At 41.4% G+C, this 51,865-nt stretch carries 44 protein-coding genes and 1 pseudogene; 23 read left to right on the top strand and 22 right to left on the bottom strand.

Going from position 1 to position 51,865, the window contains the following annotated elements:
* Window positions 1–80 precede the first annotated feature (80 nt).
* The 14 genes from CXF65_RS01645 to CXF65_RS01710 all read left to right on the top strand — a co-directional run bounded on the left by CXF65_RS01645 (window position 81) and on the right by CXF65_RS01710 (window position 16,798).
* Window positions 81–1,037, top strand: coding sequence for a glycosyltransferase family 2 protein (locus CXF65_RS01645; protein WP_101210803.1), 957 nt, complete (start codon window positions 81–83; stop codon window positions 1,035–1,037).
* A 105-nt stretch (window positions 1,038–1,142) separates the two neighbouring features.
* Entirely contained in the window at window positions 1,143–2,330 is a 1,188-nt protein-coding gene (locus tag CXF65_RS01650) for a hypothetical protein (RefSeq protein ID WP_101210804.1), read from the top strand.
* Between the two features lie 16 nt (window positions 2,331–2,346).
* Window positions 2,347–3,429, top strand: coding sequence for a polysaccharide pyruvyl transferase family protein (locus CXF65_RS01655; RefSeq protein WP_101210805.1), 1,083 nt, complete (start codon window positions 2,347–2,349; stop codon window positions 3,427–3,429).
* On the top strand, window positions 3,426–4,427 hold the full coding sequence (locus CXF65_RS01660) for a glycosyltransferase family 2 protein (protein ID WP_101210806.1): 1,002 nt from the start codon (window positions 3,426–3,428) through the stop codon (window positions 4,425–4,427). Before CXF65_RS01655 ends, CXF65_RS01660 begins: the two co-directional genes overlap by 4 nt.
* A gap of 51 nt (window positions 4,428–4,478) precedes the next feature.
* Window positions 4,479–6,242 carry a hypothetical protein gene (locus tag CXF65_RS01665; RefSeq protein ID WP_101210807.1) on the top strand — a complete coding sequence of 588 codons (1,764 nt, stop codon included), beginning with the start codon at window positions 4,479–4,481 and terminating at the stop codon, window positions 6,240–6,242.
* A complete protein-coding gene (locus CXF65_RS01670) occupies window positions 6,242–7,345 on the top strand; it encodes a glycosyltransferase (RefSeq protein WP_227523178.1) in 1,104 nt (367 codons plus the stop codon). The genes CXF65_RS01665 and CXF65_RS01670 overlap by 1 nt, the downstream gene beginning before the upstream one ends.
* A gap of 29 nt (window positions 7,346–7,374) precedes the next feature.
* Window positions 7,375–8,415: an EpsG family protein gene (locus CXF65_RS01675; RefSeq protein WP_101210808.1), complete on the top strand. Its 1,041-nt coding sequence runs from the start codon at window positions 7,375–7,377 to the stop codon at window positions 8,413–8,415.
* Entirely contained in the window at window positions 8,412–9,308 is an 897-nt protein-coding gene (locus tag CXF65_RS01680) for a glycosyltransferase family 2 protein (RefSeq protein WP_101210809.1), read from the top strand. Before CXF65_RS01675 ends, CXF65_RS01680 begins: the two co-directional genes overlap by 4 nt.
* Window positions 9,301–10,422, top strand: a complete 1,122-nt coding sequence (locus CXF65_RS01685; protein WP_101210810.1) for a glycosyltransferase family 4 protein — start codon at window positions 9,301–9,303, stop codon at window positions 10,420–10,422. The genes CXF65_RS01680 and CXF65_RS01685 overlap by 8 nt, the downstream gene beginning before the upstream one ends.
* Window positions 10,423–10,516: 94 nt before the next feature.
* Window positions 10,517–11,134 (top strand): sugar transferase, encoded by a 618-nt coding sequence (locus CXF65_RS01690; RefSeq protein WP_101210811.1) that lies wholly within the window; start codon window positions 10,517–10,519, stop codon window positions 11,132–11,134.
* Window positions 11,131–11,790 (top strand): NeuD/PglB/VioB family sugar acetyltransferase, encoded by a 660-nt coding sequence (locus CXF65_RS01695; protein ID WP_101210812.1) that lies wholly within the window; start codon window positions 11,131–11,133, stop codon window positions 11,788–11,790. The genes CXF65_RS01690 and CXF65_RS01695 overlap by 4 nt, the downstream gene beginning before the upstream one ends.
* Before the next feature lie 55 nt (window positions 11,791–11,845).
* On the top strand, window positions 11,846–13,042 hold the full coding sequence (locus CXF65_RS01700) for a DegT/DnrJ/EryC1/StrS family aminotransferase (protein WP_101210813.1): 1,197 nt from the start codon (window positions 11,846–11,848) through the stop codon (window positions 13,040–13,042).
* Window positions 13,043–13,181: 139 nt separating this feature from the next.
* On the top strand, window positions 13,182–14,624 hold the full coding sequence (locus tag CXF65_RS01705; RefSeq protein ID WP_101210814.1) for a capsule assembly Wzi family protein: 1,443 nt from the start codon (window positions 13,182–13,184) through the stop codon (window positions 14,622–14,624).
* 548 nt (window positions 14,625–15,172) lie between these two features.
* Window positions 15,173–16,798 (top strand): long-chain-fatty-acid--CoA ligase, encoded by a 1,626-nt coding sequence (locus CXF65_RS01710; protein WP_101210815.1) that lies wholly within the window; start codon window positions 15,173–15,175, stop codon window positions 16,796–16,798.
* 56 nt (window positions 16,799–16,854) lie between these two features.
* On the opposite strand, the gene CXF65_RS01715 is transcribed toward CXF65_RS01710, so the two are convergent.
* Both CXF65_RS01715 and CXF65_RS01720 read right to left on the bottom strand, forming a co-directional pair.
* The gene (locus CXF65_RS01715; RefSeq protein WP_025653139.1) at window positions 16,855–17,598 is read right to left on the bottom strand and encodes a siderophore-interacting protein; all 744 of its coding nucleotides are present in this window, start codon (window positions 17,596–17,598) and stop codon (window positions 16,855–16,857) included.
* Between the two features lie 105 nt (window positions 17,599–17,703).
* Window positions 17,704–19,911: a TonB-dependent siderophore receptor gene (locus CXF65_RS01720; RefSeq protein ID WP_101210816.1), complete on the bottom strand. Its 2,208-nt coding sequence runs from the start codon at window positions 19,909–19,911 to the stop codon at window positions 17,704–17,706.
* 379 nt (window positions 19,912–20,290) lie between these two features.
* On the opposite strand from CXF65_RS01720, the gene CXF65_RS01725 reads away from it, so the two are divergent.
* Window positions 20,291–21,808 carry a PepSY-associated TM helix domain-containing protein gene (locus tag CXF65_RS01725; protein WP_101210817.1) on the top strand — a complete coding sequence of 506 codons (1,518 nt, stop codon included), beginning with the start codon at window positions 20,291–20,293 and terminating at the stop codon, window positions 21,806–21,808.
* A gap of 209 nt (window positions 21,809–22,017) precedes the next feature.
* Here CXF65_RS01725 and CXF65_RS01730 read toward each other — a convergent pair whose 3' ends face one another.
* The 4 genes from CXF65_RS01730 to CXF65_RS01745 all read right to left on the bottom strand — a co-directional run bounded on the left by CXF65_RS01730 (window position 22,018) and on the right by CXF65_RS01745 (window position 27,578).
* Window positions 22,018–23,730, bottom strand: coding sequence for a multidrug ABC transporter permease/ATP-binding protein (locus CXF65_RS01730; protein WP_101210818.1), 1,713 nt, complete (start codon window positions 23,728–23,730; stop codon window positions 22,018–22,020).
* 112 nt (window positions 23,731–23,842) lie between these two features.
* A complete protein-coding gene (locus CXF65_RS01735; protein WP_101210819.1) occupies window positions 23,843–26,131 on the bottom strand; it encodes a TonB-dependent receptor in 2,289 nt (762 codons plus the stop codon).
* A 305-nt stretch (window positions 26,132–26,436) separates the two neighbouring features.
* Complete coding sequence (locus tag CXF65_RS01740; protein ID WP_101210820.1) at window positions 26,437–27,384, bottom strand: siderophore-interacting protein; 948 nt, start codon at window positions 27,382–27,384, stop codon at window positions 26,437–26,439.
* Entirely contained in the window at window positions 27,384–27,578 is a 195-nt protein-coding gene (locus tag CXF65_RS01745) for a hypothetical protein (RefSeq protein ID WP_101210821.1), read from the bottom strand. Before CXF65_RS01745 ends, CXF65_RS01740 begins: the two co-directional genes overlap by 1 nt.
* A gap of 252 nt (window positions 27,579–27,830) precedes the next feature.
* Between CXF65_RS01745 and CXF65_RS01750 the strand changes: the two genes are divergently transcribed.
* A complete protein-coding gene (locus CXF65_RS01750) occupies window positions 27,831–28,244 on the top strand; it encodes a PaaI family thioesterase (protein ID WP_101210822.1) in 414 nt (137 codons plus the stop codon).
* Window positions 28,245–28,371: 127 nt separating this feature from the next.
* On the opposite strand, the gene CXF65_RS01755 is transcribed toward CXF65_RS01750, so the two are convergent.
* The 10 genes from CXF65_RS01755 to CXF65_RS01795 form a co-directional block, all read right to left on the bottom strand.
* Window positions 28,372–31,023 carry a copper-transporting P-type ATPase gene (locus CXF65_RS01755; protein ID WP_227523179.1) on the bottom strand — a complete coding sequence of 884 codons (2,652 nt, stop codon included), beginning with the start codon at window positions 31,021–31,023 and terminating at the stop codon, window positions 28,372–28,374.
* Window positions 31,010–31,183: a hypothetical protein gene (locus CXF65_RS14905; protein ID WP_157824004.1), complete on the bottom strand. Its 174-nt coding sequence runs from the start codon at window positions 31,181–31,183 to the stop codon at window positions 31,010–31,012. Before CXF65_RS14905 ends, CXF65_RS01755 begins: the two co-directional genes overlap by 14 nt.
* Window positions 31,184–31,311: 128 nt before the next feature.
* Window positions 31,312–31,818 carry a DUF305 domain-containing protein gene (locus tag CXF65_RS01760; RefSeq protein WP_101210823.1) on the bottom strand — a complete coding sequence of 169 codons (507 nt, stop codon included), beginning with the start codon at window positions 31,816–31,818 and terminating at the stop codon, window positions 31,312–31,314.
* A gap of 51 nt (window positions 31,819–31,869) precedes the next feature.
* Window positions 31,870–32,958: a copper resistance protein B gene (locus CXF65_RS01765; protein WP_101210824.1), complete on the bottom strand. Its 1,089-nt coding sequence runs from the start codon at window positions 32,956–32,958 to the stop codon at window positions 31,870–31,872.
* A 25-nt stretch (window positions 32,959–32,983) separates the two neighbouring features.
* Window positions 32,984–34,687 carry a copper resistance system multicopper oxidase gene (locus CXF65_RS01770; RefSeq protein ID WP_101210825.1) on the bottom strand — a complete coding sequence of 568 codons (1,704 nt, stop codon included), beginning with the start codon at window positions 34,685–34,687 and terminating at the stop codon, window positions 32,984–32,986.
* Between the two features lie 108 nt (window positions 34,688–34,795).
* Window positions 34,796–35,464, bottom strand: a complete 669-nt coding sequence (locus CXF65_RS01775) for a DUF411 domain-containing protein (RefSeq protein ID WP_025653161.1) — start codon at window positions 35,462–35,464, stop codon at window positions 34,796–34,798.
* Window positions 35,465–35,594: 130 nt separating this feature from the next.
* Window positions 35,595–36,215, bottom strand: coding sequence for a c-type cytochrome (locus CXF65_RS01780; RefSeq protein WP_025653162.1), 621 nt, complete (start codon window positions 36,213–36,215; stop codon window positions 35,595–35,597).
* A 108-nt stretch (window positions 36,216–36,323) separates the two neighbouring features.
* The gene (locus CXF65_RS01785) at window positions 36,324–36,599 is read right to left on the bottom strand and encodes a hypothetical protein (RefSeq protein WP_025653163.1); all 276 of its coding nucleotides are present in this window, start codon (window positions 36,597–36,599) and stop codon (window positions 36,324–36,326) included.
* Window positions 36,600–36,775: 176 nt separating this feature from the next.
* Complete coding sequence (locus CXF65_RS01790; protein ID WP_025653164.1) at window positions 36,776–37,042, bottom strand: hypothetical protein; 267 nt, start codon at window positions 37,040–37,042, stop codon at window positions 36,776–36,778.
* Between the two features lie 139 nt (window positions 37,043–37,181).
* Complete coding sequence (locus CXF65_RS01795) at window positions 37,182–37,508, bottom strand: hypothetical protein (protein ID WP_025653165.1); 327 nt, start codon at window positions 37,506–37,508, stop codon at window positions 37,182–37,184.
* 300 nt (window positions 37,509–37,808) lie between these two features.
* Here CXF65_RS01795 and CXF65_RS01800 point away from each other — a divergent pair, with 300 nt between their 5' ends.
* From CXF65_RS01800 to CXF65_RS01810, 3 genes are all read left to right on the top strand, one after another.
* Window positions 37,809–38,540, top strand: a complete 732-nt coding sequence (locus tag CXF65_RS01800) for a heavy metal response regulator transcription factor (protein ID WP_101210826.1) — start codon at window positions 37,809–37,811, stop codon at window positions 38,538–38,540.
* A 13-nt stretch (window positions 38,541–38,553) separates the two neighbouring features.
* Window positions 38,554–40,116, top strand: a complete 1,563-nt coding sequence (locus tag CXF65_RS01805; protein ID WP_101210827.1) for an ATP-binding protein — start codon at window positions 38,554–38,556, stop codon at window positions 40,114–40,116.
* A gap of 482 nt (window positions 40,117–40,598) precedes the next feature.
* Window positions 40,599–41,477: a sterol desaturase family protein gene (locus tag CXF65_RS01810; protein WP_101210828.1), complete on the top strand. Its 879-nt coding sequence runs from the start codon at window positions 40,599–40,601 to the stop codon at window positions 41,475–41,477.
* Between the two features lie 202 nt (window positions 41,478–41,679).
* Here the strand turns inward: CXF65_RS01810 and CXF65_RS01815 are convergent, their stop codons facing one another.
* From CXF65_RS01815 to CXF65_RS01840, 6 genes are all read right to left on the bottom strand, one after another.
* Window positions 41,680–42,480: a hypothetical protein gene (locus CXF65_RS01815; protein ID WP_101210829.1), complete on the bottom strand. Its 801-nt coding sequence runs from the start codon at window positions 42,478–42,480 to the stop codon at window positions 41,680–41,682.
* A gap of 281 nt (window positions 42,481–42,761) precedes the next feature.
* Window positions 42,762–43,529 (bottom strand): PAP2 family lipid A phosphatase, encoded by a 768-nt coding sequence (locus tag CXF65_RS01820; protein WP_101210830.1) that lies wholly within the window; start codon window positions 43,527–43,529, stop codon window positions 42,762–42,764.
* A gap of 76 nt (window positions 43,530–43,605) precedes the next feature.
* Window positions 43,606–44,079 (bottom strand): diacylglycerol kinase, encoded by a 474-nt coding sequence (locus tag CXF65_RS01825; protein ID WP_025653170.1) that lies wholly within the window; start codon window positions 44,077–44,079, stop codon window positions 43,606–43,608.
* Between the two features lie 767 nt (window positions 44,080–44,846).
* The gene (locus tag CXF65_RS01830) at window positions 44,847–46,103 is read right to left on the bottom strand and encodes a HAMP domain-containing sensor histidine kinase (RefSeq protein ID WP_319823081.1); all 1,257 of its coding nucleotides are present in this window, start codon (window positions 46,101–46,103) and stop codon (window positions 44,847–44,849) included.
* Between the two features lie 136 nt (window positions 46,104–46,239).
* Entirely contained in the window at window positions 46,240–46,926 is a 687-nt protein-coding gene (locus CXF65_RS01835; protein WP_101210832.1) for a response regulator transcription factor, read from the bottom strand.
* 44 nt (window positions 46,927–46,970) lie between these two features.
* Window positions 46,971–48,671 carry a phosphoethanolamine transferase gene (locus CXF65_RS01840; RefSeq protein ID WP_101210833.1) on the bottom strand — a complete coding sequence of 567 codons (1,701 nt, stop codon included), beginning with the start codon at window positions 48,669–48,671 and terminating at the stop codon, window positions 46,971–46,973.
* A gap of 360 nt (window positions 48,672–49,031) precedes the next feature.
* Here CXF65_RS01840 and CXF65_RS01845 point away from each other — a divergent pair, with 360 nt between their 5' ends.
* The 4 genes and pseudogenes from CXF65_RS01845 to CXF65_RS01860 all read left to right on the top strand — a co-directional run bounded on the left by CXF65_RS01845 (window position 49,032) and on the right by CXF65_RS01860 (window position 51,835).
* Entirely contained in the window at window positions 49,032–49,406 is a 375-nt protein-coding gene (locus CXF65_RS01845) for a transposase (RefSeq protein ID WP_025650489.1), read from the top strand.
* Window positions 49,354–50,127, top strand: coding sequence for an IS3 family transposase (locus tag CXF65_RS01850; protein WP_101210834.1), 774 nt, complete (start codon window positions 49,354–49,356; stop codon window positions 50,125–50,127). The genes CXF65_RS01845 and CXF65_RS01850 overlap by 53 nt, the downstream gene beginning before the upstream one ends.
* Before the next feature lie 22 nt (window positions 50,128–50,149).
* Window positions 50,150–50,341, top strand: a pseudogene (locus CXF65_RS01855) (IS3 family transposase); the annotation flags it as partial.
* A gap of 330 nt (window positions 50,342–50,671) precedes the next feature.
* Window positions 50,672–51,835: a zinc-dependent alcohol dehydrogenase gene (locus tag CXF65_RS01860; RefSeq protein ID WP_025645663.1), complete on the top strand. Its 1,164-nt coding sequence runs from the start codon at window positions 50,672–50,674 to the stop codon at window positions 51,833–51,835.
* Window positions 51,836–51,865 lie beyond the last annotated feature (30 nt).

Below are 51,865 nucleotides of genomic sequence, written 5' to 3' on the forward strand. Positions count from 1 at the left end.
TTGGTATGGATATATAGTTAACTGGGTTGTATTAAATAAATTTAATTAATACACAAAGTTAGAATTTAGGAAATAGAGTAATGGTTAATATTATGGTTAGTATTATTGTTCCAGTTTATAATAAGCAGAATTATTTAGAAAAATGCCTAGATTCTATTATTAATCAAACTTATGATAATATTGAAGTAGTTCTAATTGATGATGGAAGTACTGATGATTCTGCTATTATTTGTTCTAGATATGCTAAGCGAGATAAAAGATTTATTTTTATTAGACAAGGTAATAAAGGTGTTAGTGTAACTAGAAACTTGGGTATTGAAAGAGCAAGAGGTAAATGGATATGCTTTTTAGATAGTGATGATTTTTTAGATTTAGATGCTATTGAAATTTTAGTCAATACTGCTGAGTCCAGTAAATCTGATATTGTTTATTTTGGATGTCGAGAATATGATTCTAGTGGTTTGCTAGGTGTGAGAGAGTTAACTGTTTATAAAGAGTATTCTAATCTAAGGTGTTTTCTAAATGGTACGCATTTGCAACCTTTATCTGCATGTGTAAACTTTATACGAAAAGATGTTATTGATAGTCATCAAGTTTTTTTCAATGAAAATTTGGAACACAATGAAGATGGATTATTTATGTATAGTTTGTACTGCCATGCAAAAAGAATAACTACTTTAAATAAAGCTTTATATAATATCTACTTAAGCTCGGACTCGATAAGTAGAAAAGCCATAAGTATGAAGGTACTTAGAGATAATCTTTTTTTTGTAACTGAGCTGTCAAAATATGTTCGTCAAAGAGATCTAGTTTTAGAATATCAGGATGAAATTAATAACCTCTCAAAAAGTTTCTTTGTACTGGCTTTGAATTTTGATAGTTTTGAAGATCATAAAGTTGAGTTGCAAGAATATTATAGGATTTTCTATAAAGAAAATAATGATATTTTAAATACTTGGTTTACAAAGATAGGGAGTTTAGATATTAGTATAATAGTTCGTCTGCTTAAATTTGTACATTATTTAAAAAATATATAACTTCTAGAGCAAGCTGTTCGTACGATGACTATGTAATTCTAATATAATTGGTATACGATGAAGTTAATCCATCATCATTTAATATGGTCGAAAAAAGGTAAAAAAATGCGCATAATTGAATTATTACCTCTAGCATTAGAGACTAATGTAGTTGGACAACGTCGTTCTTGCATAATTAAAGAAGTTATGAATAGTAGAAAAAATACTAATAAAAAACTATGGTTTTTATATCCAAACGAATTACCAATGCCAGCAGATAGCGATTGTGACTCATACTTATTGGCCACATTGCTGCCAGCAATGCAGATGAAAGCTGACATTATCGTACATGGTAGCGTATCTCAGGAGTTATTAGCTAATCTGACAGAGTTGCAATATGTCTGGCACAAATGGCTACCAGAAGAGTTTTTTTTAGTGGATATTAAAGTTGACAGTGTCCGAGAAAATGAAACGCGCGCAGAAGGTACAATTGCAGCATTTTCTGGAGGTGCTGATGCTCAGTTTACTGCTTATCGCCATGCCAAAGGCATCGCTGGATATTCTACTCAAGATATCAGAGCAGGAGTGTTTGTCCATGGTTTCGATATACCTTTAGCTGATACACAAGGGTTTTTAGGAGCGGCTAAAATGGCTGCCGAAGTACTTGAAAGTATCGACTTGACTTTATTTACAGTTAAAACGAATATTCGAGAAGTTTGGAATGTGAATTGGGAACTCTACTGTGGTACAGCATTAGCTTCTACTTTATGTGGTTTTAATAAATATGTAGGTGTTGGTTTACTAGGTAGTGGCGAGTCGTATGATGAATTAGTTACGCCTTGGGGCTCACACCCAATAACTGATCCATTATTAAGTTCTAGCACTTTTAAAGTTATACATGATGGTGCTGGTTTTAATCGATCAGAAAAAATTAAAGCCATTTCAGAATGGCCATTAGGGATAAAGAATTTACGTGTTTGTTGGGCGGGTGGCAACCATGAACGCAATTGTGGCTATTGCGAGAAATGCGTTAGAACGCGTTTGAACTTTCTACTTTCAGGTGTGACTGACCCAGCCTGTTTCACTTCCTCTTTAAAGCCATCAATCTTTGACTCTGTGGTATTGCGCAGCGAGGCTGCTCGTAGCGAGTGGAAACTAATTCGTAGTGAAATGATAGAAACGGGGCGGGGGCTTGAATGGTTGCCTCAGGTAGATCAAGTGCTCAAACGCAAATCATCTCCTAGGTTTGGAAGACTATTACCTCCGAGCTCTAAACGTCGTGAGCTAGTTAAAAAAATATTAGCGAAGAAATAGCTAAGGAAGATCATAAATGAATATTGCCACTATAAAAAGGCTGACTCCCCTAAAGATAAAACAATCAGTGTCTGCCTATATCAGTGCAAAAAATTTGACATTACCAAGTTGTAAGCGCTGTCTGGTTTTCTTAGCAGCAGACTATGGGAACATTGGCGATATTGGTATTTCTGCTGCCCAGAAGTTGTATCTGGAGGATCTATTGACTGACTATGAAGTGATTAGTATACCTATAAGCCAGACACGGTTAGTACTTAGCTCAATTAAGAAGCAAATAAAAGCTGGCGATATCGTCACTATCATTGGTGGTGGTAACATGGGTGGTACTTATCCCGATATCGAAGAACTACGGCAGCTAGTCATCAAATCTTTTCCTTCCAATCGTATTGTCTGCTTTCCACAGACGCTTGATTGGGATGATTCTGCTAAGTCTAAACGTGCTTTAAAAGCTATTGTGAAAAATTATGCCAAGCACCCAGATATACATGTTTTTGCAAGAGAGTCGATTACAGAGAAAAAGCTAGTTGAGCTTTTTAAACGATACAACAACGTCAATATTGGTTTAGTGCCAGATATTGTAATGAGTGCTACAGCAGAATCGCTTAAAACGAGAGATTGTTCAGAGCCTTTAGGTATTTTACGATGCTTACGAGATGATAAGGAAGTTGCGCTGTCGTCTGCACAATATACTATCGTGGATAAAGCTTTAAATGATACAGGCTACAAAATTGAGAAAACGGATACTCATGCTGGTGGCTCGCAACTAGATGAAAAGTACTGTGCAAAATTACTGGCTGATAAACTTAGTCAGTTTCGTGCAGCGAAGCTCGTAGTTACTGACCGACTTCACGGCATGATCTTATGCTTACTCTCAGGCACACCATGTTTGGTACTGCCGAACTCCAATCATAAGATAAGGCAAACTCATTTGGATTGGTTGCATAATCATCCAAGGCTTATTTTTTTAGAGCTAGATCAAATTGATAGTATTGATGAGTCTATTAATAAGCTGCTATCAGTGCCTCAAGGTGCTTTAAATGAATCACCCGTCGACATAAACGCTTACAATGATCTGAAAAAAGTGCTAACTCATATATGACTACTATAAAACAACCGTTAGTGAGCATCATCGTACCAGTATATAACGTAGAAACCTATATTAACGATTGCCTTAATTCCATTAAGCAGCAGACTTATAAAAATCTTGAAATTATCATAGTTGAAGACTGCTCCACTGATAATTCTAGACAAGTACTTGATTCTCATTTGATAGATGAGCGTATAAAGCTCATTCAGCATAGCGAAAATGGCGGACTTTCTGCTGCTCGCAATACGGGTATTGAATCTGCGACAGGTGAATATATGATGTTCGTTGATTCTGATGATATAGTAAGTGAGAACTTAGTTCAGACATGTATAAGTAGTGCTATGGAGCTGGGTGCAGATGTTGTCTTGTATCAGGTAAAGCCATTTCAAGATGGTGAGTTAATAGAGTCTTTGCCAAAACCAGCATCTGAAGCTAGGGTATCTAAAATAATCAAACAATTAGATTACTTTAAATACCCGCATTTTGCTTGGTTGAAATTTATGCGTACTGATTTGGTTCGTGATAAAAACTTACAGTTTCATATTGGACAATACTATGAAGACTGGCCATTCCATTGGGAAGTAGGTTTTATAGCATCAAAGATAATTGAGATTAGCGACGGTTACTACTACTATCGGCAACGTAGAGACTCAATTACAGGGTCTGGTGATCAAAAGCTATTACATATATTCTCATCTCATCGCTTAGTTGCCAATATTATTGATAAGTACGATGCTTCAGAACATATAAGAGCTGTATTAGCAAATAAGATATGTCGAGGCACTTGGTTTGTACTAACTACAATTGATGATAGATATCTTAAAGAAGCTGTAGTCAAAGCAAAGCAACATCTCAAGAAAATGAGTAAGCATAGAGTTTATAGCTCTCCTGCATTAAAGATACGTGTTCTAATTTTAGCTCTCAAGCTGCCTACTAGTTCTGCACTGATTTCTATACGAAGTCTGCGTTTAGCACTCAATAAATTATCTTCAGCCCGTAGGCATAAATGATTTTCCAAGCATATTTTCTGACAATTAATCTAAAGATCTCTAGGATACAATATGGCCCAATATATCTTTGTTAAGACTCGCCATAAGGCTAATGCCCAGCGGATGCTTACGAAGCTTAATAGTGTAGTATCCTTACTAACGCCGGAATCTATCAAAAATAATAGTCGAAACAATGTTAAAGAATGGTCTAAAGAGTTTAATTCATATTACGCTATTCAAAATAGTGATGGTATATCTGAACCTACGAACGAGGCATTAGTCATAGGTTGGATAAAAGATCAAAAAGACAGTATTTCAGAATCGATTAGTATTAAAGCTGATGGCTCATATGCTGTAATAAATAAGTCGGGAAACGATGTTTCTTTTTTTTCAGACCAGTTTGGTTCCCGAACGTTATGGTACTACCATGACGAAAATAGCCTGATAGTTTCTACATCACAACGTGCCATCGTGGCATTAAAGGGATCTTTTATATTGAATGAAGAAGCAGTTTCATGGTATCTATCTTCAGGCTGTCAAGGACCATTTATATCTTGGGATCAAGAAATCAAGCAAGTACTACCTAAATTAGAGTATAGGCTAAATGCTAAGTGGGGCTTGGAGTTAATAGAGAAGCCTAATATGCAGCTACCAGTGTCAGGAAACACAAAACTTAGCGACTACCTTAGCTTGTATCAAAAACAAGTTACTCAATCACTTAAGCAAGTAGTTAACGATTATCGTGAAGGCCAAGTTTTACTGCCAATATCTGGTGGATTAGACAGTCGTCTATTGCTTGCCCTTAGCAAAGAAGCGAATATCGATGATAGTTTAAAACTTATAAACTGGGGTGTGCTGAAACCAAAAGATATTTTTGATGATAAAAAAGCTGCACACAGTGTGGCTGAGTTTTATAATAAAAGCTTATTAGATATCTCTTTGCCTACTGAAATCAATGATTATGATCAAATACTTGGAAGTTTTGTAGCGTTAAGCGAAGGACGTATAGATCACTTCAATGCATTTACTGATAGTTTTAAGATGTGGAATAGTATTTTTCAGCAAGGCTATCGAATGATTATCAGAGGTGATATTCCATACACGGAAGGTTTAGATCTTGATGAAAATCAAGCTAGGTCACACATAGGTTTAAATTCATTTAAAGATTATATAAATATAAAAGATTTTGATTTAGAGAGATTTATACGCTTGCAGAGAAATTTTGAGATTAGTCGATTAGATGATGAGTCGCTTCTAAGATGGCGAGATCGACTTTATGTCAATTGGCGTGTGCCCATGGTGATATCGGCTTTCTCAAACCAGATAAGCGCGTTTACAGAAAATCAAGCTCCTATGTTTAATTGGTCTTTATATAAGCTATATGTTGGTTTACCCGACAAAAGTAAAGGGGATAAATATCATATTTATAGGCTTTGGAAAAAGTATGATAAAAGCAAGATATCTACGAAAGCTACTAGCTCATTAGCTTCTTTAAACTCGTACTTTGAGAGTGATAAAGGGATAAAATATCTATTAGATAGTTTGTACGATATTAAAAAAAGTGAGAAATCCTATTCGAGTTTAGCCAGTTCAGTCTTAAATAGATTATCAATGCATTCCCGAGAGAGTCGATTCTTAATGAGAAAACGAATCGCAGTGATTGAAAAATCTAAAAATTTATTATCCAGCTACTTGCCAGCTTTACCAAAGGCTTATTTAAAATCTAAACGTCCCAAGAATCTCTCAGTGACAACACTTGCATATCGTATTGTTCTGATAGATAAAATTATTTCAATGTATGAGTACGACGCAGAATTTATTAAGGTGAACGATTAATGGCTATGGCTCCGAAGCGTATTTTACATATAGTTAGTAAGATGGATCGTGCTGGAGCAGAGACCATGATTATGAATCTGTATCGGCATATAGATCATAACAAAATCCAATTTGACTTTATAACCTTCACTAATGAAGCTGGAGATTATGATACCGAGATTATAGAGCTAGGCGGTAGAATTATTACCGTTATAGCTAATAACCCTATTGAGCGCATGTTAAAGCTTCAAAAATTCCTAAAAAAAAATCCTGAGTATAAAATTGTTCATGCGCATATGCTGCTAAGTAACGCCTTTCATTTATTAGCTGCAAAGGGTGCTGGCATCAAGCATCGTATATCTCATTCTCACAGTACCAGTAATGGTCAGTCTAGACTAATTAAAAAAATATATGAAAAATGGGCTTTGATAACCAATAGAAAATTAGCTACTCGAAAAATTGCATGCGGTAGGTTAGCGGCAGAATATTTGTTCGGCAGCAAAAAAGATGTATGGCTATTGCCAAACGCTGTTGATGTACGAAAAATGATAGAGGTCGCTGATAAGTCACGAAACTATATTAGTCAAAATTTTAATGATAAGGGCTTAAAACTCATTCAAGTAGGTCGCTTAAACGATGTCAAAAATCATAAATACTCTCTTAAAATAGCTGAACTATTAAAAAAGAGAAATGTAGATTTCACGTTGTATATCGTTGGACAAGGTGAGTTAGAGGATGAGCTTAAAAGTCAAGTTCAGCAGAAAGAGTTGATTGGACAAGTGAATTTTTTAGGTGTACGTACTGATATTACAGAATTGATGGCTAGCGCAGACTATATGATAATGCCGTCCTTGCATGAAGGCTTCCCTGTCGTATTAGTGGAGAGTCAAACTGTTGGTTTAGCTACATTGGTCTCAGACCAAGTATCAACTGAGGTGGATTTAGGTTTGGGTTTGGTTAAGTTCTTACCTATTGATAATCCAAATAAATGGGTAGATGCATTGATAAGAAATAAGAAACCAGTTTGTTCTGATAAAGAAAAAATTGAATCCCTTATATTAGATGGCTTCGATGCATCTGAAAATGCAAAAAAACTCACAAAACTTTATATCAATTTTGATTAACGTGCTGAGCCTATCAGAGAGAGGTATAGATGCTTCCATACTTATTGGTTCTTAGCTTTGTTACATTTTGGATACTGTTAGAGCAAAAAGCGCTAAACCGTAAATCTTTTTGGATTCCTTGGGTAGCTTTATCTTTATTTGCAGGTATACGTAGCTATCTTGTAGGAACGGACTCAGGAAATTATACCCAAGATTTTAGGAATCAACTAAATGTAGATTACTTTAAATTCAACGAAACTGTTGAGTTTGGTTATCAACTGTTTGAATACGCTTTATTAAATATTACACACAACTATTTTTGGTTTTTTTTCATAACATCCTCGATAGTTGTTTATTGTTATCTTAGTGTTATAAAAAAGCATAGTGTAAATTATACGTTATCTGTTTTTTTATTTATAACTTTAGGTGTATATACTTTTTTCTTTAACGGATTGCGCCAAGGCCTAGCCATGGCGATATTTGCTTTTTCATTATCATATTTGTTAGAAAGAAGGTTTTTTCTATATTTTTTAATATGTTTGGGAGCTTCCTTATTTCATATTACAGCCCTATTTATGATTCCTTTTTATTTTCTTGTAAATCTAAGGATTAAGCTATTAAATAAAATTTTATTGGTGTTTATTGGATCATTATTTACTAGTAAGTTTTTAATTTCCTACCTCGCAGATACTAATGAAAGGTATGAAGGATATGCAACTGCAGCTGAGAAAGCCGGAGGCCTTTTAACATTGGGTTTTTATACAGTCCTGTTATTTCTTATCTATTTCGTTATTCGTCTTTATAAGATTAGAGATGATTATTTGATAAAGCTATTTACGTTTTATGCTACTGGTATAGTCTTTCTTATCCCTGTAGCCATGCTAGGTGCAAATCCATCAGGTCCACAGCGCTTACTGACCTATTTTACATGGACGTTAGTTTTAATATTGCCGTTCATATTTAAAAGAATAAATAACCTCTATGTGACAAGTACAGCTATAATTTTATTTGTTATTTATTTTATTCTAACAACTACAAGGTTTAGTAACTTAACTCCTTACATGCTTAATCCAATTTTCGAGATTTTATGATGAATCAGTCTGAATATGTAACTATCTGTATCCCTTTTTATAATGCAGAATCTACGTTGTTAGATGCAGTGCGTTCTGTGTTTGCACAAACTCATCAGAACTGGGAGCTGATATTACTTGATGATGGGTCTACTGACAAATCATTAACATTAGCACGTTTAATAGATGATCCTAGAGTAACTGTCCATTCTGATGGTGAGAATCGAAAGTTAGCAGCGCGTCTCAATCAAGTAATGAGTCTTGCAAAGTATGATTTTATAGCACGTATGGATGCTGATGATATGATGTCTCCTGATAGAATAGAGAAACTACTAGATATTTTAGATGCTAATAAAGAATATGACCTTGCCTCATGCGGTACATACTCAATAAAAAATGATGGCTCTTTTAATGGTTATAGAGGTGCTGATGAGAAAAACTACACTTTTGAAGGGCTGTTAGATAAATCTCAAGGATTTTTACATGCAGGTCTTATAGCTCGTAAAAGTTGGTACAAACGTAACACTTATAATGAATCACTGCCTTTAGGGCAAGATAGTGATCTATGGTTAAGAGCTGCAAAATTAGGAGACTTTCGTGCTATTTCTATTAAAGAACCTTTATATATGTATAGAGAAGAGGGTAACGTTACTCCTCAAAAACTTTTACGAGCCTATAAGCTAGAGAGAAATAATCATGCTCGTATGATTGATAAAAAACGTGATAAGTTGAAATATGTTACTAAGTCATTTGTGAAGTCTGGTGTGGTTAAAGCTATGAATTTTACAGGTACTCTCGACTATCTACTTCATCGAAGAAATAAAAAAGATGTTAGTTCTGAAAGCATAGCGCAGTTTAACAAGTTGATGACTAAAATCAGTGCAACGATAATTCCAGGTGTTGATAATGGTTAGTAAGAAAGTTCTTTTTGTAGCATCAGTTGCTGTTCACCTTCATGCTTTTCATAGACCCTATTTAAAATGGTTTCACGATCAAGGTTACGAAGTCCACGTAGCTTGTAGAGGAGCCTTCTCTGATCATAACGTTTTTAAGGTATGGAATATAGAGTTTGAAAGGTCTCCATTATCTTTAACTCATCTCAGTAGTCTATTTGAGCTTCGTAAGATAATAAACGAGAATAACTATTCTTTGATTACTTGTCATACGCCTATGGCTAGTGTGCTATCTAGATTAGCTTCGGTTGAAGCAAGAAAGAAGGGAACACGATTAATATACACAGCTCATGGTTTTCATTTTTTCAAGGGCGGTAGTAAGTGGTCATGGCTAACCTATTACCCTGTTGAAGTGACGATGTCGTATCTCACGGATGCGATTGTTTGCATCAATCAAGAAGACTTAGATATTATAAGTAAAAATGGTTCGTCCTCTACTGACTATTATCTGATACCAGGTATTGGAGTAGATCCTAGTAGGTTTGAACCACCATCAAGAGAGAAAAAATCGTTATTAAAAAACAGTCTTGAGATAAGCGAAGATGCATTTGTGATGATATATGTGGCTGAATTTATTGAGAGAAAAAACCATCGGTTGCTAATTGATGCTATCAAGTCGCTATCAGAAAAAATAGATAACTTCATTTTATTACTTGCTGGAAAAGGTATTTTGTTAGATGAGATCAAACAGTATGTGGCAGATAATGGTATTGGTGAACAAGTACGCTTCTTAGGTTTTGTGACTGATATAGAAAAACATTATCAAGTCTCAGATGTAGCCATATCGTCGAGTCGCCAAGAAGGCCTAGGAATCAATTTAGTCGAGGCCATGATGTGCGGAGTACCTGTGATTGCCACTATTGACAGAGGCCATCGTACAGTCATTGATCACAATGTTAATGGGATTTTATGCCCTCAGAATGACCCAGCTTCTTTAGCTGATGCTGTATTTGAAATACACCAAAATGATCAACTTCGTTTCAATATGTCAATTGAAGCTATTGAAAAGGCAAAAAAATTCGAAATTAAGAATTCATTAGAAGCCATGTCAAAGATTTATGATAAGTTTTTATAGTATACACATACTACTTAAACTATATTTGATTCAAACGTCTAATAAAAAAAGCTTATAAACAAGATGAAATTGTCGCTAATATTGGAATAAATCTATGATAAAACGCCTTTTCGACATAACCGCCGCGACTAGCGCTTTAGTAGTCTTATCACCCGTATATGCGCTCACAGCTTATAAAGTCAAAAAGAACTTAGGCTCGCCAGTGCTATTTCGTCAAACGCGTCCCGGACTGAATGGCATACCATTTGAGATGATTAAGTTCCGCACGATGAGAGATGCTGTAGATACCGAAGGTAATCCACTAGAAGATAGTGAACGCTTGACCGATTTTGGTAAAGCACTCCGTAATAGCAGTCTCGATGAGCTGCCAGAGCTATGGAATGTGGTAAAAGGCGATATGAGCTTAGTCGGACCACGTCCGTTATTAATGGAGTACTTGCCACTATATAGTGACGAGCAGGCTCGACGTCATAATGTACGCCCAGGCGTAACAGGCTATGCGCAAGTTAATGGGCGCAATGCTATTGGTTGGGACGAGAGATTTAAGCTCGATACGTGGTACGTGGATAACCAGTCATTGTGGTTAGATATCAAGATATTGTTTAAAACAGTCAAAAAAGTGCTGATTAAAGACGGTATCAGTGCCGATGGTGAAGCGACGATGAGTAAATTTACAGGTTCTAAAGATAGTAAATTAGAAGGGCAGTTATGAGTGAAGTTTTTGCCGTCTACGGAGCAGCGGGTTGTGGTCGTAGTCTAATGCCAGTAGCTGCGACACAGCTAAAGCAACTGAATAGCGGTAGCGAAGCGATTTTTATTGATGACTCATTGGATGAAGAAGGTTTCATTAATAGTCGCCAAGCAATGAACTATAAGCAATTTAAACAATTAGCTTTTGATAATAAACATGTGTTAATTGCCATTGCAGACAGTGACATCCGTCAAAAAATTGCAGATAAATTATTAATTGATGGGATACATCTATGGTCAGTTCATGGCTGTACCACATTGATTATGGAAAAAGTAGTTATTGATGTAGGTGCAGCAATCAGTCCATTCGTTACGATAGCCTCCAATGTCACTATTGGTAAGTGTTTTCACGCCAATTTATATAGCTATGTAGAGCATGATTGTGTGATTGGTGATTATGTTACCTTTGCGCCTAGGGTTAGCTGTAATGGTAATGTCCATATTCATGACCATGCTTATATCGGTGCAGGAGCAATTCTTAAACAAGGTACACCTGATAAACCATTAATCATTGGTGAGGGCGCAATCATTGGGATGGGTGCTGTGGTTACTAGAGATGTGCCAGCCGGTGATATCGTAGTCGGCAATCCTGCACGCTCATTAAAAAATAAAAAGTAATCAAAATGTAGCAACGACTTATCAATTATAAGACATAAGCGTTATAGAGGAATATATGCTAAATACCCCATTTTCACCTTGGCCAAGTTTTACGCAACAAGAGGCCGATGCCGTTAGTCAAGTATTGTTATCCAACAAGGTCAACTACTGGACCGGGCAAGAGTGCCGCCAGTTTGAGCAAGAGTTTGCGGACTGGTCAGACAGTGAGTATGCGATAGCACTGGGTAATGGTACCTTAGCATTAGATGTTGCCTTGCAAGCGCTAGAGATTGGTGCAGGCGATGAAGTCATCGTCACCCCGCGTACCTTTATTGCCAGTATCTCATCGGTCATTAATGCTGGAGCGACGCCAGTATTTGCTGATGTCGATGAGGCAACGGGTAATATTACACCTGAGTCGATCGCGGCGGTATTGACTGACAAGACCAAAGGTATTGTGTGCGTACATCTGGCAGGTTGGCCATGTGATATGGATGGCATCATGGCGCTGGCAGATAAGCATAATCTATATGTGATAGAGGACTGCGCGCAGGCACATGGCGCGACCTACAAAGGTCGGAGTGTTGGCAGTATCGGGCATATTGGTGCATGGAGCTTTTGCCAAGACAAGATCATGACCACGGGCGGTGAGGGCGGCATGGTCACTACCAATGACGAGCAGCTATGGCGCAAGATGTGGGCATACAAAGACCATGGCAAGAGCTATGCGGCTGTCTATGAAACAGAGCATCCACCAGGCTATCGTTGGTTGCATGAGAGCTTCGGTACTAACTGGCGTATGACCGAGATGCAAGGCGTGATCGGGCGTATTCAGTTAGACAGAATGGGTGATTGGACCGCCAAGCGTACTGCCAATGCCCAAGCGATATTAGATGCATGCGCTGGTTGGGAAGCAAAAGGCTATCTGTCGGTACCAAGGTTAGAGGAGACGCCTGAGTTTTCAGGTTCTAAACACGCCTACTATAAACTCTACGTCTATGTACGGCCAGAGAATCTACCTGATGGTTGGTCACGCGACCGTATTATTCAGGAGATCAATGATCAAGGTGTGCCTTGCTTCTCTGGCTCAGCCTCAGAGGTCTATTTAGAAAAAGCCTTTGATCATACAGGGTTACGCCCAGCGTCTAGATTGCCAGTCGCAAAGCAATTGGGTGAGACTAGCTTGATGTTTTTGGTTCATCCAACATTGACGACAGCAGAGATAGAGAAAACCGTGCAGGCTATCGATAGTGTGTTTGGCGCAATAGCTTAGGGTGTGTCCTCGATCCAAGCGCTTGTATCTAAATGGGCCAAAAATAACTAAATTTTGCCAAACATCTTCTAATATCGTCAAATAGCATGGGTAATCTAATCTCCATAATCTAACCCCCATAATCCAAGAGTGATTAATTATGTATAAAAAGCTAAACGTTCTACTGGTTTTTGGGGTGTTATCAGCGGCATCAATGCTGGCATCAGCGCAGAATCTGTATGTCAATGATCTGAAACTAAAAGCGGATCTTGATTGGCTAAATACGCAAGGCGTTACCCAGATCAGTACCAGTACTTGGCCATTGACTGCCAATGAGATTAAACGTGGGTTAGCGTCCGCCAATGCGCAGACAGTAGCGCAGCAGCAAGTACTGCTATCGATACAAAATAGGCTTAAGCAAAACCGCGACTCGCTCGTCAAAGCTTCTGGTGGATTATACCTACAGACAGATCGTAAGCAGCTGCCGCAAACGTTTGCAGACGATCAGCTTGCTGGTCAACAAGCGACAGTAGGCGTATCGCTCAGCGAAGCGCAGTGGGAGTTTAACCTACAGGCCAATTTAAAGAACGATGAGCTGATCGATGATAGCTCCGATGTTAGCTTTGATGGAACCTATCTGGCGGGTAATGCCGCCAATCAGTGGCTGATAGCGGGCAAGATACCGACATGGTGGGGACCTGGACAAGACGGTAGTCTGATCCGAGGTGATGCCAGTTTGCCCGTCGCTGGTATTACCATGCAGCGTGATCAGCAAACAGCGCCTACATCGGACTATCTATCTTGGGTAGGCCCTTGGCAGTATCAGCTATTCGCAGGTCAGCTAGAGGATTATGACGCGGTACCAGACGCCAAGCTTTTTGGTGCGCGTCTGACTGCTAGCCCATGGCAGTGGCTGGAAGTGGGCGCTTCACGAACCTTTATGTGGGGCGGAGACGGCCGACCAGAGAGTTTTGGCTCCTTTACTGATGCGCTATTAGGCACCAAAGATAATGGTGGGAACGACGGCGGAGATCCTGCCAATCAGTTGGGTGGTTTTGATGCTCAAGTAAAACTGTCTTCATTGATAGGCATACCCGCCACTGTCTATGCACAGTATATTGGTGAAGATGAAGCAGGAGGGTTGCCAGCTAAGAACATGTATCTTGCTGGTGCTGATTACGCTGCTGATATGTATGGCAAGCCTTATCAGCTCTATGCTGAGTATGCCGATACCCGTACAAGTGGCGAATCAAGAGGCATATCTTACGATCATGTCAACTATACCGACGGCTATTATCAGCAAGGTTATCCGCTCGGGCATGCTTTGGGCGGTGATGCAGAAAGCATAGCGATAGGGGGTCGATTGTGGCTGGACAATCGCAATTTCGTTAATACAAAGCTACAGTATGCCAAGGTAAACCAAGCGGATGAAGCAATTAATCAGGCGTTTCCAACGTCTGATACGCTAAAGGTGATTGATGTGGCATGGGAGCATCAGCTACAGCCGCAAGCGCTGATAACCAGCAGACTGTGGGCAGTAGATTCTGATACCCAGTCAAGTGATATTGGTATGGCCGTGGGTATAGAGCTGACAACCTATTAGGCTGCGTCGTCATTTTTAGCCTATTTTGCCGCTTTCGTTCAGATTGAAAATACACCCTAATTATTAAAAACAATAAGATTCAGTAATAAAAAATCGGTCTGCTAGTAGACCGATTTTTTGGTTTAGATACAGCGCTATTACAATAATAGATATAGTCAAAATAACCTAAAAACGCGACGGTATTGCTGATATCAATTTTTTGTAGCCTCTGTCTGCGCTGGCACAGCAAGTAAGAAAAATTGATATCAGTCATGCATCATAATGTCATACACCCATTTTATTTATTATTGGCTATATAAGGCAGAAGGAAATAAAAAGTGTTTGTATTCGATCAGTGCTCACTTAGTAAGCACTATTAAGAAGGTCGATAACTGATTTATTAAGAACGTTTACAACGGCTACTTTAGTGAGAAAATAGCAAATATTTAATTATTGCTATTAAGTAAAATTAAAATCTTCTTAACCGTCTAGAGTCACGTATACTGAAAATGCTCCATATATAAAATATGCCCAAGGATGAGCACTAAAATCAATATAAGGATATTCAGATGCTAGGAAAAATGATGTATCAGCCGCTGCTCATTAGCAGCCTCATTGAGCACGCCGCCCAATATCATGGTGATACCGCTATCTTGTCAAAAGAAGTCAACGGCGAGATGACCAAGAGTGATTGGCTGACTGTCTCCAACAATTCAAAACGCTTGGCAAATGCACTACAAGCACTGGGGCTGAAGCTATCAGAGCGCATCGCAACCTTGGCATGGAACAATCGCCGTCACCTAGAAGCGTGGTACGCAATATCGGGTAGCGGTATGATTTGCCATACTATCAATCCCCGTCTATTCCCCGAACAGCTTGCCTATATCATTAACGATGCGGATGATCAGGCTTTGTTCTTCGACATTACTTTTTTGCCGCTGATTAGCGCCATTAAAGAGCATATCAAAGGCATTAAGCATTTTATTTACTTGGGCGATAGGGACGAAAAAGTCTTGGAGAAATTGCCGAATGCCTTGTTCTTTGATGAGTTGCTGGCAGATAATAGTCCTGATTTTGACTGGCCGCAGTTTGATGAAAAGCTGGCAAGCTCACTCTGTTATACCTCAGGAACGACAGGCAATCCCAAAGGCATCTTGTATTCTCATCGCTCATCAGTTCTGCATGCCATGGCTTTGTGTATGCCAGATGTGTCCTCGCTATCAGCTCAAGATGTCTTGTTACCAGTCGTGCCGATGTTCCATGTCAACGCGTGGGGCACACCTTATGCCGCTGCTCTGACGGGCTGCTCTTTGATACTGCCTGGCCCCAATCTTGATGGTGACAGCTTGGTGTCTGTGATTGACGACTATAAAGTGACGGTGGCTTTGGGCGTGCCGACTATTTGGCAAAGTTTGCTAACCGCTGCCAAAAACAGAGGCAGTAAGCTGGACAGTATGACGCGTACGATCGTCGGCGGTGCAGCATGTCCACCATCAGTCATCAAAACCTTTAGAGAGGACTTTAATTGTGATGCGATACATGGTTGGGGTATGACCGAGACCAGTCCACTTGGCACGATGAATCAGATAAAAGCCAAGCACAAATCGCTCAGTAAAGAAGAGATTAACGAGCTGCGTAAATCGCAAGGTCGCCCTCCTTATGGTGTCAAGATACGTCTGATGGATACGGAACAAAAAGACCAGCCAGTTGCTGAAGATGGCGAATCACAAGGGCGCTTACAGATTCGCGGGCATTGGGTCATTGATGATTATTTCACTGAAAATAAAGATGCCATTACTGCCGATGGCTGGTTTGATACCGGTGATATCGCTACGATTGATGGCGATGGTTATATGAATATCCGTGACCGCTCAAAAGATTTGATCAAATCAGGAGGCGAGTGGATATCTTCTGTGGAACTAGAAAACATCGCTGTGGAGCACCCAGAGGTTAAGATGGCCGCAGCGATTGCAGCGACCCATAAGCAATGGGGCGAGCGTCCAGTGTTGATTGTCGTCAAAGAAGCGGGTTCGGCAGTCGATGAAGCGCAAATTCTTGAGTTCTACCAAGGTAAAGTGGCCAGTTGGCAAATACCTGACAAAGTCGTCTTTGTCGATAATATCGTGCTCAACGGCGCAGGGAAAATGATGAAAAATAACTTACGTGATGAGCATGGTGATGTCTTGCTTGCTTAATCATATTTTTTATGAAAAAGTCCGCAAATAAGCGGACTTTTTTTATTTAACGTGCTTTATTCTAGACTTTCGGCATCATTGCGTTTCACAATTTTATGCTGATCTTCTGTGCTATCGACTTTCCAGTAGCTGGATATGTATAAATGCGTTTTTGGTATTGGACGCTCTACTTTAAAGTATTGACGTAGGGCGCGCATACTATGGAATTCACATGCCGCCCAGACCGCAGGTTGCCCTGCTAGCCAAGTAAGCGTTTTAGTATGTTCAAGTAATGGGCTGCTTTCTGCATTTGGATGTGCGTTTATTACCCAATGAATGTCAACGTTGTCTGGTTTTTTAAGTAGTTGCTTATCTGCTTCAGTGCTCACCTCAAGGACTGCATAGCCGCGTGCGTCCGCAGGTAGTTGGGCAAGATTGACGGTAATCGCCGGCAGCGCTGTCATGTCACCGATCAATAAAAACCACTCTGCCTCATTATTAATCAGCTTCTTTGGTCCAGGGCCGCCTACCCATATTTGCTCACCCACTTGGGCGTTACGTGCCCATGTTGAAGCAGGGCCTTCTGTCTCATGCAGCGCAAAATCGACATCTATCTCATTATCACGCTGGGCGCTGACAGTATAGGTGCGCATCAATGGTCGAGTGTCATCGCCTTGAGAAAACATCAGCTTGATATAAGCACTTTCTTGATCTGCTGGAAAATCAGTCAGTTCAGCACCGCCAAATGTGACGCGGCACATATGTGGCGTGATGTATTTGGTCTGAATGACTTCAAGCAATCTTGGATTGGGTTTTGCCATTTTAATACTTCCTTTCATTCCATTGTTTAATACCATAATGCATCATTCGAGAGAAAGCCAATCTATAAGACTGACATTCTCTGGTAATTGTAAGTCCTACATTGCCTAAAAATGGGCTTTTAGGCTGACGGACATTTGGCGTTCAGACCCCATCCAGCAGTTATTAATATCATAACAAGCGCCGACGTAGGTCTTATCAAACAGATTGTTGATACTCGCGCCGACAGTGAGCATCGGATTGATTTGATAATTGCCGCCGATATCTACCAAAGTCACGCTTGGCAGCGCATCTGAATTTTGTTTGTCAAGTTGCATACCGCCTTCATAGCGCACGCCAGCATTGAGTGTCAGTTTGTCTGTGGCGTAATAGTCTGTCCAAAGTGTGGCTTTATGCTTTGCCGTTTGTGCTGGGGTGTTGCCGATCACATCAGGGTTGAATTCATCCTCTGTAATCTCAGCATCGGTATAGCTGTAGCTTGCATTGATATCTACCCAGTCATTGAGCATGTGGCTGCCTGAAACTTCAAACCCTTTGGACGTAATTTCACCCGTTTGTGTTTGACTTCTATAGTTGATTTCGTCAGCCACCACTACATTTTTTTGGGTGATATCAAATACTGCTAATGTCCCTTGTGTGGCGCGATCGGCGGAGAGATATTTGACACCAGCTTCTAGTTGATCGGCGGTGGTGGGTCTGAAGGCTTCATTGGTAATGAAATTACTGCCAACGACTGGCTGAAAAGACTGAGAATAGCTGGCATAAGGCGATAGTCCATTATCAAAGTCATAGATAGCTGCGAGACGACCACTGGTTTTCGAGGCATCATTGTCAATAGTTTGATCACTATAGATGGCACCTTCAGAAGCCTTTGTCTGCTTAGTGATACTATCAAAATTATCGTGACGTAAGCCGGCTACTATCGTCAAATCTTGCCATTTCATCTCATCCTGTACATAAAACCCAAGCTGGCTTTGTTCGATGTCTTCATCTTGACGATAAGCGTCTAAAGGCAACATATCGGCATTGATTTTCGAAAAATCTGGGTTAGACAAATCAAGGTTTGGCGTGCCGTCCGCGCCAGCATCATAATAGGTGGCGGTGCTGTCTGTTTCTTGATACTCAATACCAAATAACAGGTTATGGGAGGTATTGGTAGTATCCAGCTGATAAGCAAGCTGATTGTCAGTGGTCCAGTTGTTCATACTTTCATCAGTGGTGTAGGCCACACGGTTTAGTATTTTGTCACTGCCGCTTACAAACCCGCTGTTGTACATATTACGCTGCTGCGCGTCGGCATCGGTATAGCGCAGAATGTGCTTGAACGTCAACTTATCATTGATGTCCCAGTTCACTGTGACATTGGGCATGAATACTTCTTTGCTAAAGCGATTCCATTTGTCACCCGCATAAGCATCACTGCTCAGTTTTCCATAGCTGGCATTATAGACAGTGCCAACGGCAGGTAGCGGAGTGGAGGGCACCATCTCTGGATCATCTTGATAAAACAGATTGGCAAGGACGGACACATCCTCTGTAGGTTGCCAGTCCAATGACGGATTGATCAGCGTGCGTTCTTCTTCTGTGGTCTGCATCTGCCCATCTTTTTTGCGTTTTAATGCCACTAGACGATAATTTAGCGTGTCTGAGATAGGTCCTGTGGTATCGACAGCCACTTCTTTTAAGTCTTGATTGCCGAGTCGCAGCTGCACTTCAGACGCTTGGGTGCTTTTGGGGGTTTTAGCGACTTGATTGACCATGCCACCTGGGGATGCATAACCATAAAGCGAGGATGCTGGTCCTTTTACCATTTCGACTGCTTCTGTTGCGTAAATATCGACTTGTGGCATCAGGTTCCAAGCACCATCGTAGGGCAGTCTTAAGCCATCATAAAAATTGGAGTAAGTTTTAAAACCGCGAATGTTGTATTCGTCAAAGATCGATACGGTACCGCGACTTTCAGCACTCACCCCTGGCTCATAACGTAATGCAGCATTGACACTGTCTGCTTGGCGTTTTTGCAGTAATGCTTGATCGATTCTTGTATAGCTCATGGGCGCATCATTGGGATCTAATGCAGTTTTTGTACCTGTACTGCGATAGCTGTCGGCATAGACAGTAATGCTATCTAAGATGGCTGATGGTGTCGCAGTCTCATCAACATCATTATCAACGTCGTTCTCTACACTATTTTCGATGTTATTCGGTATCGTCTCAGCGTAAGCGGCGTGACTCAGACCCATTGCCAATCCCAGTTGCACGGCGAGTGTTAAACGTTTTTGACGAATGGATGTAGACGTTGAGATAAAACGCATCATAGCTCCCATAAATTATTATGAAATACTAAAAATTAAAAAAGGAATAATAACATTAATGATTATCATTATCATAAAAAATTTACAAATAAAGAGTTTTTGGAGATATTGTATGCAATAGAGCGATGCATACATCGTCAAAATGTATTGTATGTATGCTCTAAATTGGTGTGAGTCAAACAGATTTATATAGACTAAAAATATCTAATATGATGATAATTTCTTACTATAAACGATGGTGTTTAAATCGGTTTCCTCGTATGATACAGCCGTCTATTTGAAATCAACTTTGAGATCAATAAGTGGACAGGATTTATTAAAATTCTTGATAGATTTAGGTTATTCATTGAGCAACCAGAGATTGTTAAAGGTCATATTTATGAACAGAGGCACCCATCAACCAACTAACAATCAACGCTATTTTACGGTATGGCGCTGGCATTTTTATGCAGGCATGTTTGTCGCTCCTTTTTTAGTTATTTTGGCGTGTACAGGGCTTGGGATGATACTCATGTCTAACACCTCAGGGCGAGACAATGACCGTGTGACTGTGCCTACCCCAGAGTCGATGGTGCAAGCACCTGTCGCTACCCAAGCCCCTATCTCCACTCAAGCTAAGAACGCGCTCAACACGCTGCCCGATAGCACATTGGTAAAATACATTGCTCCTCGTGAGAACAATACGGTGGCCTTGTTTCAGGTGGTGTCAGAAGGGCATGACAATATGGTGTCGGTGAATCCTTACACGGCCGATATTGTTGACAGCATACCTACTAATAGTAGTTTGTATAACACTTTTGATGCTATTCATAGTGATTTGCTATTGGGTAAAGTCGGTGACTATATCCAAGAAACCACGGCCTCCTTGACTATTTTAATGATTTTAACGGGCTGGTATCTGTGGTGGAAAAAACGTAAATCTTTCAAAGCCATGTTGGTTCCTGATGACAATACCACGCTGAAGAAAAAACGCCCATTTTTTCGAACCATCCATGCGACGCTAGGCAGTTGGATATCTATTGTGTTGTTATTTTTCTGCATTTCAGGCATGGCGTGGGCTGGTATTTGGGGCGAGCGAGTCGTGCAGGCATGGAGCCAATTTCCCGCAGGTAAGTGGGGCGTTGCGCCCATACCGCTTTCAATTGACCCCAGCCATAAACACCATGCTGGTATGGATATGACTAACGCCGCGCCGCACGTTCATGGTGCATCACCAGCCGTGGCTCCCACACATGGTGATGTATTAAACACGGGCAGTACCAAAGATGTACCTTGGGTGCTTGAGTTGACACCGATGCCCGTATCAGGGACGACCATGGGTAAGAATGGTATCGCGCCAAATATACCTATTATGATTGATACGGTAGATCGCTTTGTCCGTGAAATTGGTTTTGAAGGACGTTATCAGATGAATCTACCTCAAGGCTCGACTGGGGTATGGACGATTAGCCAAGATTCCATGAGCTACGATATGAAGAGCCCAACCGCGGATCGTACCGTACATATCGATCGTTATTCGGGTAAGGTTTTAGCAGACATTCGCTTTAATGATTACAATCCCTTTGGCAAATTCATGGCAGCAGGTGCCGCTATTCATATGGGTACGCTGGGATTATGGAGCGTGCTTGCCAACGTTTTATTTTGCCTATCGGTCATTGCTATTTCTGTGAGCGGTTATGTTATGTGGTGGCAACGCCGTCCACGTCATTCCAGTGAAAAAGTGGGGCTAAACCCACCAGCACGCGGTCAAAGTTTTTCTATCTGGTGGCCGTTTGCAATTCCCTTACTGCTTGTGTCTATTATTTTTCCAACCGCAATTATTGCTATTATCGTCATCGGATTATTGGACTTTTTGGTGATATCGCGTGTTGGATTTCTACAGAAACTATTAAAATAAACAATCGACTCTTGCTTGTGATGAAAAAATGGGTGTCTTCTAGAAGACACCCATTTTTTAGCCTTATTGCTCTATTCTTAAATATTTATGCTTCAGACCATATGTATACCATTTCCAAAAATTTGGTTAGCAAGGAAGAGGAGTGCAAGTACTATTTTTTATAGAATAAGCGAGATTGACGTCGCTAATCATGCTTTTTGGGATTGGTATTACTTCAACATGGAGATGGCATCGGTACTGGCGCGTTGACGTTCTTCAGCATTCAGCTCGATCAATTTCCCCTCTTTCATCAGCAGCAATCGATCCGCATGCTCAAAGTAGCTGTCATCATGACTGATAATAAAAAGGGTTTTACCCAGCGCTTTTAGCTCAGGAATCAATGATTGATAGAATACGCGACGAAAAGCAGGGTCTTGGTCAGCAGCCCATTCGTCAAGTAACAGTATGTCCTTATGTTCAGCAACAGAGATTAACATAGCCAATCGTTTACGTTGTCCCTGCGATAATTTGTCCGTAGATAAGCGATGATCCGTCACACTGACTTTATCTTGCAAATTTAATTTATGCAGCCAAGTGGTTACTAGCGTCATATCAGGATCGCTGCCATGACTGCCAATCAATTGTTTAAAAAGATGCTGATCGCTAAAAATGGCAGAAAAAAGCTGTCGATAATCGGTATTATTTTTGGAGTCAATAAGCTGATTGTCTATATGTACAGAGCCAGTGGTAGGGGTAAAAATGCCTGTAATAATCTTTGCAAGGGTGGATTTACCGCTACCATTCGCACCAATCAAAAAGACCACATCGCCACGTTTTAAGGTGAGGTTAACCGATTTTAGGATATCGCTAGAATGCTCATTTTCTTTAACCACTACCTCGTTTGCATCGGTATAAATACTTGCATAACGATAGCCAATATCATTGAATGATATGGACTGCCAGTTGTTGACCACAATATCCGTGGTAAAGGTCGATTGGTACTCCGCTAGCTCCAATGATTGTATTTTGTCCAAGGCAACTTGCGCTGTTTGCATGGTTGGATAAGCACCAACCGCATGGAGCAGAGGTGACTGCATAAATAGAATGGTTAAAGAAAAAGTGGTCGCTACGCCCATGGGTATATCAAGATAGTTGGATACGGCAAACACCACACCAATCGCTGCGAACATCATAATATTCGACCAATTCACGGCGGATAAATGATAGGTATCCGATTTAATCACTCGATTTTGATAAGACTTGGCATGATTTAAGAAATCATTTTTATAGAGTTTTTCAGCGCGGTGTTGATTAAGCGCCAGCTCTTTTCGACCATCTATAATGGATTGATAGTCCTCATATAAAAGATCATTGATCTCTCTGAGCTCTCTTAAATGAGTATAGACATGCTTCACTAAAATGGTGCTTATCCAAATCGTCATCGCAATCCAAAACATGACAATCAATAATAATGGCAGCGACAGCCAGCCTAAATAAAGGGCGACACCAACCGATAAAATAACGCCTTGCACCAGCTCTGGCATACGCACAAAGGCGACGGTAATTGATTGGATGTCTGAGGACAGGCTGGCGAGTAATCGTGCGCTACCCAAATGATCTATTTGCGGAACTTTAGTGTCGATGATTTGTTTGACCAGCTTGGTTCTAAGCTCGTAGACGAACTGATGCCCCAAACGAGTCAGTGCATATTGTGATACGAAGGTCGTGACTAACAGCAGCAGCACCAAAGCTGAAAATTGACCCAAGCTCGCCCACGATAAGGTATTAAAAACAGGCTGACTGATAAAGGTGTGATTGATATAGGCAATGATGCCCACACTGACAGCCGCATTAACCAAATTAAGAAAAATAACTTTAAGAAAGGGCAGGCGATAGTGTGCCCAAATCATATGGTATAAAGAAACGGTGGCGCGAGAGGACATAATGGCTCAATAATAAAATGGTTTTTTGCGTATTTTTGATGGCATAAAAGGGAGTAGGTGGTGCCTAATCCCTTTTATCTAAGTCTTATAAACGTGGTTTAATCTGCATGTCTTAAAAGTCGAAAGTCGCTGATACTTTTAGGGCAGTAGGCTCACCAGCATTTAAATACCCAGCACCCGCATAACCACCCACTGATTGCCAATAGTCCTCTCCTGTCATGTTAGTAACCACGCCTTTTAGCGTCACGTCTTGTCCAGCGAACATGGTTTTGTAGCGAGCACCTAGATCTAATGTGGTATAACCGTCAACTTTTAAGCTGTTGGCGGCATCGGCATAACGTGCGCCTGTGTGAATGATATCACCGGTCACCGTCAATCCTTCAACTGCTGCTAAATCATATTCTAGGTTGACGTTGCTTTGTAGTGTGGGCAGTCCGATGACTCGGTTGCCGTCAATCGTCACATCGCCCGTGTCTTTTTGCTCAGCCTTTAAGTAAGTAACACCAGCATTGAAGCGCATGTTTTCGCTCGGGCTACCAAATACAGTCAATTCCACTCCTTGATGGCGATTTTCTCCAGCAGCGGTAAACGTATTTGAGTCATTGATATAAGCACGCGGCTCATTAGTGCGGAATATCGCCAAACTACTGCCAATCAAACCATTGTCATACTTAACGCCAACCTCAGTTTGCTCACTCACATAAGGGTCTAAATTTTGACCGCCATTGGTGACAGCACCGCCATTATTAGTCAGAGGTGCCCTTGCGCCTGACGCTAGGCTTTCGATATAGTTACCATAAACAGACCAGTCCATGCTCGGTTGATAGACAACACCAATACTTGGTGTCCACTCGCTTTTATCGTAATCAGCCGTTTTAGCCTGAGTGTTAGGATCATAGCTGGTGGTTTTTAAATTCTGATGACGCACGCCTAAAGTGGTTTTTAGTTTGTCATCGAACAATGATATGGTATCGGCTAGCGCAAAGCTTTGGAATTGCTTCTCGTTGGTTAGTTTTGGATCGTCTAAGTTACCACCGAAGATTGCTGTGCTTGTAAAAGGGACCTCAGCGTAGTCGGTAGGATGGTACAAATTGGTCACGGGTTGATTACCAAAATCATAGGCGAACGCCCCTTTTTCTTCTTGGTCATAGAGCTCCGCTGCTAGTACCCAATTATGAGCCACTTCACCTGTTTGCCATTTACCACGCAGACCGAGCTCGGCACTTTGTACCAAATCTTTTCTAGAATTATCAAAGCGATAAAACGTACCTGCACCATCAACATTGTTGACGGTTAGATTGGCCAGTGAGTTTTCTTCCTCACCACTTCGCACACCGTAAGCACCGTATGCTGTGACGTTATCATTAAAGTCGTACTCGCCTCTAATGGTACCGAATACATCTTCTTCATCTGAATACGTCCAAGGCTGCGCCCAATTCTTTGAGACGTCTGGTGCTTTTGGTACTCTAGAAACACCAGCAAGTGTGACACTAGGACGAGTTTCTTTAAGCTTATTGTCTTGCCAGCCCAAATCAGCTGATAGTCGATACTGATCGCCTCTATAATCTAATCCTAACGCTGCCAGACCCAGTGTTGAAGATTCATCATCAATCGCGCTGTCGCCATCTTGATAAGCGGCATTAAAGCGCACGCCAAACGCATCATCAGTACCAAAGCGATCACTGACGTCTACGGCAACTTTGCCTTGATCGCCCTGACCATAACCGAGTGTCACCTTACGTAGCGGGTCATTGCCAGCTCGTTTGGGCAGCAGGTTAATCGTACCACCGGCGTTACCACCACTGGGTGCTGCGCCATTGAGCATCGCGGATGCCCCGCGCTGAACCTCAACACGCTCAAACAATTCAGTAGCGATATACTGCCTTGGCAATATGCCGTATAGACCGTTATACATGGTGTCATCAGAGGTTGTGACAAAGCCGCGCATAAAGTACGCTTCTTGAAAGTTGCCAAAGCCTCTAGCGACACGAACAGTCGGGTCTTTTTTGAGCAGGTCGCCCACACTTTGGGCTTGTTGATTGCCGATATACTCATTGGTATATGAGGTAGTGGAGAACGGCGTGTCCATGATGTCTTGATTGCCCAAGATTCCGACACGGCTTCCTGTCGCTACTTGACCACCTGCATAGGCATCTGGCAAGCCATCGGCTGATGCATCAGCACTACTGGTCACGACAATCTCATCGAGTACCACGCTTGGGGTATCGGATTGAGCGTCAGCATTTAAATCTGTTTGTGCCCACGCGGCTTGGCTTGCACCCAGTAGTATTACCGATGTGGACAGACAAGATGAGCACAGTGATTTTAATGACAAGGGATGGCGAGACATATTCAATAGAGTAGGGCGAAATAAAGCAGAGTATAAGCGAGACAGTTGCATGAATATTTCCAGCACATAGATTAAATGCTTATTATAATGATAATCATTTTCATTACAATATATTACTGGGTTAAATCTCAATATATTTTTATCGTGTTAAGTGGAATTTTTGCCAAGCAGTATAGCTAGCTGGCAAAAGTTGATAAAAAATATTACTTTAGTTTCAATGATGATTGATTGCTAAATTTATGAGCCATCACAAATAGTTGACAAGTGGCTAGATGCCTTCTGTTCATAATTAAACATCTGCCATTCGTAAAAAGGCGCTTTTTATAGAAACATGCTACTTATAAAAAAGATAATGATTACTGCGCACGCCAATAGACTTTGATGACCATGTCTTGGCGTGATAGACCCAGTGTTGATTTTAATTGCTGTCGTAATGATTTGATATCCGCTGCTTCCAGAGCACCCCATACTTTGCCAATCTTGATAGGCAGTCGCGCAAATTGTGTATTTAATAATGCCACTATTTGCTCAGTAATATCAGTCGTTGGGGTATTAATGAGATGGCACAAATTATCTTGCAAAAAATGCGAATCATGGCGCAGTTGATGACTGAGCGTTAACGTGTGTAAATAACGGATATCGTCTGAATCCTTAGTGATGGCAATGACGAGGGGCGGCAATGGATTCTGCCAGTTTTCCAATAGATTGGCCACCGTCGGCAGAGAGGTTTCATCACAAATGAGTAAGCACTGACCTTCGCTGAGATGTTCTGTCTTCTCTGGATATTCACGCACTGTTTTGATTTGCACACCACAGTCAAGCGCGCGAGCCCAACTGCCTCCTGCTGTGTCGCCATGAATGTAGACGTCTATCCACGCTTGGACGGACGAGTTGCTCGAATCTTGCCATGATTTTCGCAAGGTATAATAGCGTTGCAAAGGTTTGTAGCTATCTTTTGAATGGTCTCTTGAATGATTTTTTTGGGCAGATGACCCGTCTGAATCTAGCTCAAATAAATAAGCGTAACCGGGATGAGAGAGTGGCGTATTATCAGGTGCGGTTACCACCAATCGATACATGTTGGGGCTGGCGTAGTAGCTGTTGAGGATAGTAAAGTGCTGCTCTTGAAGCTTGATCGTACGCTTACCAAGCTTATTGGCAGAGGTTTGCAATAGCGTTATATATTGCTCTTGTAGCGTCATCGACTCACTAATCGGCGCCGTAAAATTGATAAAATATTGACTGCTGAGAGTAGTGGTATTTGCTAAAGCACCGTTGTTATGATTGGTGGTTGTGACATCCATTAATATCCCACATCCGTATATAGCTCTTTTATCGAGGCGATATCATGCTCACTCACTACCCTGGTAGTAAAGGCATTGATAAACATAGCGAGTTCATCTTGATGCTCTTCATTGACATAATTTATAAACTGGTCTTTGTCAGCCATGTCTAACGGTGTTTTATCAATATCGTACTGAGCAAGTGGTTGAGCCATAACATGTCATCCAAGCCAAAAATTCAAATAATCGTTGAACGACATTATATATGTTAATGATAATCATTAACATATATATTACGCTAATAATCCTGTTTATCGATTGATTGTCAGTAAAAGTGGCTCATAAATGAAAGGAGTTGGCATAGATGCGGCTGATAATATCAGTTATGCTATCACTGTTTATGACGGCGCTTACTCAAGCAAAGGGCTGGTGTCGACAGTGAAGATAATCCAAACCGAGGGATAGGTATGTCTGCAAGCAAAGAAGAAATCATCGCCTTTATGACGGCAGAGTTTCCACAAACCAAATGCAGGGTTGAGGCAGTAGATGATAAGGGTTCGACCTTGTCGCATGAAATAGGTATCAATGAGCTGCGACCTGGTGGCACGGTCTCGGGGCCAGTGTTGATGAGTATCGCTGATGTAGCCATTTATGTGGCAATACTGGGAAAAATTGGCATTGTACCGTTGACAGTGACAACGAATCTGACCATCAACTTTTTGCGTAAACCTTCAGCAGAAGCACGCATCATCGCTGACTGCACGTTGATGAAAGTAGGGCGCACACTAATCGTGGGCGAGGTTTCTCTTTATTCAGAAGGCTCTAGCGACTTGGTGGCTCATGTGGTTGGCACTTATTCTGTACCACCAAAATCTAGATAGACGATTTTAAGGCAAGTTCATTTGCTTAAGATAAGAGATGTTTGGCTCAATACTATTGAGCCTGCTGACGGTAACTGAGTCTGCATCAGTCCCGCCTATTTGTGAATGTTAAACAGCCTCTAATATTCTATAGATCCAACCGACGCAATCTTAAGGCGTTACCAATGACAGATACTGAGGATAAGCTCATCGCGGCAGCCGCTATCATTGGACTGAGTAACAACCCAAAAGCTGGATACAGTACGCCTGCGGCAATCGGTATACCAATTACGTTATAGATAAAAGCAAAAAACAAGTTTTGTCTGATATTGCGCATGGTCGAGTGGCTGAGTTTATAAGCTTTGGCAATTCCCATCAGATTCCCTTTGACGAGAGTAATGCTCGCGCTTTCCATCGCCACATCAGTCCCTGTGCCCATAGCGATACCGACATTCGCTTGCGCCAAGGCAGGGGCGTCATTGATACCGTCTCCTGCCATCGCCACCATTTTACCGCTGTCTTGCATCTCTTTGACGATGCGATTTTTATCCTCTGGTGAGACATCGGCATGGACGTCATCAATGCCTAATTTATTAGCGACCGCTTGCGCCGTTTTTTCGTTGTCGCCCGTTAGCATCACGACTTTTAGTCCTGCGCTATGTAGCAGTTTTATCGCATCGGCAGTGCTTGGCTTGATTGGGTCAGCCACTGAAACTATACCAGCCGCTTTGCCATCTATAGCGACAAACATGACCGTTTCACCGTCCTTTCTGCGGACATCAGCTTTAGTAGACAAATCTTGATCGAAGCTGTTTAAACTCTCCATAAGCTTTGAGTTGCCGATTGCGACTTGCTTGCCATTGACTAGCGCTTGTACGCCTTCGCCCGTTGTGGAATTAAAATCGCTGGCTTTGGGAATAGTAAGCGACTTGTCCTTAGCCGCTCTGACGATAGCTTCTGCTAAAGGGTGCTCGCTCGCGCTTTCAACGGCGGCGACAAGCGCTAAAAACTCATCTTCGTCTTGACCTGATAACGCATCGATGGCTGTTAACTCCGGTTTACCAGCAGTCAGCGTGCCTGTTTTGTCAACGACAATGGTGTCAACTTTTTCCATACTCTCAAGCGCTTCAGCGTTTTTGATGAGTACGCCATTTTGTGCGCCTTTCCCCGTGCCAACCATAATGGACATTGGGGTCGCCAATCCTAGCGCGCAGGGACAAGCAATAATCAATACGGCAATCGCGTTAACAATAGCAAACGCCATCGCGGGAGTAGGTCCAAAAATCGCCCAAACGATAAAGGTGATGACTGAGCAGATAAGTACAATCGGGACGAACCAACCAGCGACTTGATCGACTATCTTTTGTATTGGTGCGCGACTACGCTGAGCTTCAGCCACCATTTGTACGATTTTGGACAAAACCGTATCATCGCCGACATTGACCGCTTCGATTAATAAGGTACCAGTGCCGTTGACGGTGCCGCCAGTAACCGTATCGCCTGTGACTTTCGCGACCGCCAGTGGCTCACCAGTGACCATCGATTCGTCAACATTACTATTACCTTCAATGACCGTGCCATCTACAGGGAGTTTTTCACCGGGTTTGACGCGCAACTTATCGCCACTGATGACTTCTTCTAGAGGGACTTCTACTTCAGCACCACTTTTATCGACTCGTCTGGCTGTTGGTGGTGCCAGCTCAAGTAATGCTCGAATCGCGCCTGACGTTTGACTTCTGGCTTTAAGCTCTAGCACTTGACCTAATAATACTAAGGTAGTGATAACCGCAGCGGCTTCGTAATAGACGCCAACTTGACCCGCTGAGTCTCTAAAGCTGTCTGGGAAAATATCAGGAAAGAAAGTCGCCACAATACTAAAGCCATAGGCCGCACCAACCCCTATAGCGATTAAGGTAAACATATTGAGATTACGGCTTTTTATCGATTGCCAACCGCGTACGAAGAAAGGCGCTGCACCCCAAACGACAACAGGAGTGGCTAGCGCTAGCTGTATCCACTGCGCGACTTGCGAGGAGATATCGTATTGACCAATAGTCCTCAGATCTACCCCGACCATATCGCTCATGGCGTATAAGAATAGTGGGATAGTCAGTACGGTACAGATCCAAAACCGACGGCTCATGTCATCGAGCTCTGAGGTATCCTCTTCACCGATAGTAATCGTCTCGGGTTCTAACGCCATACCGCATATGGGACAACCGCTATTTTCGATGTCTCTGACTTCAGGGTGCATGGGACAGGTATACACCGTGTCCTCATAATCGGTGGGTACTTTGTCGTACTGTCCGCCTTTGACAGATTTTACTTCACTGTTATTAGATGCTGTATGGCTTCCATGACAGTGTGCATGACTGTCATCGTTTGAGTGAGCAACCTCTTTAACAATTTCGTCTTCAGGCTGAAGGAACATGCCACATATTGGGCAGTCACTTTTTTCAGTATCTCTAACTTCCGGATGCATTGGGCAAATATAGACTGTACCTTTATAACCAGCTGGCACTTTGTCGTACTGTCCGCCTTTCATAGGCTTTACTGTAGCACTTTTATTGCTAGTATCTGCTCCATGACCATGACCATGCGCGTGAGTGCCTTCATTGTCATTGGTAGTATCGACTGTGTCTGTAGGTTTGAGAGCCATGCCGCATATTGGACAGCCACTATCCTCAACCTCTCTGACTTCAGGATGCATAGGACAAGTATAGATTGTGCCACTATATCCAGCAGGTACTTTGTCGTACTGTTTGCCTTTTATAGATTTAGTATCATCAATATGTTTCATAAGACCACTCCTTTGCCACATTTGAATGTTCAACAGACCCTAATATGGCAAAAAACAGTAAAGTAAATACTAAACAGACAGCCATCATTCCCCAGCCCATACCATGCATCATCGATCCATTCATCATGCCGTGCATAGTGCCGTTGGTCATATTGTTCATTATGATAGCTCCTTATTTTTATTTTATGACTATAACTATTGATACAATGAGGGAGAGCAATCAGGAGGGCTTCAATGGGCAGTTTACTCAATGAAACCTAATAAGAGAGGCTTAAAATTTATGGTTGCTTACTCCAACTCATCAATAAGTTGCTGCATCTCAGCGATTTCACGCTTTTGTGCTTCGATAATGCCATCCGCCAACTCTCTTACCCGTGGGTCTTCTATATCGGCACGCTCACTGGTCAAAATAGCAATAGAGTGATGCGGAATCATGGCTTGCATCCAATCTACTTGGTCGACAGTTTGCTGCGAGCGCACACCCCATAGACCAAAGGCAAATAACACCACACTAACCCCATAGACCATCAAGTTTATCTTGGTTTTTTTATACATATTGCTCATAAAGGCGAGCATAATAATGGCCATCACAGCGCCCATATACAATGCCATATAAGCTCGGGTTTCACTAAAATAGACGTGATCCAATTTATAGGTATTAAAATACATCATGATAAACATCACCACTGTGGATGTTAATATCATCAAAGTGAACTTCACATAAGGATTTATACCCTGTTGATGGCTTTGATGATTCATATTCCCATTGTTAGCAGCATTGTTAGCAGTATTCATAATGTGACCTCTTTAAATTTAACAATATTGGTATAATGGACATTTTATAATTTAGAACCAGAACATTACGCCAGCGGTTACACTACTAGAGTCAACGGCTACGTTTTCTTGGCGGCGTAAGTCTCGTGCATCCCCTAAGGCTGATGCATAACTAAAACCAACGTAGGGTGATAATTGACGACTTAGGGTTTCATAAGCTAACCGAACTTCAGTTTCAAGCTCATTAAAACCTTTAGTAATACCGTTGTCAGTATCATCTTTACTGAAAGCAGTCAACTGCACTTCTGGTCTGACAATCCAACGCTGAGCTAAGCGCCACTCGTACGCTGTACCAAGATCAAGCTGGACTTGTCCATCAGTATATACGTAGGCTCTAGCGTCAGTCTCAACAAAGTACGGCGCTGTACCGACAATGCCAGCCATGATTGCGGACTTATCGTTTTCAGTATTATAAGCGACACCTGCTTCTCCGTTCCAATAGATACCGAGAGGCTTCCAGTAAGCGAGCGAGGTCAGACTATCGATTTCTTTATCACCTTCAGTTTGGGCACTACCCTCACTGCGTAGAGTGACACGATTGCTATCAGTGCCATACCATCCTTCAGCTTCAAAATCGATTTGATCGTCCTCAAACTGATAGCCTAAGGTTTCTACTGACACGCCCCATAATGGTGCACTACCCATCATTACCGGCTTATCATATTGTCCATAGGTAACACCATTAGAGTAATCTGAACTACGAGCATCGGCTGGAGCATCGCCACCTTGCATACTAGCCGTATCCATACTCATACTTCCATGATCCATACCTGCCATGTCCATGCCCGACATATCGCCTGACATATCCATACCACTGTGATCCATATTCGACATGTCCATTTTGCTATGATCCATCTCTGACATATCACCCGACATGTCCATCTCTGACATATCACCCGACATGTCCATACCTGACATATCACCCGACATGTCCATACCTGACATATCACCCGACATGTCCATACCTGACATATCCATTCCGGACATGTCCATGCTACTGTGATCCATATTCGACATCTCAGCAGCGTTTGCTAAAGGTGACATTAGTAGTAGCAAAGATGACATGCCAATAAACGATAGACCTACTTTATATTTTTTCATAATAAGGCTCATATTCAAAGGTTTATTAAACAACAGCAACTTCTCTAAACATACCGGCTTCCATGTGATAGAGCAGATGGCAATGCCATGCCCATCGACCAGCCTCTCCTGTCACATCAAAGCTAATTTTCTGTGCCGGTTGCATCACAAAGGTATGCTTGCGTACCTGAAAATCACCATTAGGCGCACGCACATCACTCCACATACCATGTAAGTGCATAGGATGGTTCATCATAGTGTCATTGACTAAGGTAATACGCACTCGCTCGTTTGGCTTGATATTGACTGGCGGTGCGTCCTTGAACATAACACCATCCATGGCCCAAATATAGCGTTCCATAGCACCCGTTAAATGTATTTCAATCTCTCTGGTAGGTTTGCGCTGTTCAGCCATTATTTCATCGCCGACAGAGTTCAATTGACTATAAGTCAAAACTTTTCTATTAATCTTACGCAGGTTAATGCCTGGATCATCGATATTCGTACGCGGACTATCTACGCGCATATCGGACTTAAAGTCATATTCTGTTTTGGCGTGCTTGGCGTCATAGCCATTCGCACCCATAGCTCCCATCATATCTGCCATGGTGAGCCACTCGATTTTATCCATCGCTGGTATCGCAGCACGAGCCCCTTTTTTGGTAGCAAGCGTAGTGGCAACAAAACCTGAACGATCTATGTTTTGAGCAAATATCGTATGCGCATCTTTGGTAGGCGTAACGATGACATCATAAGTCTCGGCAACACCAATACGAAAATCATCAACATCGACAGGCGCGACATCATTACCATCCGTTGAGACGATGGTCATTTTGAGACCCGGTATACGCACATCAAATATCGTCTGTGCCGAGCCATTAATGAAGCGTAGTTTGACCGGCTGTCCAGCTTTGACCAGTTGCGACCAATTAGCGGCTGTCGTTTTGCCATTCATAAGGTAGGTAAAGGTGTTTTCACCAGACAGATCTGTAAAATCTGTCGGCATCATGCGCATCTTGTTCCACATTTTACGCTTATCAAAAGCAGTTTTCATATCTGTGGCGGCAATATCGGACAACAGCTTTTTGAAGTCTGGCAGATGATAGTTATCAAAGTCAGAACGCTGCTTTAGTAGTTTCAATAAATTATGCGGATCACGGTGCGTCCAATCACTAAGTAAAATGACATGGTCTTCTGCGATAGGGTGACGTTCTCGTCCTTTAGCCTCAACGACGATAGCACCGCGCATACCGGTCTGTTCTTGAAAGCCCGTGTGCGAGTGATACCAATAAGTACCCGATTGCTTGAGTTTGAATTTATAAGTAAACGTACTATTGGCAGGAATACCATCGAAGCTGATGCCAGGCACGCCGTCCATCTCGAACGGAACGAGCAAGCCGTGCCAATGAATAGAGGTCGACTCATTCAGTTGATTATGGACACGGATGATGACCGTATCGCCTTCTTGCATCTTAAGCGTCGGCGCTGGCAATGAGTCATTAATGAGCGTCGCCATACTTGACTTACCATTAACCGTAATCATCTTTTCGCTGACGTAAAGGTCAAACTCATTACCCGTCAAGATAGGGACGACATGATCGGCTTTATCACTATTGACGACAACGTTTTGCTGACCTTTGCTTAGCGCACTATTAGCAATGGATGGCAGCGTGGATAGCATTGACGCTCCAAGCAAGGTGGATGACCCTGTCAAGAAACGCCTGCGGTTAAACATGTTCTTATTATTCATAATGTTGACCTAATTTATTTTACGAGATGGTATTTAAGCCTGTATTTTAATAATACATCAATAACTTACCAGTAAGTTAACTAAAACACTATTTAAGTAAAACTAAATTTACAGTTGCTGAGCTGGAGACTCAATAGTAGCATATATTTCTGTGCTGCCATCTTTGTTCAATTGCATGACTTTATACGGCATGAATTTATCCTGATATTTCATGCCAGGGCTACCCACTGGCATACCGGGTACGGCAAGTCCAATCGCTTGTACCGGTGGGTTTTCTAAGAACTGTGCCATATATTTGGCAGGAACGTGACCTTCAAACACATAGCCATCGGTTGTCACTGTGGTATGACAAGCGCGCATTTCCTTTGGTACGCCGTAACGATCTTTAAATAAGGACAAGTCTTTAGGGTGCTGCGTGGTTGCACTTAGACCATTATCTTTTGCATAGCTTACCCAGTCTTTACAACAGCCACAGTTTGGATCTTTATAAACCGTTGCTGAGACATTTTTGAGTAACGTGGACTGAGTGGTTACGGGGGTCATAATCGGTGCAACTTCAGCTTTTTCTACTTCTTGCGTAGCAACTTCAGCTTCTTGTGCTGTTTGCGTAGCAACAACAGCCTCTTTTGGTTGTGCTGTCTCTGAATCAGAGGCGCTAGTATTAGCTTGGCTGCAAGCAGCTAGTGTTAACGATAGTGAGGATGCCGTTAACAATAAAAGGACACGACCTGATACCCGGTTATGTCCACTAGTGAATATATTAGTATAGCGTCCCATAAAACCACTCCTGAGCGTTTGATTATTGAGTATTTTAGAAAATCACGCCCGACCACTAAATGAAGTAATACGAGCAAGCTTTAAAGCCTAAAAAGCAGTACTACCTAGCACTGCGTTTTTTATTCAACAATTAATGCTGCATCTCAGCACCTTCACCCGACATATCCATCATATCTGCGTCCATCATCTCCATGTCCATATCATTCATATCCATGTCCATCATATCGCTATTAAATCTTGTGGTGAGCATTGTATATTGGTCGGCATTTAGTTCAGGTAGCGTTCTAATAAAAGCCACCATCGCCCACATTCTATCGTCATCATGGGTTGCGCCCCATGCTGGCATACCAGAGGCCATGATACCGTGTTTGATCGCCCAAAAGTTCTGTTGTGCCCCCGCTTTATTATCATAACGCGCGACAACTTCAGCCTTAGTAAAATTAGGCGGACGCGGATACAGATACTCGCTTAGATCTGTTTTTTCTACATCAGGAGCCAAGTGACAACCTGCACACATATCTTTGTAGTCTGCACCACCAGAGCTGATCATATCCACTTGTTTTAGATCTGGCACTACAATATCTTTACTAGCATTTGCTATAGAGCGCGTGCGAGCCGTCTCTAAAAAATTATAAACCAGTGGGGTATGCCCTTGATCTGCACCGATATTCACAATACCACTGCTAACAACTGCAAAGACCCCAACGATTGCCACAAACACGGTAAAAAGCGCACCCCATAAAAATTTCATATGTCTGTCCTAAAGTCTATTGCTGTTAAAATTAGTTTAGTATTTGATAGAGTCAGGGTCTACGAGTTTTAATAGTTGACCCTGACTCTTTATCTAGCGCTGTCAGATTTACTTAGAATCATTGTCACTAGTGACACAATGCTTTTGGTACATTTGCTTCATTTTACCTACGTTCGCCATCATTGACTTCATGGCAGGATCATCCATATTCATTTTGCTATGATCCATTTTTTCCATCATTTTCATGTTTTTTTCCATCTTTTCACAGTTCATGTTATCTTTTTGTGCATGCATCTCTGGAGAATGCGCCATAGCTGAAGTTGAAACGATTAGAGCTACAGCAGTGGCAGCGATTGATTTAGACAGTAATTTAAATTGCAACATAATTAATTCCTATTTATTTATTGAAAGTTGTTAACGCCTGAATCTGTTTAAAGTCTACTGCTGTTAAAATTAGTTTAGTATTTAATGAGGTCAAGCCCAACAAAGCTTGTGGTTGAACTTGACTCGTCATTTATCGAAGCTAGATTTACTTAGAAGCGCTGTGACTATCAGAGTTATTATCCTTGGTCCTTGGTAGCGCAATTCTTTTCATGCATTTGCTTCATTTTGCCCATATTCGCCATCATAGCTTTCATGGCAGGGTCGTTCATGTCCATCTTGCTATGATCCATTTTTTGCATTTTTTCCATCATTTGCATGTTTTTCTCCATCTTTTCACAACTCATACTATCTTTTTTCGCATGCATCTCTGGAGAATGCGCCATAGCTGAGGTTGAAAGGATTAGAGCTACAGCAGTGGCAGCGATTGATTTAGATAATGACATAATTAATTCCTATTTATTTTATTAACGCCTGAGTCTGTTTAATGTCAAGACTGTTAAATTGGTTTAGATGATACCTTATTCTTTCTGACTGGTAGATGACAATAAGATTACAATATTGTCATCTTAACGTTTCTAGATTTTAATTCTTAATAGAATCCTTTAGTATGACTTGAGGGCTTCTATCGCGATCGCGACCATATTTGTTCACGAAATCCTTTTCAGACTGCAAGTGCTGATCTTGATGCTGAACTTCACAAGCAACTCTAGCATCGATATAGCTTTTCATTTCAGCATCCGATACATTTGCATTATTGTGATCTAGGTTTTTAGCAAACTTGGTAACGTTATCGCAGCTATCGATAATTGAAGTGCTTAGATTGGTCGTATGCGCATTAGCCGCTGTTACACCGATAAGCATCGATGCTGATAGTAGTACCGCTTTTTTGAGTGAACTATAATTTTTCATGTGAAGTCCTTTTAAAGATGAGTAGATGAGTAATAGAATGTCTAATTAAAATAACCGCTGAATTTATAGAATCTATCTGTATTATAGAAGAGCTTCTATGTAGCGTTGATTTATAATACTAAATGGTGACTGACAGCTTGATGACTGAGACATGACATGTTTGTCATAAACAATACAACTTTGTCATCTTTCTTCTCTTAATATTAGGCGTCAGAATATACTTTTATCCAAAGCAATCGTTTATGACAAAGGGCTTGATAGACTTTATTGATAACTATAATGACATTAGGTGGAAAAACTATGAAAGTGCTATTGATAGAAGATGAGAAAAAACTTGGAGAGTATATAAAGAAAGGGCTAACGGAAGCGGGGTTTATTGTTGACCATCACCTGACAGGCTTGGATGGCTATCATGCCTTAATGACTGAAGAATTTAGTGTGATACTCATGGATGTCATGCTGCCTGACGTCAGTGGCTTTGAGCTGGTACGTAATTACCGAGCTGCAGGCAAGCATACGCCCGTACTGTTTCTAACGGCGAAAGATGATCTAAGTGACAAAATAAAAGGGATTGAGATTGGTGGTGATGATTATCTGACCAAGCCTTTTGCTTTTGCAGAATTAATCGTTCGCATAAAAAGCTTATTAAGACGCGCCAATCAATCGGATTATAAAAGTACGCTCATGCAAATAGCAGACCTTAAGATGGACATTGCCAAGCGCACTGTGCATAGAGGAGGTACTCCTATTAAACTGACTGCGAAAGAGTTTTCCTTATTACAATTCATGCTGGAGCGCAGAGGGGAAGTGCTGCCACGTTCGGTCATCGCCTCGCAAGTGTGGGACATGAACTTCGATAATGATACCAATGTGATCGATGTAGCGATAAGACGTCTGCGAATAAAAATAGATGATAGCTACACTATAAAGTTGATACACACTGTACGGGGCATGGGCTACCGATTAGATGCTGTCGATAGCGATACCACTGCGCACCATAGTATTGAAGCGCAACATTCTGCCGCTAAGTAAGAAGCCAAGTAACATGAGATATAAATTTGATAACCGCCGCTTACCGCTTTTATGGCGTACGGTGTTTTTACTAACGATATTCGTGGTCGTCTCACAAGTCATCATCTATATTTGGGTACAGCGCTCTGTCAAAGGGCATTTTGAACAAATGGATGCTGAGATTATTACCCACGCAGCTTTTAATTTACGTAAGCGAGCAACAGACTCTGATGACCGGCTAACGTCTCAAAACCTACTAAGCTCGCCATCTTCTATAAACCCACTTTCTGAAAAGCCACTTCTTTCAACGGCAACAGAAAGCGCTAACCATCTACATTCTTCTCAGCAAGATTACGATTTAAAGACCATCATTGCTGACAAAGAGGGACGCCTACTATCGAGTACCCCTAGCAACTTTGCCAATGAGCTCAGCGTAGATTTTAACTTATGGTCATTGCAGCAGGATAATGACGATCAGCAGTTTGTCATTAATATCAATGACAGACGCTATCGGGCGATGATTATTGAAGACAGTAATATGCTCGCGCTTATCGCCTTACCGATCGACGTGCATCATCAGTATTTATTACAGTTTAATCGCCAGCTCAGTATGATTTTATTTGCGATTACCTTACTGCTGGTTTCCATAGCGGCATTGAGCGTCTATTGGGGTTTTGCACCTTTGGCAACTATTATTCAAAAGATGAAAGGCATTAATCCTGAAAGGTTGGATGAGCGTGTCATCGTTAGTGATATGCCATTGGAACTAAGGCCGCTCGCGGAATCTTATAACGCTATGATGGTCAAGCTCGAAAGTAACTTTGAGTCATTGTCACGGTTTTCGGACAATATCGCTCATGAGCTACGCACGCCAATAGCGACGCTGAGTACACAAACGCAAGTGATGTTGAATAAGCCGCGAAAGGATGAGGAATACATTGAGCAATTGCATCATCAGCACGATACGCTTGAGCAGTTATCAGCCATGATCAATAATATGTTGCTACTGGCAAAAACCCAAAAAGGGCTGAGTGACTCGCAAGTGAGTCGAGTAGATACCGAAAACTTAATCACCAAGCTCACAGACTACTATGAAATGATTGCCGAAGATCGTGACATAACTTTTTCGAAATCAGGAGATTTTAAAACGGTATTAGGGGATGAAGGCTTATTGCAACGGCTGTTTGCCAATCTCATGTCAAATGCCATTTATTATGCGGCCAGTGACAGTGTTATCGCTATATCAGCCACCAGCGTTCCCTTGAGTGCTGTCTCCGATACTCTTGCTCTTAATACGGCTGATGCTTTTTATACAGCTGACACTCTCAATATGGCAAAGAACCATAATCAAATCTCAACGCAATCTTGGTTAAAAATCACCTTGACGAATCACTTAGAAAAACCGTTAAGTCAAAGTGATGCCGATAAATTATTTGAGAGATTCTATCGTCACGACAAAAGCAGCAGCCAGCATTCAGGGACAGGTTTAGGGTTGTCTATAGTGCAGGCTATCGCCAATGCTCATAAAGGTAGGGTGAGTATCACCATCAGAGATGAGTATATTTTTGAAGTGGCGGTAGAGTTGTTGATTGCTTGATGGTTACTCTGAAGAACGGATTGGTGTTTAATATCGAAATAATCGAAATAATCGGAGTGATTGAAGTGAAACGCTGTCTTAAAAACACGTTAGAGGCTTGACGTGTTGAGGGTTTTACCAGTCAAAAAATCGTTTTAGTCGGCGCTGATAAGCTTAGCAACAGCCTAAATGACCGCTTATATAATCAACAAATGTTATAGTGTTTTAAGGTAACATACTTATTAGCCATTCTCGGTTTAGGGTGTCTTGCTTGACCACTGCTACTATTAAAACAGTGTATAGTCAGTGAAAAGTAATATCGAACCATCAGGCACTGCTGATATCCATTTTTCTTGCTTGCTGTGCCTGCGCAGACAGAGGCGACAAAAAATTGATATCAGCAATAGCGTCGCGTTTTTAGGATATTTTGACTATAGCTATTAAAACAGTACAGCAATTGGTAGTGAGCAACAGCTCGGCTACTTTAAGACAATAGGTGACATATGGATGTGTTTTCGTATTGGCAAGGGTTTTACAACAACCTTTGGTTTTGGCAATTTCCTATGGCGACTCTTGCCATTAGTATGGCAGCTTTTTTGGTGGTAGCCATTCCATGGACGGTGGTGGCTTGGTTAGATCCGCTGTCTTTACGCAAATACAAGATTCAACAAAAACCGTTCGAGATGAAGAAATTCCTGTTGCCTTCGATTGGTCGTATCGTGGTCAACAACCTTATTTTGGCGGCGTTATTAGTGGTTAGTTGGCCACTATTGCAGTTGACTGGCGTCCACAAAGGCACACTGCCTGTTTGGTATATTATCATCGCGCAATTGATATTTTTTGTGCTACTTGATGATTTTTTATACTACTGGATGCATCACTATATGCATGAGAATAAATGGTTGTTGCGGCATATTCATAGCGTCCATCATCGCATTCGTAATACCTGCGGTATCAATGGTAATTACATGCACTGGATTGAGTATTCATTGACCGCGACGCTCACCTTGGTTGGGCCTATCTTGCTAGGCGCGCATATCTATGTGGTTTGGATGTGGGTCATTCTACGTCAGGTCGAAGGGGCGGATGGACACATTGGTTATGATATTCCTTGGAATCCTGTGCATTTGTTGCCTATGTATCAAGGGCCTATCTATCAAGGGCCTATCTATCACGACTTCCATCATGCCAAATTCAAAGGCAACTATGCTGGCTTTTTACCTTATTTGGATAAATATTTAGGTAAAACGCATATCCCTGCCTATTTACGGTATTTAAAAGCGAAAAAGCAGGGCTTAACGCCGTTAGAAATAGAGCAAGGTGAGTTGCAGGCACAAAAGAACAAAAAGACAGCAACATCGTTAGGTGCTAGTAAGCCTTAAAGTATAAGCACTCATTTGAAAGCACGATACGGCCTGATTCATAATATAGTCAGAGCACTTTTAAACCGCTACGGTGTTACCCGCTCTAGAGGTACTCAGTGTACTATCTGCGGTCGGTCGCCTTGTAGCGATTCTAAAATTCCTTGACTATAAGCATGCAGTATCTACTGGCATCTCACATTTTCAGGTAGGTTTCTTTATATCAATGAGCCTTTGTACTAGCCCGTTGTTTAAAGATTAATAAACAGACAATGATAAATCCTAACAGCGCTGCCGAAGCGCCAAAGCGACTCAATGCCAGACCACCATGATCGATAGGCTTGTCTAAAAAGTCACCTAGTACAGCTCCTAAAGGCCGAGTTAAAACGAAAGCACTCCAAAATAGCAGCGTTTTTGATATTTTCGTACCGAAATGCATCACAGCAATAAGTGCTAATAAAGAGCCAAAGATGATGGCACTCGTTGTATAGCCCATGCCTTTGGTATCTGCGACCCAGTCACCAAGTGCTGTACCAAGCGTCTGCGAAAACATAATGGTCGTCCAGTAAAACACCTCTGCTTTGGGCTTGCTAATACTATCGACGGCAATGCTGCCCATCGTTTTTTGCCATATGACTAAACATACCCCAAGTAGCGCTACCAGTAACGCTGAGCCGCCAGCGTAGCCAATTCCTAGTGATCTCGTCACGTAATCTGCTATCGTTGTGCCTAATGTCGTTGTCGCAATAATCGTCGTCCAATACAACCATTTATTAAACGAATTGGCTTTAATTTGAGTGGCAACCGCTATGCCAAATAGCACAGCGAATATACCAGTACTGACGATGTAGCCTAGGTTGAGCGACATGGATAAGGCGTCGCCTGCCGTCTCACCAAGTGTCGTAGCAGCCACTTTGATTATCCAAAAAAGCAGGGTAACCTCTGGAACTTTGGACAAAGTATTTAATAGAGAATCATTATCTGCAGCGGTGGATGGGTATTGAGTATTTAAGGTTGTATTCATGTGTGGATTCACTCTGTCGATAAGCAAATTTAATGTCATATTGTTGACGTGACTAAATTATCAATAGAGGTGTTAAGAAAGTGTCAAGATAGGGCCTTCTAAATTCATTAAAATTTTTTGACAAAAAAACCCTATAAATTATAGGGCAGAAGGCTTGAGCGAGTTTGTGCTATAGTCGATTCAATGTAAAAGTAGTACAAGGCAACCAAGTGTAGATGTATATGTGATACTTCAAGCGAGGTTAACGCAGTAATACTTTTATAGTGGAATGACTATAATAGCTATTTGACTGAATCAACTGTGCTGCTTAAAGTAAGGTTGTGAGCTTTGTGATGAGCCGTTCGTTTAAAAAACACGCTGGCAAGCGCACAGCTAATTGTTAGTGAAAGCAGCATTGATACCAATGTGTGGCTAAAAAAATGATCACCAAACAGCATTTTATACATCCCCATTGTCCAGCCTAAGACAGTCACTATTTCAAATATTCTATAGCGGTACTTATGCAAAGTGGGTAAGAATGCTAAACCATACAAAGAAAATCCTGCGCTAGCGTGAGCGGCTGGGAAGCACTTGGCAGGCGTATTCGCGACTATATTTTGCCAAATATCTAGATAAGGAAGCTCGCCACCAAACAGTGTCAAATGATTGGGACAACTGACATGGGTGACTCCTTTTAAGAGTGCAATGCTAGAAGGTACGACGATAAGAATAGTCAGCAGATAACTTATTTCACGAACCGATAAAGGAATAATAAATCTGTCGAGCTTGCCATAATGGATGGTAGAAGTATTGCTCGAAGGTTGTCTGTATTTGATAATTAAAATCGTGATTAAGTAGATAGCTGAGAAGATTAATAGCGCTTTAGGTCCATCATAAAAGATAAAAGCGTAAGGCTGAGCACCTTTTTGGAGGAGCCACTGACCGTTGGTATAGAAAAGCTCACTAATACGAATATCAAACTGGCTGTGCTCAAAGGTTAGAGCGGCAATAATGGTCAAGCAAAGGAGCTTCAGCCACATCCAATCGGTCAGGTTATTTTTTAGAGTCATTGAGGCGCCTTACTCAATTTATTAAGTTGTCGTTTATTAATTTGCAAACGCTTAAGCTATAAAACTGATGTTTTATTCAAAATAACAGGTTTATTAAGGCCATTATCCACAACACAAACAGCAGTAATAACGCTAAAAACTGGGCAGCAGAGCCGACATCTTTGGCTATTTTTGCTAAGGGATGTTGCTCGGTTGAGGTATGATCGACACTGGCTTCAATACCTGTATTAATCAACTCAACAATGAGGGATAAAAAGGAAGCAACCACCAGCATCATTTTTATACCGATATTAAAAGGCATAAATATAATGGCTATGAATAATACGAGATTGAGCCAAAAAACTTGCCTAAACGCTGCTTCAAACTGATAAGCCGCTTTAAAACCATCTATAGAATATCCTGTGGCTTTTAAAATACGCGCCAAACCTGTTTTACCTTTAGCATTACTCGCAAAGCTATCTACTACAAGAAAATCACCAGATACTGGCTGATTTTTATAATCAGGATGTGCGGCATCGTGATCGAGAGTAATAGGTTTGAGGTTATTCATATTAGTTGCTTACTGGTCATTTAGATTAGAGTGGCTGGCATATCTTAAGTATATGATGAAGCGTGTTAAGAAAGCGTTAAGGCATCGCCCATCTATAGTCATTCCACTATAAAAGTATTACTGCGTTAACCTCGTTTGAAGTATGACCCATACATCAGCAATACCGTGGCATTTTTAGGAGATTTTGACTATAGATTGCACCTGCTAAAAAGCAGTAGCTGACACCTAATTTTACTAGGGTATCGGCTACTGCTGCTGATTGAAGTTAGAGTGAAAATACAATAAAAGCGAAAATATAATAAAAAGTGCAATCACCGATATAATTATTGTTGTGATGATCCCAGTGTAGGAGGGCACTGGTTAGCACTTGGGTATCAGTATGTGCTTAGCGCTGTTAAGAAAGCGTTAAGATAAAATACTTTTAATTAGGGCGTGTCTTCATTTCAGAAATAGCGATAAAAATGAGATAAATTGCCGTCAAACAAGAAAAATAGCGTAGATAATATCGGGATATTAACAAGCTATTTGACGATGTTTGGCAAGATTTAGCCATTTTTAGCCCATTTAGATGACTATCGAGTGAATTGAAGACACGCTCTAGATTACTAAGCATTATTTTAGCGGGGTAATAATAATCTGAAATTCAAAATTTTCTAGTTTTATGATGGTATCAGCCGTTGCTTTCTATCAAGGTTGAAGAGGACATTTAAGGTAAGTGCCATTATGGGTACACTCATTTTTTAATGAAAATTATGCCACTGTCATCGTTATTTATAATAAATACTAAAGGTACTGCCGCCTGTGGTATTGGCTTGATGGGTCAGTTGCCAGCCCATATGCGTCATGATGCGCTGCACGATGCTAAGACCCAGTCCTGTACCCTCAACTTTATAGCTCGCATAATCGTCAGCCAGTAAATCTGTAGATAATGGAGTGCTATCATTCTGCTGATCTAAACGCTCAAATCTCTCATACAGCAACGGCATCATAGACTCGGGAATGCCTAGGCCTGTATCGGTGACCGTTATTTTTTCTGCATCAATAGTGACTTTGACTTCACCATCATCTGTGTATTGAAAGGCATTCTTAATCAGATTACCCAGCGCCATTTTTAACAGTTCAGGGCGCACATTAGCAGAATACTCTTGTTCAGCGACTACGGTATAAGTCACCGTTTTATAACGCAGCAGATACTTTAAGCGCTCTAATTCATTGACAGCGATGTTATTAATAGAAGTTTGCGGTGCGTCCAGTTTTTCAGGGGCGCGCGAGAGGAGTAACAACGCGCTGATAATCTCGGAGGTTTCTTTAGCAGTCGTACTAATGCGCTCAGTAAATTCACTCAAATAGTGATCGCTTGCTAATTGGGAGGCCAGTACTTCTGACGCACCCATAATAATCGTTAAAGGCGTGCGCAATTCGTGGCTTACATCGCCGGTAAATAGCTGCTCACGTTTGAGGTACTGCTCTAACTTATGGTTTTTCTGATAAATCGCTCGTGCTAAGACGCCAACCTCCGACGGCAAATGAGTCAATTCGGTTAAATTTTGGTGATCGTTTTCTACCGCTTGTTTTAGATCTAGTAGCGGCTTAGTAATCTGCTTTGAGGATAGCTGAGAGAATATGATGGCAATCAGCAAGCTTAAAATAACAGCCACTCTCAAGGCATTGGCAAAGATGTCTTCTAGATGTTCAAAGATGGCTAAAACAGGGTAGTTTGCCAATACCATTTCTCTGTCTTCTAAGTAAGTCAAAATAAATTTCTGTTTATTTTGCTGATAAGCAAAGAAGTGCAGGTTGGTTCTGGTCGTACCTGTTTTAGTTTTAACCGTGACAGAGGTTTCTTGCACTTTATCATCGGCCATAGTTTTCAAATCTTCAGGCGCAGTATCATAGCGGTAAATTTTGATACCCGGATCTGCGACATAAACGGGTTGCTCACCTTGCTTTTCTTGACTCAGCTCTAACTGTTGCAGTAGGCGTGCTTTTACCAGCTCTTTCTCCATCGTGGTCTCAGCATACATAAAAATGCTGACGAAAGTCGCGCAAAGTAGTACGGCAAATAAAAAGTATGATATTCGAAACTTGTTAACGATAGAGTCAATTCTGAACATAGCATCACTTCGTAGTGGCAAAGGTAGTAAAGGTAGTAAACAGATTTTACACTTTATCTGGGTCAATAATCTGATAACCAACACCAGGCACCGTCACTATCATAATGTCAGCAAACGGCTTATCGACTTGTGCACGCACACTGTGCATATGGGTACGCAGTGCATCGCTACTAGGAATATCCTCACCCCATACCTTTTCCTCCAATTCGCTTTTACTGACGACTCGGGGCGACGCATTCATCAAAGCTTCTAATATTTTAAACCCTGTTGGCGTCAGTTTTAACGCTTTGCCTTCTCGGGTAATCGTGTGTTCCTCTGTATTCAAGGACAATTTGCCGATATTGATACTGTGATGAAAATGGTCGTCTTGATGGCGACGTATAAGCGCTTTGATGCGAGATTCTAGCTCAACGAGTGAGAAGGGCTTGACCAAATAATCATCAGCGCCACTATCGAAGCCTGCAACTTTATCCAAAATCGTATCGCGAGCAGTTAGCATCAATACAGGGGTTTTGTTGTGGAAGTCTTCTCTGAGTTTTTTGCACAGTTTTGTACCATCCATACCTGGTAGCATGACATCCAATAAGATAACGTCGTAGCGATTGTTCGAAGCCAGTGTTAAGCCACTAATGCCGTTATGCGCATTGTCTAATGCAAAGCCTTTAGGCTCAAAAAAAGCATAAATATTGGCCACGATATCTGGGTTGTCTTCAATAATAAGTATTTTGTACATAGTTATCTCATGCATAAATGTCAGCAGTGCTTAGCGCTAAAATCTTAATAGACAGACTTAAAAAATGTCGGCGCTGCTGCTACTTCGTCAGTCGTAATACCGAAAAAATTAAGTAAAGTCGGGGTAATAAAATCGTGTGATACCGGCTGATCAATCATACTAGCAAGGCTGCTTTTATCAATATTGTTGGTAGTAGGTGACCAGATAATGACGGGTACCTGCTTTTGAGCATCGGGCGCTATGGCATAGGGTAAACCATGCAAGTAGATGTTATTTTCACCCAAGCTTTCTCCATGATCGCTGATATATACCATCGTCACATCATAATCCTGCTCATAAGTTTTTAGCGTATCAATAACGTTATTTAAAAAGTAATCAGTATAACGAATGGCATTGTCATAACCATTGATGACGGACTGATCATCGCACTTGGACAGCTCGTTAGTCATACATACTGGCTGATACACTTCAAATTCTTTAGGATAACGTTTGTAGTACGCAGGACCATGGTTGCCCATTTGATGCAATAAAATAAGCGTGTCTTTAGCTGGTACGTCCGATTTTACCCTTGTATCTGACTTAACTAAAGTATCAAAACCGTTTAACATACCAATGTCACGACACTCAACATCACAATTTGGATTGATATCAGCTGTCCTGTAATTTTCAAAGGTCACTCTATCAGCCACCCCTTTAGAGCTCGAATTATTGTCTCGCCACACAACATTGACGCCTTGCTTATGTAGAGTATCTAATACGTTCTCGTTGTAGTCCGAATTATTATCATTATAGTTTTCTCGACTGGCATAACTGAACATACAAGGTACAGAATAAGCGGTAGAAGTGCCGCAAGAGGTGGCATTTTTGAAGCTATAAATGTCTGGCTGGTTAGCTAAAAGAGGCATCGTATCGCGCTTATAGCCATTAAGACCAATGTGATCGGCGCGAACGGTTTCACCGACGACAAAGACCATGAGTTTAGGTTTTGCAGCGTTAGTTCCCGCAGTAGCAGTGAGACGTTTGGCATCTGTCGCATGTGCTATCAAGGTGTCAGGACGACGTAATTCATCGACGTAATCGGTACCCAATTTGATGACAGAGTAAATAGGAGTAATGGGATTGGCGTAGCTGCGAACCATTTTATGTTGACGAAAAAAGGTCGCGTATTGATCCCCAAAAGGTAGTAGAGCGACGGCTATTAAAGCGACAGACAAGATTAAAGTCGCGCTCCTTTGCAATAATGCTCGACGTAAAGGCACTCGTTTGATACGAATCTTTGCAATAAGAACAGCGGGTACAACACCTAGCAGAAATACCCGAATAAAAAAACTTAGCGACATCAGCCCCATCGCTTCTGCTCGATCGGTCTGCATACTGTTGATCAGCATACTACGATCAAATATCGTACCGTAAGCGTCTGTAAAATAACCACATACAGCCGCTATCAATACCATAGCGATGAGCACTGGCTTTGCAATGGGTCGATAGCACAACAACTGAAAGATCAGCCACATCAAGCCTAACAACAAGCCTATGATCGAAATGATAAAACCAATATTAGTGCTAACAGGATAGATACTTAGCACTTGTGTAAAAAAACCAAAATTCGCAGTAGCGACTATATAAAGAGCCACGATGATAATCAAATAACTGAGATTGATCTCACGATTAAAGAGATTGCGTCGATAGCTTTTTTTAGTACTGGCTTTGGTAATATCGGTGCTAAGTGCTTGAGAGGTTGACATAGTGGGGCTTCTCAACAGAATGATAAGGAATGCAATTCCTTACGATAACAAGTGCTCTGTTAAGAAGACGTTAAGACAGTTGGATTAAGGGATAGTTTGAATGGGTATCAGGATTCATTAGACTGAACAATGAGATAGTAGTGTTGGTTACATTTCTGATTTAGGCAATTCTATCGATAGTATTAACTCTAAGTATTCACAGTTTGCTTAGGGTCTGTTGAACATTCAAATGTGGCACTGGCAGTGGCTATTTTTTAGACAATGCGCAGTCCTAATATTTGAATGTTCAACAGACTGTAGTGGCATAATAAAATTGGACAGCTTATAAGAGGTTATACTACCCCAAAGAAGGAATACAGTATGACTACCAAACGTAGAGAATATACCCGAGAATTCAAATTAGAAGCCATTAGCTTAGTGGTTGATCACAATCGCAAAGTTGCAGAAGTAGCCGAGTCTTTAGGCATCGGCATCTCAACCTTAGACAACTGGGTACGCAAGTATAAAAAAGAGCAGCAAGGCGTTCGTCCAACTAAAGGTCTAGCATTAACTGATGATCAGCGTCGCATACAAGAGCTTGAGCGAGAAGTCAGACAGCTTAAGATAGAGAAAGACATTCTAAATGAGGAGGGATTAAGCGAAGCACTGCTTCGCCCCGACGCAAGGGGAGAGCTATGCTCGAGTGGGCTTCAGCTCTGCTGGCATCGGACAACCTCAACGTCTATCGTTGATTAAAAAGCTGGCAGAGCAGGACAAAAGATTAAGTAAGAAGAAGCTGTGTGACTTGTTTGATGTGGTTAGAAGTAGTTACTACTATGGTATTAAGACTAAGCCTATTGATGTTGAGCGAGTCAAACTCCAGTCTTTAATACGCCAAATATTCAACGACTCAAAGCAATCAGCAGGGGCTCGGACTATAGTTGCCATTTTAGCTAACGAGTATGGCATTAAGCTAACGCGTTACTTAGCGACTAAGCTTATGGAGCGAATGGGTTTAGTCAGCTGCCAGCTCAAGACCCACAAATACAAACACGCTGACGAGGCGCATAGAACCTATGACAACCTTTTAGACCGAAACTTTAACCCAGATGCGCCTAATCAAGTCTGGACAGGCGATGTGACCTACATCCGTATCAAAGGTGGCTGGTGCTACTTAGCGGTTGTTTTAGACTTGTTTGCTCGCCGTGTGGTTGGCTTTAGCGTATTCGATTCACCTAATAGCACCTTGACCGCATCAGCGCTAAAGATGGCGTATCAGACTCGCCTTAAACCAAGCGGTGTGCTGTTCCACTCTGACCAAGGCACGCATTACACCAGTAAAGAGTTCGTTGACGCGATAGCTGATTGCGACGGTATGGCACAAAGTATGAGCCGCAAAGGAAACCCACTACGGGCACAGCCCTCCGCCTTGCACTCGGGCAAAGCAGTGCTTTGCCAATCCTCGCTCATGGGATAACGCGCCAACTGAACGCTTCTTTAGGAGCTTTAAAACCGAGTGGATGCCAAAGGGCGGTTACGAGGATATCGCTGAAGCATCGAGCGCCATTAGTGATTATATCTGGGGCTACTATCAAACCGTGAGACCGCATAGCTTCAACAATTATTTAACACCAGTAGAAACAGAAAAACGTTACTTTAATAAAAACCTCTTAGAAGGTGTCCTAAATTAGTTGACCACTATAAACAGATCTTGGCGGTCATAAAAGTTGCCTCAACGCTTATAATTATTATCCGTTCTCAACTCAGGGTTATAAGGAATGGCGATGTAGGTTTGAATTTTATTAGTGTCCTAAATTAGTTGACCACTACAATTTTTTACTTACAACACGCAACCTTTTTAACACACGTTGATTATAAATCTCGATTTTCAAGGTGCTAATATAATTGAGTAATACTTAACTTAGATAACATAAACCACTGATTCTAATAACTTTCATCTTGTATTATCACAGATTATTGGTTTATCGAGATTTTGCAATCTTTACTTAATTGGAGAAATTATGCGTGCTTTAACTTACCACGGTGCTAAAGATGTGCGAGTGGACAATGTCCCAGAGCCTAAACTGCAAGAAAAAGATGATGTTATTTTACGTGTGACTGCAACTGCAATTTGTGGCTCAGATTTACACTTATATCGTGGCAAAATGCCTGCAACCGAGGAAGGCGATATCTTCGGTCATGAGTTTATGGGTGTAGTTGAAGAAGTAGGATCTGAAGTCACTGCTGTTAAAAAAGGCGATAGAGTTGTTATTCCTTTTGTTATTGCATGTGGTAACTGCTTTTTCTGTCAGCATGACCTAATGTCCGCTTGTGAGACTACAAATACAGGCCCAGGCGCTGCTATTAATAAAAAAATAATTCCGCCACCGGCTGCTTTATTTGGTTTTAGCCATTTATATGGTGGGATTCCTGGTGGACAAGCAGAATTTGTACGGGTTCCTAAAGGTAATTTTAATCCGTTCAAAGTAAATGGCTCACTGTCAGATGAGAAGGTTTTATTTTTATCAGATATTTTACCAACTGCTTGGCAGGCCGTGACTAATGCCAATATTACTAAAGGTTCAACTGTAGCTATTTATGGTGCGGGTCCTGTGGGGTTGTTATCAGCAGCTTGTGCCAAAATGTTAGGCGCTGAGCAGATCTTCGTGGTAGATCATAATGACTACCGTTTGCAGTATGCCAAAGATACGTACGGGGCTATTCCGGTTAATTTCGATAAGGTAGATGCTGCTGAATTCATCATTGAACAGACCAAAGGACATCGCGGCGTTGACGGCGTTATTGATGCGATTGGCTTTGAAGCCAAAGGCAGTATGCTAGAAACAATAATGACCAATTTGAAAATTGAAGGGTCAAGTGGTGCAGCTTTACGTCAATGTATTGCAGCTGTGCGTCGTGGCGGGGTCGTTAGTGTTCCTGGTGTGTATGCAGGACCCATTCATGGTTTCTTATTTGGTGACGCTTTTGATAAAGGGCTTACTTTCAAAATGGGCCAAACCCATGTACACAAGTATTTACCACAATTATTAGAGTATATTGAAAATGGTGATTTATCACCTGAAGCTATTATTACTCACCGTATGAATTTGTCTGACGCTGCTAAAGGTTATGAAATTTTCGAAAAGCGTGAAGAAGAATGTCGTAAAGTCATTTTAACTCCTTAATTTTTCAAATTTACCCTTTACTTTTAACAT

This window comes from Psychrobacter sp. Sarcosine-3u-12, assembly GCF_002836005.1.
Lineage (GTDB): Bacteria > Pseudomonadota > Gammaproteobacteria > Pseudomonadales > Moraxellaceae > Psychrobacter > Psychrobacter okhotskensis.

Excerpts from the sequence above, each read along its gene's own strand:
- CXF65_RS01645 (WP_101210803.1), top strand. The coding sequence starts at position 81 with ATGGTTAATATTATGGTTAGTATTATTGTTCCAGTTTATAATAAGCAG.
- CXF65_RS01650 (WP_101210804.1), top strand. The coding sequence starts at position 1,143 with ATGCGCATAATTGAATTATTACCTCTAGCATTAGAGACTAATGTAGTT.
- CXF65_RS01655 (WP_101210805.1), top strand. The coding sequence starts at position 2,347 with ATGAATATTGCCACTATAAAAAGGCTGACTCCCCTAAAGATAAAACAA.
- CXF65_RS01660 (WP_101210806.1), top strand. The coding sequence starts at position 3,426 with ATGACTACTATAAAACAACCGTTAGTGAGCATCATCGTACCAGTATAT.
- CXF65_RS01665 (WP_101210807.1), top strand. The coding sequence starts at position 4,479 with ATGGCCCAATATATCTTTGTTAAGACTCGCCATAAGGCTAATGCCCAG.
- CXF65_RS01670 (WP_227523178.1), top strand. The coding sequence starts at position 6,242 with ATGGCTATGGCTCCGAAGCGTATTTTACATATAGTTAGTAAGATGGAT.
- CXF65_RS01675 (WP_101210808.1), top strand. The coding sequence starts at position 7,375 with ATGCTTCCATACTTATTGGTTCTTAGCTTTGTTACATTTTGGATACTG.
- CXF65_RS01680 (WP_101210809.1), top strand. The coding sequence starts at position 8,412 with ATGATGAATCAGTCTGAATATGTAACTATCTGTATCCCTTTTTATAAT.
- CXF65_RS01685 (WP_101210810.1), top strand. The coding sequence starts at position 9,301 with ATGGTTAGTAAGAAAGTTCTTTTTGTAGCATCAGTTGCTGTTCACCTT.
- CXF65_RS01690 (WP_101210811.1), top strand. The coding sequence starts at position 10,517 with ATGATAAAACGCCTTTTCGACATAACCGCCGCGACTAGCGCTTTAGTA.
- CXF65_RS01695 (WP_101210812.1), top strand. The coding sequence starts at position 11,131 with ATGAGTGAAGTTTTTGCCGTCTACGGAGCAGCGGGTTGTGGTCGTAGT.
- CXF65_RS01700 (WP_101210813.1), top strand. The coding sequence starts at position 11,846 with ATGCTAAATACCCCATTTTCACCTTGGCCAAGTTTTACGCAACAAGAG.
- CXF65_RS01705 (WP_101210814.1), top strand. The coding sequence starts at position 13,182 with ATGTATAAAAAGCTAAACGTTCTACTGGTTTTTGGGGTGTTATCAGCG.
- CXF65_RS01710 (WP_101210815.1), top strand. The coding sequence starts at position 15,173 with ATGCTAGGAAAAATGATGTATCAGCCGCTGCTCATTAGCAGCCTCATT.
- CXF65_RS01715 (WP_025653139.1), bottom strand. The coding sequence starts at position 17,598 with ATGGCAAAACCCAATCCAAGATTGCTTGAAGTCATTCAGACCAAATAC.
- CXF65_RS01720 (WP_101210816.1), bottom strand. The coding sequence starts at position 19,911 with ATGCGTTTTATCTCAACGTCTACATCCATTCGTCAAAAACGTTTAACA.
- CXF65_RS01725 (WP_101210817.1), top strand. The coding sequence starts at position 20,291 with ATGAACAGAGGCACCCATCAACCAACTAACAATCAACGCTATTTTACG.
- CXF65_RS01730 (WP_101210818.1), bottom strand. The coding sequence starts at position 23,730 with ATGTCCTCTCGCGCCACCGTTTCTTTATACCATATGATTTGGGCACAC.
- CXF65_RS01735 (WP_101210819.1), bottom strand. The coding sequence starts at position 26,131 with ATGCAACTGTCTCGCTTATACTCTGCTTTATTTCGCCCTACTCTATTG.
- CXF65_RS01740 (WP_101210820.1), bottom strand. The coding sequence starts at position 27,384 with ATGGATGTCACAACCACCAATCATAACAACGGTGCTTTAGCAAATACC.
- CXF65_RS01745 (WP_101210821.1), bottom strand. The coding sequence starts at position 27,578 with ATGGCTCAACCACTTGCTCAGTACGATATTGATAAAACACCGTTAGAC.
- CXF65_RS01750 (WP_101210822.1), top strand. The coding sequence starts at position 27,831 with ATGTCTGCAAGCAAAGAAGAAATCATCGCCTTTATGACGGCAGAGTTT.
- CXF65_RS01755 (WP_227523179.1), bottom strand. The coding sequence starts at position 31,023 with ATGAAACATATTGATGATACTAAATCTATAAAAGGCAAACAGTACGAC.
- CXF65_RS14905 (WP_157824004.1), bottom strand. The coding sequence starts at position 31,183 with ATGAACAATATGACCAACGGCACTATGCACGGCATGATGAATGGATCG.
- CXF65_RS01760 (WP_101210823.1), bottom strand. The coding sequence starts at position 31,818 with ATGAATACTGCTAACAATGCTGCTAACAATGGGAATATGAATCATCAA.
- CXF65_RS01765 (WP_101210824.1), bottom strand. The coding sequence starts at position 32,958 with ATGAAAAAATATAAAGTAGGTCTATCGTTTATTGGCATGTCATCTTTG.
- CXF65_RS01770 (WP_101210825.1), bottom strand. The coding sequence starts at position 34,687 with ATGAATAATAAGAACATGTTTAACCGCAGGCGTTTCTTGACAGGGTCA.
- CXF65_RS01775 (WP_025653161.1), bottom strand. The coding sequence starts at position 35,464 with ATGGGACGCTATACTAATATATTCACTAGTGGACATAACCGGGTATCA.
- CXF65_RS01780 (WP_025653162.1), bottom strand. The coding sequence starts at position 36,215 with ATGAAATTTTTATGGGGTGCGCTTTTTACCGTGTTTGTGGCAATCGTT.
- CXF65_RS01785 (WP_025653163.1), bottom strand. The coding sequence starts at position 36,599 with ATGTTGCAATTTAAATTACTGTCTAAATCAATCGCTGCCACTGCTGTA.
- CXF65_RS01790 (WP_025653164.1), bottom strand. The coding sequence starts at position 37,042 with ATGTCATTATCTAAATCAATCGCTGCCACTGCTGTAGCTCTAATCCTT.
- CXF65_RS01795 (WP_025653165.1), bottom strand. The coding sequence starts at position 37,508 with ATGAAAAATTATAGTTCACTCAAAAAAGCGGTACTACTATCAGCATCG.
- CXF65_RS01800 (WP_101210826.1), top strand. The coding sequence starts at position 37,809 with ATGAAAGTGCTATTGATAGAAGATGAGAAAAAACTTGGAGAGTATATA.
- CXF65_RS01805 (WP_101210827.1), top strand. The coding sequence starts at position 38,554 with ATGAGATATAAATTTGATAACCGCCGCTTACCGCTTTTATGGCGTACG.
- CXF65_RS01810 (WP_101210828.1), top strand. The coding sequence starts at position 40,599 with ATGGATGTGTTTTCGTATTGGCAAGGGTTTTACAACAACCTTTGGTTT.
- CXF65_RS01815 (WP_101210829.1), bottom strand. The coding sequence starts at position 42,480 with ATGAATACAACCTTAAATACTCAATACCCATCCACCGCTGCAGATAAT.
- CXF65_RS01820 (WP_101210830.1), bottom strand. The coding sequence starts at position 43,529 with ATGACTCTAAAAAATAACCTGACCGATTGGATGTGGCTGAAGCTCCTT.
- CXF65_RS01825 (WP_025653170.1), bottom strand. The coding sequence starts at position 44,079 with ATGAATAACCTCAAACCTATTACTCTCGATCACGATGCCGCACATCCT.
- CXF65_RS01830 (WP_319823081.1), bottom strand. The coding sequence starts at position 46,103 with ATGTATGCTGAGACCACGATGGAGAAAGAGCTGGTAAAAGCACGCCTA.
- CXF65_RS01835 (WP_101210832.1), bottom strand. The coding sequence starts at position 46,926 with ATGTACAAAATACTTATTATTGAAGACAACCCAGATATCGTGGCCAAT.
- CXF65_RS01840 (WP_101210833.1), bottom strand. The coding sequence starts at position 48,671 with ATGTCAACCTCTCAAGCACTTAGCACCGATATTACCAAAGCCAGTACT.
- CXF65_RS01845 (WP_025650489.1), top strand. The coding sequence starts at position 49,032 with ATGACTACCAAACGTAGAGAATATACCCGAGAATTCAAATTAGAAGCC.
- CXF65_RS01860 (WP_025645663.1), top strand. The coding sequence starts at position 50,672 with ATGCGTGCTTTAACTTACCACGGTGCTAAAGATGTGCGAGTGGACAAT.